Genomic DNA, 57671 nt, shown 5'->3' with positions numbered 1-57671 from the left:
ACGCCCGCAGCGGGCCGCTCTTCTCCCGGCTTCGCCCGGATTCCGGCAGCATGGAGGAAAACCTCAATTCGCTCGTCGACGGCGAGTGCGACTTCCTGCTCACCTACGCCCACACCCAGGTCCCGCACCTGCTCGATCCTCAGGCTTTCGAACATCGCGTACTCGGGCACGAGCGCATCATCCCCGTTTCGGCGGCGAATGAAGCGGGTGCGCCGCTACACCGGCTGGAAGGCGGCACGAAACCTTTCCCGCATCTGCGCTACGAAAAGTCGTCCTTCTTCGGTCAGCTTCTCGACGACCTGATCGGCCCCACGCTGCCGCCGGCGCAAAGGGTGCACGAAGGCAGCATGTCGGTGGGCTTGAAGGCCATGGCGGAAGCCGGCTGGGGCATCGCCTGGGTGCCCGAGAGCCTGATGACGGACGAGCTGGCGAACGGCGCGCTGGTCAGGGCCGCCGACCCCCGCTGGGAGGTGAGCGTCGAGATCCGGCTCTACCGGTCCAAGGAGAACCGCCGCCCAGTGGTCGGTCGCGTCTGGCAGAACCTGGAAGCTGTCGCCTAAGCGACAGCCTGGCCCGCACGGTCGAGCTAGATCGCCGTTCGCCGCGCGTGCTCCAGATAGAGCTCACGCAGGCGCTTGACCACCGGGCCCGGCTCACCGCTGCCGACAGGCTTGCCGTCGATCCGGGTGATCGGCGCAACGAAATTCGAGGCGCTGGTGAGACACGCTTCGCGGGCGTTGAGCGCCTCTTCGAGCGTGAAGGGGCGTTCTTCCAGAGTCATTCCCTGTTCGGCGGCGAGCGCCAGAGCGGCGAGCCTGGTGCAGCCGGGCAGCGTCTTTTGACTGTTGCCGCGCGTGACGATGCGGTTGTCCGCAGTCACGATGTAGGCAGTCGACGATGCGCCTTCGGTCACGAACCCGTCCTCGATCATCCACGCCTCGTCGCAGCCTTCGGCCTTGGCGATCCGCTTGGCGATCACCTGCGGCAGCAGGCACACGCTCTTGATGTCGCGGCGCGCCCAGCGCTGGTCGGGCACGGTCTTGACCGACAGCCCCTTGGTCGTGGCGGTCACCAGCGTCTTTGCCTGGGTGAAGAGCACCAGCGTCGGCTTGATATCCTCGGAGAACAGAAAGTTCCGGTCCTCGGCGCCCCGGGTGAGCTGCAGATAGACCATGCCTTCGACAAGGCCGTTTTCTTCGATCAGCCGCTTCTCGATCGCGACGATCTCGTCGGTCGGTACCGGCAACGGCACATCGATTTCACGCGCGCAGCGCTCCAGGCGCGCCATATGCGAGGCGCTGTCGATCAGCTTGCCTTCGAGCACGGCGGTAACCTCGTAGATTCCATCGCCGAAGAGGAAGCCGCGGTCGAAGATCGAGAGGCGCGCTTCGTTCTCCGGCAAGAACTCGCCGTTGAGATAGACGGTGCGGATGGGCGACTGGGACATGGGGGCTCCGTGGGAGTTGGTTTGGCGGAAGCGCATGGATCGCACCAGAAGGCCCGATCCAAAGTGCGCAAAATCAGTGTTCGTTGAGCGCGCGAAGCCGTTCGAGCGAGATCGCCTCGACCGTGCTCGGCTTGCCGTTCGCGGCGTTGAAGCCGTACGTCGTGCACGCCATCGTCAGAGAATTGAGGATCGCCTCCTCGGTCGTCTCGATCGCGGCTTCAAAGAGCGGCGACATCAGGTCGTTCGGAAGGTCGGGATAGTCGGCGATCGCGGCTCGCCGCGCCTTGGTGCGGCGCACGCTAGCCGCAGTCGAGAAGGCAAGCGCATAGTCGCCGGAACCGTTGCTGAGTGCCGCCCCGGTGCGGGCGAGACCGCCGAAGGCGCGTTCGGCCAGGCGCTTGAGATTGCGGGCAGACAGCGGCGCGTCGGTTGCAACCACGATGACGATCGAGCCGTCCCGGTCGTGTGCCGCCGGCGCCTCGTAGGCACGGCCGCAGACGGTGAGCCGGCCGCCATAATTGGATTGGACGAGCACGCCGAGCGTAAAGACCGAGCCAGCCGCCTTCACAAGACGCGAACTCGTGCCGATGCCGCCCTTCAGCCCGAAGGCCACCGTGCCGGTTCCGGCACCGACAGCCCCCTCTTCGACGGCACCGGTCTTCGCAGCGGCAAGGGCAGCGCCGATCTCGTCGACCGTCGGGCGACCGGCGCGGATGTCGTTGAGGCGGGAATCGTTTGTCTCGCCGACGACCGCGTTCAGCGACACCACCTTCTCGTTGCCCGGCTGCGCCAGCGTCCAGCGATTGACGGCCTCGATAGCCCGCCCCGTCGCCAGCGTGTTGGTGAGAACGACGGGCGTTTCCAGCTCGCCAAGTTCGTCGATCTGGGTGGAACCCGCAAACTTGCCGAAGCCGTTGAGCACGGCGAAGCCGGCCGGCACCTTGTCCTGAAAGAGGTTGCCTTCATGCGGCAGGATGGCGGTCGCCCCGGTGCGGATGCGGTCCGCATCGACAACGGTTGCCTGGCCGACGGCGACGCCCGGGACATCGGTGATCGCGTTGAGCGGACCCGGCTCGTAGACACCTGGCCGGAAACCAAGATCTCGAAGGCGCAAGCGCTTGATATTCGTCATTTTTTCGTCGTTTTCCCGTCCATTGGCCCGTTCGCGAAGCAGGCATTTCGTCGCAGGGCAACCTACATCCCCCGGCGGCAAAACGGCATCGCAAAAATGGAATAGTTTCATGAGAAGCCTGCAACGCCAGCGATCGTCGAGGCTCGTCACGAGCGGCGGTCAAAACCGATCTTGCAGAAGCGCCGCGTCGGCGCATGCGGCGACTGATAGTGGAGTGAAATAAAGCAGTTGCAACCATAAGAAACAGTTCATAAGTTCGCCTCGTCCTTGGCATTTGGAACGACGGCACTCGATGATGAAGCCGCTTGATGCAACCGCCGGCAATTCTCCGCAAATGACGTCCGCAGGGACGGACGTCCGCCCGAGCCTCGGCATCTGGGCCTGCTCGGCGCTCGTCGTCGGGAATATCATCGGCTCCGGTTTCTACCTGTCGCCTGCAGCGCTCGCCCCCTATGGCGCCGCAGCGCTCGTGGGCTGGGTCGGCATGGCCATTGCCGCCATGTGCCTCGGGCTGGTCTTTGCGCGGCTTGCCAGCGTCAGGCCCGCGACCGGCGGCCCCTACGCCTACAGCCGCATGGCTTTCGGACCGTTTGCCGGCTTCCTCGTCGCCTGGGCCTACTGGATATCGATCTGGGCGTCGCTGCTGGCGATCGCCATGGCCTTCGCCGGATATCTCGGCGTCTTTTTCCCGAACCTTCAGCATGTGCCAGGCGGGTTCACCGCGGTTTCGCTTGCCGCCATGTGGCTGGTCGCTGCCATCAACATGTTCGGCGTCAAGAGCGCCGGCCGCTTCCAGATCGTCACCGTCGGGCTGAAGCTCGTTCCCTTCATCGCCATCGCCCTTCTCGGCCTCTTCTGGATCGAGCCGCAGAACCTCACACCCGTCAACCCGAGCGGGCTTTCCGTCCTGGGGCTGATCTCGGCCACTGCCCCGCTGACGATGTTCGCCTTTCTCGGCATCGAGTCTGCGACCGTCCCGGCCGGCGATGTCGACGATCCGAAGCGCACGATCCCGCGGGCGACGGTGCTCGGCACGCTCTGCTGCGGCCTGGTTTTCATCCTCGGCACGCTCGTGGTGATGGGCACGGTTCCGCGCGAGGCGCTTGCCCGTTCTGCCGCCCCCTTTTCCGATGCGGCCTTCATGATGTGGGGCTGGTGGGGGAGCACGCTCGTGGCTGCCGCGGTCGTGCTTTCGTCGATCGGCGCGCTCAACGGCTGGACGCTGCTGATGGCGCAGGTGCCGATGGCGGCGGCGCGCGACGGCCTGTTCCCGCCGGTTTTCGGCCGCCTGTCGAGCCGCGGCGCCCCTCAGTGGGGCATCGTCGTGTCGATGCTGCTCGCCTCGGCACTGCTGGTGCTGCAGACCTCGGGCGTCTCCGGGCTGATGGCTGTTTATCGCTTCGCCGTCGATCTTTCGACCACGGCGGCCATGGTGCCCTACGTCTTCTGCAGTCTCGTCGAGGGCGCGCTTTTCCTGGCGCTCGCGCGTCCGCGCGACGCGGAATGGGCCGGCATCCGCATCGGCCCTTACAAGCCCTATGCGCTGGTCGCTTTCGTCTTTTCCCTTTGGACGGTCTACGGCAGCGGACCTCAGGCGGGCCTCTGGTGCCTGCTGCTGCTGCTCGTGGCACTGCCCGTTTACCTGTCAGTCGAGAGGAAGGAGCCGTCCAAAGGCTGACGCCAGAACAATACCCCCACCTGCACCTAGCACCGAACTAGAGAGAGGATTGGATATGAGCACGTTGAACAGGGGTCACCGCCGTCTCGGCATGAAAGCACTCGTTCTTGACGACGAGATCAGCGAGGAAAGTGCTGCCGGCCGCGCCGTTCGCTCGCTGATCGCGGAACTCGAGCGCCGCCAGATCGAGGTGGTGACCGCCGAAAGCGCCGACGACGGTATCGCCGTGATCAGGTCCGATCCCGCTCTCCAATGCGTGCTGGTCGACTGGGACCTCGGACCGGACGGTCACGAACAATCGATCGGCGTCGTCGAGGCGCTGCGCAAGCGCAACGGCACCGTTCCGCTGCTGCTGCTTGCCGACCGCAGCGTCGCCTCGTCGGTGCCCGCCGACATCATGGCGAAGGTCGACGACTTCGTCTGGATGCTCGAAGACACGATGGACTTCGTCGGCGGGCGCATCCAGGCGGCAATCGAGCGCTATCGTTCCACCGTGCTGCCGCCGATGTTCAAGGCGCTCGCCCAGTTTTCGCAGGTGCACGAATACTCCTGGCACACGCCAGGACATACCGGCGGCACGGGTTTTCTCAAATCCCCACCCGGACGCGCCTTCTTCGAGTTCTTCGGTGAACCGCTGCTGCGCTCGGACCTGTCGATTTCCGTCGGCGAGCTCGGATCGCTGCTCGACCATTCCGGGCCGATCGGCGCCAGTGAAAAATATGCCGCGCGCGTCTTCGGCTCGCACCGCAGCTACCACGTCACCAATGGTTCCTCGACCTCCAACCGCGTCATCCTGATGGCGAGCGTCAGCCGCGATCAGATCGCGCTCTGCGACCGCAATTGCCACAAGTCGGCCGAGCACGCGATGACGATGTCCGGTGCCGTGCCGACCTACCTGGTGCCGACCCGGAACCACTACGGCATCATCGGCCCGATCCCGCCGGAGCGCCTGACGGCGGCCGCCATCCGCAAGACGATCGACGACAACCCGCTCACAGCCGACCTCAAGGACCGCGAACCGAAACACGCCATCATCACCAACTCCACCTATGACGGGCTTTGCTACAACGTCACCCGGGTCGAGGAACTGCTCGGCGCCAGCGTCGACCGGCTGCACTTCGACGAAGCCTGGTACGGCTACGCCCGCTTCAACCCGATCTACCGCGATCGCCACGCCATGCATGGCGACCCGAAGGCGCATACGGCGAACAAGCCGACCGTCTTTGCCACCCAGTCGACCCACAAGCTGCTGGCTGCCCTTTCGCAAGCGTCCTTCATCCATGTGCGCGACGGCCGCAAGCCGATCCCGCATGGCATCTTCAACGAGACGTTCATGATGCATGCCTCGACCTCGCCGAACTACGCGATCATCGCCTCGAACGATGTTTCAGCGGCGATGATGGACGGGCCGGGAGGCGCGGCCCTCACCAACGAGTCGATCGAGGAAGCGGTCGCCTTCCGCCTGATGATGTCGCGGCTCGCCAACGACGCGGCCGAACGCGGCGACTGGTTCTTCGATTGCTGGCAGCCGGACACGGTGCGCGACCCGAAGACCGGCCGCACCAGCCCCTTCCACGAAGCCTCGCCGGAATCGCTTGCGACCGACCCGTCCTGCTGGGTGCTGAAGCCGGGAGCCGCATGGCACGGGTTCGGCGAGATCGAGGACGGCTATTGCATGCTCGACCCGATCAAGGTCTCGATCGTCACGCCGGGCGTGGCACCCGGCGGCGGGCTGATGCCGGTCGGCATCCCCTCGAGCCTCGTCACCGCCTATCTCGATGCCCGCGGCATCGTCGTCGAGAAGACGACCGACTTCACCATCCTGTTCCTCTTCTCGCTCGGCATCACCAAGGGGAAATGGGGTTCGCTCGTCAGCGCGCTTTGCGACTTCAAGCGCGACTACGACGCCAACCTCACCCTGGAAGTGGCGATCCCGTCGCTGATCGAGGACCACCCGGAGCGCTACGCCGGCATGGGCCTCAAGGATCTTGCCGACACGATGTTCTCGGCGATGGACCAGTTGAAGACCACGGCCTCCATGGCTGCCGGTTTCTCCGTGCTGCCGCATCCGGACCTGAGCCCGGTGCGCGCCTATGAGCGGCTGGTGCGCGGCGAGGTGGAACAGGTAACGCTCGACCATCTGGCCGGCCGCACGGTCGCGACCGGCGTCGTGCCCTATCCGCCGGGCATTCCGCTGCTGATGCCGGGCGAAAACGCCGGCCCCGCCGATGGTCCGGTTCTCGGTTATCTCAAGGCGCTCGAGGCCTATGACCTCCGGTTCCCCGGTTTCACCCATGACACGCACGGGGTGGAGGTCGAGGACGGCCTTTACCGCGTCTATGTCTTGACCCGTTGAACCGGCTTCAGGAGCGACGAACATGGCTGCTGTCGATAGTGCTTCCAAACCCACATCCGCGGGCGTCGCGGAATCCGCCAAGATCGGCCTCGTGCCCGCGACCTTGATGGTCGCGGGCAACATGATGGGCTCCGGCGTCTTCATGCTGCCGGCGAACCTTGCCGCGGTCGGATCCATCGCCGTCTTCGGATGGCTGATCACCATTGCCGGCGCCATCGCGCTGGCGCTGACCTTCGCCAAGCTGGCCGCGATCGACCCCGCCGCCGGCGGGCCCTACGCCTATACGCGCAAGGCCTTCGGCGACTACATGGGTTACCAGACCAACCTCATCTACTGGCTCGCCAACGTCGTCGGCAATGTCGGCCTGGCGGTCGCCGGTCTCGGTTACCTCACCGCCTTCTTTCCGATGCTGCGCGACCCTCTCGTGTCGGCGCTGGCGCAGGTGGCGCTGATCTGGTTCTTCACCTATGCCAACATCCTCGGGCCGAACGTCGTCGGCAGGCTGCAGTCCTTCACCACCTCCTTCGCGCTGGTGCCGATCCTCGGCATGGCGATCTTCGGCTGGTTCTGGTTCTCGCCGGCGACCTTCTCCGAAGGGTGGAACGTGTCGGGCAAGGACAGCTGGGCAGCGATCATGGCAACGCTCAACTTCACCCTCTGGGCCTTCATCGGGGTCGAAAGCGCCTCGGTCTCGGCGGGCGTCGTGCGTGACCCGCAGCGCAACGTGCCGATCGCCACCGTTGGCGGCGTCATTCTCGCCGCCGTCGCCTATATCCTGTCGTCGACCGTCATCATGGGCATGATCCCGAACAAGGAGCTGATCGCTTCCTCGGCGCCCTTTGCCGATGCCGCGCGCCTGGCGCTCGGCGATACGGCCGGTGCCGTCGTTGCGATCTGCGCAGCCCTCGGCTGCCTAGGCTCACTTGCCGGCTGGACGCTGCTCGTCGGCCAGACCGCCAAGGCTGCGGCCGATGACGGGCTCTTCGGCTCGATCTTCGCCAAGGTCAACTCCAAGGGCGTTCCCTCGGCCGGCCTTGCGATCGTCGCGGTGATCATGACGGTTCAGGTCTTTGCGACGATGTCGCCGACGGCAAGCGAACAGTTCGGCAAGATCGCCTCGATCGCGGTGATCATGACGCTTCTGCCCTATATCTACTCGGCAATCTCCATCAAGGTGCTCGGCTACAAGAAGATGCCGGCAAGCACCTACAACTGGTACGTCATCATTGGCTTGGCGGCGGCGATCTACAGCCTGGTGGCCCTCATCGGGTCGGATGGCGAACAGACGCGCTGGTCGCTGATCTTCGTGATCTCGACGATTGTGTTCTACTCGGCGGCGATCACCCGCAAGCGCGAGATCGACGAGAAGCACATCGATCCGGGCGGCCATGCCCCGACCTGGATCCGCTATGTCACGGTCAGCGTAACGGTTGCAGCGCTCGTTGCGCTGTTCTGGGTCTCGGTCGGCCGTCACCGCGCCGAGACGCTGCGCACCCGTTCCCCGGTTCCGCCGGTGGAAAGCACCGTCCAGCCTGCGCCCGGTTCGCCGGCGGCGGTGCTGCCGGCGGAGAGCCAGCCGGCACAATAGCCGAACACGAGGGCGGTGGAGCAGACCCACCGCTCTTTCTGACCTTCGACCAATCTCGCGGGGTCGCTGGGCGTAGTGACGCGCAAAAGCTTGTTGACGGCATCCATCACGGGCGCAACGGACCGCGCGTCGAGACACCGGACGATCCCGAAACCGCGTGCCGTCACGATCAGCAAGCTCGACAGACCATTCCCTGCCATGCGATCAACAGTTCGACACGAAATACGGCAACTGCCGTATTTCGCCTACCGGTTGCAAAGGATAGTTTTGCGCGGCCCGCGTCGTGAATTCCATGTCCTTTCAACGTCTTGCGCCCCCCGCGCCACGTCGCCGGCCCACGGGGACCTGCCTTGAAGAAGAACTGCCGTACCGCCATCCACCTCGCCACGCTCCTGCTGTCGTCCGCATTGTCGCAATTTGCGCTCGCACAGGATGTCGGCGACCCCAGTGATCCCGAGACCTGGCGCACGCCCGAATTCAAGGCGCAGTGGGGGCTTGCGGCAATACACGCCGAGTATGCCTACATGCTGGGCTACGACGGCAGCGGCATCAAGGTCGGCGTGGTCGACAGCGGCCTCGACATCACGCATCCGGAATTTGCCGGGCGTTATGCGGAAGGCATTACCTTCAACCCGGACAAGCCGTGGAATTCGGTCGCCGAGGGTCACGGCACCATGGTTTCGTCTGTCATTGCCGCCAATCGCGACGGGGTCGGCATGCATGGTATCGCTCCTGGCGCAACCATCGTCGCCGTGGGGGCGTCGGACAGGCCGGGCTATGTCGATTTCGATGCGACCAATTACGGCATCCGGGCGCTGGTAGATCAGGGCGTACGGATCATCAACAACAGCTATGGCGGTGGGTTCGCAGGCGAATTGTCTGCCGAACAGTTCGAAGCAGAAATGCCGGGCAATCTCGCCACCTATCGCTATGCGGTATCTGAGGGGGCGCTACTGATCTTCGCAAGCGGTAATGCGGGCGGAACAGAGTCTTCGTTGTTGGCGGGCGCGCCATACCTGTTTCCAGAACTGGAGCCAGGGTTTCTGGCCGTCGCTGCAACCAGCCCCTCGCGCATAGCCAATTGGTCAAACCGATGCGGCGTCAGCATGAATTGGTGCCTCGCGGCACCTGGGGGCGACGATGTCGATCGATGGGACGAAGAGAAAGGCGAATGGGTATGGGCCAACCCGGAAAACAACATCATGGTTGCAACGCCCGGCGGCGGCTACTCAAGAGAAACCGGCACGTCGCTTGCGGCCCCTTTCGTTGCGGGCACGGCAGCCTTGGTTGCACAGGCTTTTCCTTACATGACGATGCACCAGGTGCGGCAGGTCTTGCTGGGGACGGCGACCGACTCCGGTGATCCGGGCGTTGACGCAATCTTCGGCTATGGCCTCGTCAGCGCCGGCAGAGCGGTGCGTGGTCCGGGCAAGTTCGACTGGGGCGATTTTCACGCGGACGTCCCCGACGGGCAGAGCAGTTGGTCGAACGACATCACGGGACAAGGTGGCCTGATCAAATCAGGCGATGGCGTGCTGATGCTGCACGGGAACAGCACATATGGCGGCGATACGCGCATCGATGGCGGCATTCTGGCACTTTCCGGCAGCATCGCCTCCAACACCGCTGTCGATCAAACCGGCACGCTTTCGGGCGACGGCATCATCCGCGGCAACATCGACAATGGCGGTGCGATCTATCCCGGCTGGGGCGGGCAAGGCGGCGCTCTGACCGTGAACGGCAACTATCGCCAGTCAAGCGACGCCTGGTTCCTCGTCAATCTCGACGCCCCCGACGGGACCAGCCGGCTCGATGTCACCGGCACGGCGGACATCGCCGGTATGGTGGATGTCAGGGTCAGGCCAGAAAACTACCGGGGTGATGGCCGCCACACCATCCTTTCCGCAGCGGGCGGCGTCAGCGGGCGTTTCGAGGATGACTGTGGCTGCTACGCGTTCCTCGATCTCTCACTGGCCTACGACCCGACCACCGTCTATCTCGACGTCGCCCGCAACGGCGTGGCCTTTGCGGACCTTGCGACAACCCGCAACGGAGCATCAGCGGCTCGAGCGATCGAGCGCCTCGGCCTCGGCCGATCCCTGCATGATCTCGCGGTGACCCTTGATGCCGGCACCGCCTCCGATCTTTTCGGTCAGCTGCCTGGCGAAGTCTACGGCTCGACCGTGACAGGCCTGATCGAAAACAGCCAGGTCATCGGCAACCAGATGAACGACCGGCTACGCTCAGCCTTCGAAACGGTCGGCGCGAAGGCACGGCCGATCGTGGCCACCGATGGCCTCACGACCGGGTCGATCGCCGCAGCGGGGCAGCCGGGGGCCTGGGGCTCGGCCTTCGGCGCCTGGGGCAATACGGATGGCGACGGCAACGCCGCCGCGCTATCGCGTTCCACCGGCGGCTTCGTCGCCGGTCTCGACGGCCTCGTCAACGATGACTGGAGGCTCGGCTTCCTCGCCGGCTACAGTTCGTCGAGCTTCAAGGTGGACGACCGCCGTTCGTCCGCCTCCAGCGACAACTATCATCTCGGTGTCTATGGCGGCACGCAGTGGGGCGCCCTGTCGTTCCGCTCGGGCCTTGCCTATACCTGGAGCGATATCGACAGCAGCCGCAATGTGATCTCGCCGGCGCTGGTCGACAGCCTGACCGCCGATTACCGCGCCGGCACCACCCAGGTGTTCGGCGAACTCGGCTATGACATGCAAGCGAGCGGTCTCTCCTTCGAGCCCTTTGCCAATCTGGCCTATGTCAACGTGCATACGGACGGCTTCACAGAGAAGGGTGGTGCAGCGGCCCTGTCTGTGCGCGGCGGCTCCGACGACATGACCTTCACCACGCTCGGCCTGCGGCTCGCCACCGAATTCGACCTTGGAACGGCAAAAGCTACGGCCCGCGGCCTCATCGGTTGGCGACACGCCTATGGCGACGTTGTGCCGTCGGTCGTTCAAGCGTTTTCCGGCAGTGACGCCTTTTCCGTCGCCGGCGCACCGATTGCGCGCGACAGCGCCCTCATCGAGGCCGGTTTCGACCTTGCGGTTACACCGGCGGCAACGCTTGGCATCTCCTATCAGGGGCAGATCGCTTCGACCGCTCACGATCACGGCGTGCGGGCCGATCTCGCCATCAAGTTCTAGAGCATGTCGTAGTCGCAAAAGTGCCCAGCGGTCTTGCGACTACGACGTGCGACAAGTCGATCACCTAAGCGCACGAAGCGAATCTGAAAAATCGCGACGCGCTTTAGTTCGCCGGCCACGTCGTTCACGAAGCGATCTGCTCGGGCGCCGGCATCAGGTTTCGCGAATGGCTTGGCGGTGCGCCCATGATCTTGCGGAAGGCGCGGCTGAAGGACGCCTCGGAATCATAGCCGAGACGGTTGGCGACATGGGCGACGCGCTTTCCTTCGCGCAGCCACTGATGCGCCTGGTGCATGCGCATCCGTGCCACATAGCGCGCCGGCGTCTCGCCGACGGTATCGGCGAAGCGCTGGGCGAAACCGGAGCGCGACGCGCCCATGAGCTTTGCCAGTTCCGGCACCGTCCAGTCCTTCGTCGGGTCGAGATGGATGGCGGCGAGCACCCGGCCGACCTCCGGGTGGCGCACGGCGGCAAGCCAGCCGGTCGCCGTGCCGCAGCCATGCTCCACCCAGGCGCGGATGATGGTCGCGGTCAGCACGTCGGCAAGCCGCGCCAGGATGCCGCCGGAGCCGACGCGTTGCATCGCCGCCTCACGCGTCATGGTATCGAGCAGCGACGGGATCGACGGCTCGCTTGAGGCAAGGTCGCTGGTGCGCATGACCGACGGCATGAGCTGCAGGAGCGGATGGAGCCGGTCGACGTTGAACTGCATCACCGCGAAGAACAGCAGGTTCTGGGTATCGGAATTGGGGCATTGCACGTCGACGATGCCGTCGCAAAGCTGCCGTTTCGGCAGGTCGTGGATCGAGATCGTCGGCAGGCCAGGCTTGCTGGCAAGCACATGCGCGTCGCCACGCGGCAAGAGCACGGCATCGCCCGGCGTCAGCTCCACCCAGGCGCCATCGGGGCTCTGAAGATGGGCCGAACCGGACGCGAGAAAGTGAAAACGCGCTGGTTCCTGCGCCGGATAGGCGGTTGCCCATGGCGCACAGGGCTGACAACGCCCATATTCCACTCCGTCTAACCTCAGGCCGCGCAGGATGTCGGTCAGCGCATCGGTCATGGGTCACTCCAGCTTTGGACAAACGGCACAGTGTTTTGGATTTTCTAGCATAGAAACTCCAGCAAGCCATGCATATTTTCATCTCAACTGCAATGGAGATAGAAATTATGGATGGCATCGTCGCAAGGCCTTCGGGCGAGGCGGATGAACAAGAAAAGCCGCTATGGGCGGCGGTCGTATCCCTGGCGCTCGGCGTTTTCGGCCTGGTCACGGCGGAATTTCTGCCGGCAAGCCTGCTGACGCCGATGTCGGCCGATCTCGGCGTTACCGTCGGCGCGGCCGGACAATCGGTGACGACCACGGCCGTCGTCGCTGCCATCGCCGGGCCGGCGATCGTCGTCTACACCGGTCGCTTCGACCGCCGCAACGTGCTGCTCACATTGACGGCGCTTCTCATCATTTCCAGCCTGATCGCCGGCTTCGCATCCAGCCTTCCGATGCTGCTTGTCGCGCGCTTCCTGCTCGGCATCGGCCTTGGCGGCTTCTGGGCCCTGTCGCTGGCGCTTGCCATGCGGCTCGTTCCCGGCCGGCTGATGCCGCGCGCCATGGCGATCGTGATGTCCGGCGTTTCGATCGCGACCGTCTGCGCGGCCCCGGTTGGCGCCTGGATCGGCGCGACGCTCGGCTGGCGCTACGCCTTCCTGCTTGCCGCCGCCGTCGGCATCGTCACCTTCATCGTCCAGGCGCTGACCGTTCCGCGCCTGCCGCCGAAGGGAACCACCGGGCTTAACACTATCCTCAACGTCTTGAGGCGGCCGGCGATCCGGCTTGGCCTCGCAACCATCCTGCTCGTCGTCACGGGTCACTTTGCCGGCTTCACCTATGTGCGCCCGTTCCTTGAACAGGTGCCGCAGTTCGGCGTCGAGGCGATCACCGCGATCCTGCTCGCCTTCGGCGTCGGCGGTTTCTTCGGCAACATTGCCGGCGGTTTCCTCGCCGAGCGCAGCACGCGACTGTCGATGATGTCGGCCGCCGCGGGCGTCGCCGCCACGACGCTGGTCCTGGCCCTGGCGGGCGCGCTGCCGGCCGTCGCGATTGTTGCCACCGCCGCCTGGGGCTTCGCCTTCGGCGCCCTGCCGGTCAGCGTCCAGTCGTTCCTGAGCCGGGCTGCCGGCGACGAGGCCGAAGGTGCGGGGGCCGCAACGCTCACCACCTTCCAGATCGCCATTTCGACCGGCGCAATCCTCGGCGGCCTGCTTGTCGAACTGCAGGGCCCGGCCGGCGTCTTCCTCTTTGCCGCCGTGGCCGCGATGCTCGGCACCTCGCTGGTGTCTGTGTATCGCGAGCGGGTTCTTCAACCGGCGGAGTAACAACAACCGCATCAGCTTGGTGCGGGAGTGGCAACTCGCACCTGCGCCTGCCGGGCTCATTGGGTCCGGCAGGCAAAGCAATTCTCAGCGCCGCGCAGCGACCAGGGGTCACGGCGGGCGCTGCACACAGCGAGCGTAGTGGGCTTGGTCGGAGACCACCCCCCTCTACCACGTCGCAAGGATCAATTCCCCGGAAGTCGTCGCTCCTTCCAGGCTGCTTTCGGTACTTCGCCACCGATCGCTATGCTGAAGGAGGTCACTTCGGTCGCATCTTCATTGACGACGCAATTGAAGTCGACGTCATACCAAGTCGATTTGTTCTGGTAGGCTCCACCGCTAGCGTCCATGCGGTTTTTGGCGATGAAGCCGCCCCTCGGTCCGAACGGCACCAATCCTTCGGGCGGGGTATCCGGCCGTTGGCTGCGGATCTGTTCCAGAGCCTCGAGATTGCACAGTTGCAGGATCCGCCTCTTGACCGGCAGGTTGATCAGGGCCTGCTTCACCCGCGGATCGGCAATCGACTTTGCAGAATAAAGTTCTTTTGCTTCGGTCAACTTGCTCGGAACGGGCTTGAGTTCGACCTTTGCCGCAGCATCGGCCGGCTTGGTTTTTGTGGTCCCTTCCGATTTGGCCGTCTGCGGCTTGGCGTCAGGCGTCTCTTTTGGTTCAGGCTTGGCTTCGGCCACCGTCGCCGCAGGCTTTTCATCCGCCTTCTGTGTGGCGCTGTCGGTGGATCTCGCAGGCACGGCAAGCGTTGACGGGGGCTTCGGCTCCTTGGCCGGTTCTTTTTTCTCGGTCGAAGGCGCCGTTGCCGGCTTATCCGCTGGCTTTGCCTTGTCGTCTACGGCCTTTGCCGGCTCGGAAGCCTCGGTCTTTTTCTCCGTCTCGCGCGCAGCCGGCGGAAGCTCTGCCTCCTTGTTGTCCTGCTTGGTCTTGGCCATCGCCGAGGCGAAGGATTGCGGCAGCTGTTGCGCCGACTTGGGTTGCGGCTTCGGGTCTGCCTTCGGCTGGGGCTTAGGCTTGGGTTGCGGTTTCGGCTGTTCAGCCTTCTTCTCTTCGCCCTTTTTCGGCGCCGCCTTCTTTTGCTCTGCCTGCTTCTGTTCGGCCTTCTTTGGTTCTTTTGCCTCCGCCGGCGGCGGAACGAGCTCGACGTTGACGGTCTGCTCCTTCGGTGGTTTCGGCAGCTCGAACGGCAGATCGTACAAAAGGAAAAGGGCTACGACGAGGTGCAGGGCGACCGACACCGGCGCGCCCCATCCCATCCGTTCCCGCCAATTTCCCGCAAAAAGCTGCATCGCCAAGGAGATAAACCAATCGACGGGCGGAACCTAGGAGCTTCCGCCGATCTCAACAAGAGGCATAGGCCTGCATATGCAGCCGGAGTTTTGCGCTGCAGCGTGCCGGTCATCGGTCGAAGGTGAATGCAATCCCCGCCTTCTGGGGTCATCGCCATCAACCGATGAGCTCTTGTCAAAAACGTTCCCGGCAAAAACGAGGCGGCGAAATCTGTTTCGGGTCCAGCGCTTATTTCGCACAATCATGCCTATTATATAATTTCTATAGATTTAATTTTTAAGCACGCCTCGAGCGGCTCTGGCCGGTGGCGCAATGACATTCTTTGGCTTTGGGGACCCTTATGCAGCGAACTTCCACTCACCGAAAACTTTTCACAAAAGCCTTTGCCGCGACGGCGGCGCTGGCGGCGGGCCTGATCGCTACCTCGGCGCTTGCCGGCGAAACGCTCGACAAGATCAAGGCGCGCGGCGTCATCAAGGTCGGCGTCGGCACCACGCCGGGCTTCTTCTCGCCCGACAGCAACGGCCGCTGGCAGGGCTTCTTCGTCGATTTCGGCCGCGCCATCGCCATCACCGTCTTCAACGATGCCGAGAAAGTCGAGTTCACCAATTCGTCGCCGCAGCAGCGTCTGCCGGCGCTGCAGTCTGGCGAGTTCGACATTCTGCTTTCGGGCGTCACCCAGACGGTGAGCCGCGCCTTCAAGCTTGGCTTCCACTTCGGCCCCGTCGTCTTCTACGACGGCCAGGGCCTGCTGGTGCGCAAGGACCTTGGCGTCGCCAAGGGCGAAGAACTCGACGGCGCGACGATCGGCGTCCAGAGCGGCACCACCGGCGAACTCAACATCGCCGATTTCTTCCGCAAGACCGGCAAGGCTTTCACGCCGGTCACGATCGAGGAGACCGGCGAGTTCCTGAAGGCGCTCGACAGTGGCCGCGTCGACGCACTCACTCAGGATGCGACCGACCTTGCCGCCAAGCGCACCCAGCTCTCCAAGCCCGACGACTACGTGCTTCTGCCGGAGCGCCTGTCAAAGGAGCCCTTGGCGCCGGCAATTCGCGCCGGTGACGACCAGTGGCTCGAAATCGTCAACTGGACCGTCTACGCAACGATCCAGGCGGAAGAGTTTGGCATCACCAAGGACAATGTCGATACCTTCCTCAAGAGCGAAGATCCGGCGATCAAGCGCTTCCTCGGTGTCGATCCGTCGCTCGGCGAAGCCATCGGTCTCGATCCGAAATTCGCCTACAACATCGTCAAGACCGTCGGCAACTACGGCGAGATCTTCGAGCGCAACGTCGGCAAGGGCACGCCGCTCAATTTCGAGCGCGGCTACAACCAGCCCTGGACGGCAGGCGGCCTGCTCTATTCGCCGCCGTTCCGTTGAGCCGGTTCATGGCATTTCCCATGACACGCCACATCCAACCGGGCCCTTCGGGGCCCGGACCCGTCTCGCGGCTCCTGTCGTGGATCGGGCCGCTGCCGTTGCAGCAAGGCCTGCTGTTTGTCGGCGTGCTGCTGCTCTTTGCGTTTCTCGGCCAGAACACCGCCGAGAGCATGCACCGCATGGGCCTGACGCCGGGCTTTGCCTTCCTCTCCCATCAGGCCAATTTCGAGATTGGCGAAAGCGTCCTTCCTTACGCAGCCGGCGACAGCTACGCCCGGGCGCTGGCCGCCGGCATCGCCAATACGGTCAAGGTCGCGCTCGTCGGCTGCCTGCTTGCAACCGTGCTCGGTGTCACGCTCGGCATTATCAGGCTCTCGGGCAATCTGCTGCTCGCGACCTTCGTGCATGGCTATGTCGAGCTTCTGCGCAACACCCCATTGTTGCTGCAACTGTTCCTCTGGAGCGCGATCATCCGCGCGCTGCCGCCACCGCGCGGCGCCTATACGTTCCTCGGCGGCGTCTATCTCAGCAATCGCGGCGTCTTCCTGCCCTCGCTTTCGATCGACGGTCTGGCGGCCGCTGTGTGGCTGCCCGCGCTGCTCCTGACCGCCTTCGCCGCACTCGTCATTTCCAGGCGCCTGCTGGCGGGCGCAACGTTCTATCTGCCGAAAACCGCCGGAACTGTGCTCGGCGCGCTGGCAATCTTCTATCTCGTGCTCACCTCCCTCGGCTTCAGCGCCTCGGTCGACGTGCCCGCCAAGGGCGGCTTCAACATTCGCGGCGGCCTGTCGCTGACACCGGAATTCGCCGCGCTGCTGATCGGCCTCGTCGTCAATGCATCCGCCTCGATTTCCGAGATCGTGCGCAGCGGCATCCAGTCGGTGGCGTCGGGTCAATGGGAAGCCGCCCGCGCCCTCGGGCTGAAACCGGCGCAGATCATGCGCCTCGTCGTGCTGCCGCAGGCGCTTCGCGTGATCACGCCGCTGATGATCTCGAGCTTTCTCGATCTGACGAAGAACTCGAGCCTCGCGGTCGCGATCGGCTATCCGGATCTCGTCAGCGTCGCCAACACCACGGCCAACACCACCGGTCAGGCGCTCGAAGCGATCATCCTCATCGGCGCCGTCTACCTGACCATCAGCCTTTCGGTTTCGGCCCTGATGAACCTCTACAACCGGCGCGTGGTTCTGCGCGGAGAAGGAAAACAATGAGCCAGATCGAACTTGCGCCGCCGGTTGCACCCGACTGGCACCGCTGGCGCGAAGGCCTCTTCAGTGGCTGGGCCAATGGCCTCGTCACGCTGGCAACACTCGCCGCGCTCCTCTGGCTTGCTCTTCCCTTTGTCCGTTGGGCCGTCATCGACGCCGTCTGGACCGGCACGGCGGCCGATTGCGCCGCGGAAGGCACTGGCGCCTGCTGGGCCTTTGTCGGCGCCAAGTTTCGGTTCATGCTCTTCGCCTTCTTCCCGCCGCCGCTACAATGGCGCCCCGTGCTGGTGATCGTCCTGATCGCTGCGCTGCTGACGGTCTCCGCCCTTCCCCGCTTCTGGAGCTTCCGCCTGGTGCCGATCTGGTTGTTGGCGCTTCTCGGCATCTGGCTGCTGATGGCGGGCGCGGCCGGACTGCAGCCGGTCTCGACCAATCATTGGGGCGGACTGCCGATCACCCTCACCGTCTCGATCGCCGGCCTCGCCTTCGCCTTCCCGATCGCGCTGCTGCTGACCCTTGCCCGCCAGTCGGACATGGGCATCGTTCGGTCCCTGGCCATCGCCTTCATCGAAGTGCTGCGCGGCGTGCCGATGATCGCCGTTCTCTACGTGGCGATGCTGATCGTGCCGATGGCGCTGCCGAGCGGCGCGGCCATCGACAAGCTGCTGCGCGCACAGATCGGCGTCACGCTGTTCTTCTCCGCCTATCTCGCCGAGATCATCCGCGCCGGATTGCAGGTGATCCCGGTGGGTCAGAAGGAGGCGGCCCTGTCGCTTGGCCTCGGCCGGATCCAGATGCTCCGGCTGGTGGTGCTGCCGCAGGCGCTGCGGGCGGTTATCCCGGCCATCGTCAACCTGTCGATCGGCATCGTGCTCAACACCTCGCTGCTGGCCGTCATCGGCATCTACGATCTGCTGAATGCCGCCAAGACCTCGGCCACCGACCCCGCCTGGCTCGGCTTTTACAGCGAGGCCTATATCTTCGCGGCACTCGTCTATTTCGCCATCTGCTTTTCCGGTTCGCGCTACAGCCTCTGGCTGGAGAGGAAGCTCAACAGTGGCCATCGCCGATAGCCGCATCCGACGGGGGTTGCGTGCCACGCGCGGCCGGGCCAAGAGTGCGCCGAAGCGAAATCTGTGACCGGGCAAAGCGCATGGGACAAAAAAACATCGCCGTCATTGGCGGCGGACCGAGCGGCTTGATGGCCGCCGAGGTGCTGTCCGAGCGCGGCCACGCGGTCACCGTCTATGACAGCATGCCGACGGCGGCGCGCAAGTTCCTGCTCGCCGGCAAGTCGGGTCTGAACATCACCCATTCCGAGCCCTATGCCGCCTTTGCCGAGCGCTTCGGCGATGCCTCACCGCGACTGCGCGCGGCGCTGGACGCGTTCACGCCGGATGACATCAGGCGTTGGGCAAAGACGCTCGGCACGGAAACCTTCGTCGGCTCCTCGGGCCGCGTCTTCCCAGAGGTGATGAAGGCGTCGCCGCTGTTGCGCGCCTGGCTCAAGTCGCTGGAAGGTCGGGGCGTTCGCATCCTGACGCGGCACCGCTGGACAGGTTTTGAGGGCAACGCGCTTGCGTTCGATACTCCCGACGGCAAGGCGCTTGTCAGCGCCGATGCGACCCTGCTTGCGCTCGGCGGCGCCAGCTATCCGCGTCTCGGGTCGGATGCCGCCTGGGTTTCCTGGCTGGAACAGAGGGACGTGTCTGTCGCCAAATTTCAGCCTGCCAATTGCGGCTTCGACATCGACTGGAGCGAGACCTTCCGCGAGCGTTTCGCCGGCGCGGCGCTGAAGGGCGTCACCGCGACGTCGGAAGCGGGCACCGTCCCGGGCGAATTCGTCGTCAGCAGCACCGGCATCGAAGGCAGCCTCGTCTATGCACACACCACCGCGCTTCGGGACCGACTGTCCGGCGGGGAACCGGCCGAGCTGGTGGTCGACCTGACCCCGGGACGTATCGTCGGGAAATTGGCAAAAGACCTTGGCCGCTTCGACACCAAGACCAGCTTTTCCAACCGCTTGCGCAAGGGGGCCGGGCTCGAAGGGGTGAAAGCGGCGCTGCTGCGTGAGGTTTCGCCTGATGCCGCGCGCTTGCCGCCTCCAGAACTTGCGGCCTTGATCAAGGCGTTGCCGATCCCGCTCGTCCGCCCACGCCCGATCGCGGAGGCCATCTCGTCCGCCGGCGGCATCGCCTGGGCCGCGATCGATGATGACTACATGCTGAAGGCGCTGCCAGGCACCTTCGTCGCCGGCGAAATGATCGACTGGGAGGCGCCGACCGGGGGCTATCTGCTGACCGCCTGCTTTGCCACGGGCCGTGCGGCGGCTCGCGGGCTCGATCACTGGCTTAACCGGCCGGCATAAAAAATTGCCGCGCCCTTGACGGGCGCGGCAACGGTTTCAAGTGGCGTCAAAGCCTTACTGGTCGTTCAGCACCAGCCCCTTGGTCAGCTCCAGCGCCTGGCGCTCGAAAAGACCGCGGTAGATGCCGCCGTCGAGGCGGATCAGCGCGTCGTGCGTGCCTTCCTCGGCGATCCGGCCGTGGTCGAAAACCAGCAACCGGTCGAGCGCCCGGACCGTCGAGAGCCGATGCGCGATGACAAGCGTCGTGCGCCCGAGCATCAGCCGCTCCATCGCCTGCTGGATCAGCACTTCCGATTCCGAATCGAGGCTCGACGTCGCCTCGTCGAGGATCAGGATCGGTGCGTCCGCCAGGAACGCGCGGGCAATGGCGATGCGCTGGCGCTCGCCGCCCGAGAGCTTGACCCCGCGTTCGCCCACCAGCGTGCCATAGCCTTTCGGCAGAGCCGTGATGAAGTCGTGGGCGCTTGCAAGCTTCGCCGCCTTCTCGATCTCGCTCTGCGTGGCCTCCGGCCGCGCATAGGCGATGTTCTCCGACAGAGAGCGATGGAACAGGATCGGCTCTTGCTGGACGATCGCGATCTGCTGGCGCAGCGACGTCTGCGTCACCGATGCGATGTCCTGGCCATCGATCCGGATCTCCCCGGCTTTCAGGTCGTGCAGGCGCTGGATCAGCTTGACGAAGGTCGTCTTGCCCGAACCGGAATGCCCGACGAGGCCGACACGCTCGCCCTCCCGGATCGTCACCGAGAACCGGTCGTAGAGCGGCTTGCGGTGCGCACCGTAGTGGAAGGTCACATCCTTGAACTCGATGCGGCCGTCGGTGATCCGGATCGGCTTGGCATCCGCCTTGTCGTCGATGCCGAGCGACTGGCCGTGGATGTCGACAAGCTCCTCCATGTCGTTGATCGAGCGCTGCAGGTTGCGGATGTGCTGCCCGACTTCACGCAGGTAACCCTGCAGGATGAAGAACGAGGTGAGCACGAAGGTGATATCGCCGGCCGTCGCCTGGCCCTTCGACCAGAGGAACAACGCAAAACCAATCACCGCCGCGCGCAGGATGAGCAGCATGGCGCCCTGCGACGTGCCGTTGGTCGTGCCGCGGATCCAGGTGCGGCGCGTGCGGTCACGCCATTTGGCGAGCACCTTGGCAAGACGTGCGTCCTCGCGGCTTTCGCCACCAAAACCCTTCACGACGATGTTGCAGCTCACGGCATCGGCGAGCGCCCCGCCGAGCTTGGTGTCCCACCGGTTAGCAAGGCTTGCCATCGGCGCGACATAGCCGAGCGACAGCACGATCGTCATCAGGATGAAGACGATCGACCCGATACCGATGATGACGCCCATCATCGGCCAATAGAACGACATCAGGATTGTCGATCCGACCAGCATCACGACGGACGGAAACAGGGCGACGAGCAAGGTGTCGTTCAGCAGATCGAGCGCCCACATGCCGCGCGTCACCTTGCGCACCGTCGATCCGGCAAAGCTGTTGGCATGCCAGTCGGTCGAGAAGCGCTGGATGCGATAAAACGCCGCCGATGCGATGTCGGTCATCATCTTGAGCGTCAGATCGGTGACCCCCAGGAAGGTGAAGTGCCTGAGGATGATCGCGCCGAGCGACAGCGCCATCAGCATCCAGAAGGCGGCAAGCGCCGCATCCCAGGCAAGCTGATCGGTCGCCACGCCGGAAACGACGGCGTCCACGAGCCGGCCCGAATAGAGCGGCGTCAGGACGTCGGCAAGCGTCGACAGGAGAACCATGCCGAGAATGACGCTGATGCGCAGCGGCTGCGCTTTCCAGTGCGACCAGGTGAATCCGAGAACGCTGCGGAACGCCCCGCCGCGCAGGTCAATACGAGTAAAAGCCATAACAATCGCCCGATGCGCGACGCATCGGCCTCAAACAAGATCAGAATGGAATATGCCGTTAAAAGGAACCCAGCTTCCGATGCGGCATCATTGGAGTGACCGTATCCTCAAGAGAGGAAGGGCCAAGGTCAGCGAAACGAAATCCGACCTGGAAAAGACGGAAAGGCGAAAATGCCCTTCCCGGCCCAGTTCAAGACTGCACGCCGCCCCGTAGGGAGAAAGAAAAAGCTGGCATCTTTTGAAACCTCCCTGATTGGTTGCCGGAAGACGAGCTATAGGCGAATCGCGCGCAACCGCCAAGTGCAGAAATCTTGCCATAGTGCCAATCGTCGCGGCTGCGACCTGTTTGCAACAGTCTCCGACATGCCTGCGGGGTTTACGGCGATGTGCTGTTCGTAGCAGAGTACGCCGCGATCGCCGACCGTGCATGGCACGAAACGGCGGCATCTTGGGGAGGGTCCGCGACAACCGGCACCGGCAATGACCGGACGGCGATGCGCGGTGGGAGTGAATTGACAAGGTTCCGGTTCGATATCGTCGCGGCCCTGCTGCCGCTGATCACCCTTGGCTTCATGGCGTTTGCAGGGACCGCGCGTGCTGTCGAGAAGCAGGAACTCGTGGTGGTCACCTCCTATCCGCCGTCCTTCTTCGAGCCCTTCCGCGCTGCGTTCGAACGCGCCAATGCCGACATGCGAGTGACGATCGTGCAGCGCAACACCGCGAGCGCCAGCCGCTTCGTCATCGAGAAGGCGGATGTGCCGGCCGACATCTTCTGGGCCTCGGCGGCCGATGCCTTCGAACTCCTGAAGCGCAACGGGAGCCTGCGTCCGATCGCGCCGCGCAACACCGGCGCACCGGATCATGTCTTCGGCTACCCGGTGAACGACCCCCAAGGCTATTATCTGGGCTTCGCGCTGTCGGGCTACGGCTTCGTCTACAATCCCGCCCATCTCGCGCGCAGCAAGCTGCCTGTGCCGGAGAACTGGCAGGATCTGCTGAACCCCGTCTATTCCGGCCAGATCGGCATCACCACGCCGTCCCGTTCGGGTACGACGCACCTGATCGTCGAGGCCTTGCTGCAAACCTACGGCTGGGAGAAAGGCTGGGCGATGCTGTCGCAGCTCGGCGGCAATCTCTCGACGGTAACCGCCCGCAGCTTCGGGGTGGCCTCCGGCGTGGCGCAGCGGCGCTTCAGCATCGGCATCACCATCGACTTCCTCGCCACCTCGCCGGATTTCGCCGGCGCCGGCAATGTCTTCGTCCTGCCGCCCGACACCGTGTTCGTACCGGCAAGCATCGGCATCCTCACCCGGGCGCGCAACGTGCCGGCAGCCGAACGCTTCGTCGATTTCGTGCTTTCGGAGGCTGGCCAGAAACTCCTGCTGTCGCCGGCAATCGCGCGCATCCCGGTCAATCCCGCGCTCAACGGCAGCCTGCTGCCACAGGAAGACGGCGAGCGCCTGCTGAAATCCGGCGGCTTCGACGCGGCGCTTTCGGCGCGCAGATACGGGCTCGTCAATCTGATTTTCGACGACTATATCGTGCGCCGCCGGGCAACCCTTGCCCGACTGTGGAAGAGGGCCGCGGATCTGGAGGCGATGAACATCGAAGACGCGCAACGGCTGAGCATGCTGGCCCGGGCGCGACGGCTGTTGGGCCAGCCCCCGCTTTCGGCAAGCGAAGTCGCTAATGTGGCGGGGGCCCTGCAAGGCGAATGGCCGCGTGGCGTTGCCCGCTCCCCTGCCCATGCGGAACTCGCGAGCCGCCTGCGCGCGCGGATCGAGCAGAACCTCAGCGAGACGGAACAGCTGCTGTCCTCGGCCGCGCGATCCGGCGGATCCGTCAATCTCCATCCGTGGCGGCAGTGACGATGGCGGTGCTCGAAACGACCGCCCGGCAGCCGCGCTGGCGCTTCGGTATCGGCGCCCGCCTCGTGCTTGCCTTCGTCGCGATCGTCGGGCTTGCCGTCGGCGCCTGCGTGGTTGGCTGGCTTTCCTATGAGCGGCTGTCGGGCGAACTGTCGCGCATGGCCGACGAGCAGATGCCGCAGCTCGCCTTCGCGTCGCGCCTCTCCAAGGCCGGGGCCGACATCGGCTCCGTGACGTCGGTGCTTGCCGGCGCCGAGAACCGTACCGAATACAACGAGATCCGCGCTGTCTACGCGACGCGCCTCCAGACCCTCCGCGCCCTGCTCGAAGAAAACACGGCGCAATCGAGCACGGCGGCGCTGCTGCCGCTCGCCGAGGCCATCGGCACCAACCTGAAAAAGATCGACCTTGCGGCCGGCAAGCGCTTCACGCTGCGCGAGGCGATGCGTTCGGACATCGACGAGCTTCGCTGGGTCCAGGCCGATCTTCTGGAAGAAGCCGACCCGTTGGTCGACGACATCCGCTTCAACATCGAGGCGGAAACCCGCAAGGGCCAGGGTGCGGCCGCGCTCGCCGAACAGCAGAAGAGCGAAGCGCTGCTGACCGTCGTCTCCCAGGCGAACCTTGCGACCGGTCTCATCGGGCGGCTCGTCAACGCCACGACCGAAGAGGAAATGCAGGAGACCAACGCCTTCCTCGGAGACAGCGCCGACGAACTGGCAAGCCGCACCCGCTCGCTCGACAGCTGGCCCGACAGCATCACCGTGCGGCAGCTTGCCGGGCGCATTCTCGACCAGTCCAACGCCTCGACGGGCATCCCCAATCGCAAGCGCTCGGAAATGCTGCAGGCCGGCACACTTGCCGAACTTGCCGGCGAAAACGGCCGGCTGGTCGAGGAGCTTGGCCGCAAGATCGAAACGGAGGTGGTGGCGATCGAGGCCAGCGCCGGGGACGCCGCGCGACGCGCGGCCGCGGCAATCGAAACCGGGCGCAGCCTGCTGCTCGCGATCGCCATCCTCTCGGTGCTGGTGGCAAGCGCCATCGGCTACTTCTACGTCCACCGCAACCTCATCGCCCGTATCCGCCTGCTGGCGACGGCCGCCGGCGCGATCAGCGCGGGCCGGCATTCCACGGCGATCCCGCCGCCCGAGGCCGACGAGCTCGGCGACCTCTCGCGTGCGCTGACCCTCTTTCGCCAGACCCGCGACGAGCTGATCCAGTCGGCAAAGCTCGCGGCCCTCGGCCAGATGGCGGCCGGCATCGGCCACGAACTCAACCAGCCGCTGGCCGCCCTTCGCGCACACATCCACAACGCCGCCACGCTGATCGGCCGCGGCAAGGGCGAACAGGCGGTCAACAACCTCGACAAGATGAAGGGGCTGACGGGACGCATGGCCGACCAAATCAGCCATATCCGCCGCTTTGCCCGGCGGCCGGACGCGCAGCTGCGGCCGGTCGATCTGACCGCAGCGGTGCGGGACGCGCTCAGCCTGCTCGAACATCGTTTCGAGGAGGAGAGCGTCGGGCTCGAGCTTTCGTTGCCGGAAGGCGGCCCGGCAATGGTCATGGCCGAACCGGTCCGGCTCGAGCAGGTCGCCGTCAATCTCGTCGGCAATGCGCTCGATGCGGTCTCCGACCGGCCGCTTCGGCGCGTGACTGTCAGCGTCGAAATGACCGGTGGCGCCGCCCGCCTGATCGTCGGCGATACCGGGCACGGCATCGCCGCGGATAACCTGCCGGCCGTGTTCGATCCGTTCTTCACCACCAAGCCGGTAGGCTCGGGGCTCGGCCTCGGCCTGTCGATCTCCTACAATATCGTCAAGGATTTCGGCGGTGATATCGCTGTCCTTGACACCGGCCCGACCGGCACACGATTCCTCGTATCCCTGAAAGGCCCGGAATGAGACCGGAAGCGGACATCATCCTGATCGACGACGACGCCAGCGTGCTTGAGGCCTGCTGCCAGGTGCTGGAATTGGAGGACTTCACCGTCGCCCCGCACGGTTCCGTCATCTCGGCGCTCGCCGGCCTGCGCGCCGACAGCGACACCGTGATCGTCTCGGATGTGCGCATGCCCGATCATGACGGCTTCGACCTGGTCGCCGCCGTGCGCAAGATCGATCCCGATATCCCGATCGTACTGATGTCCGGGCATGGCGACATCCCGATGGCGCTGCGCGCGATGCGCGAAGGCGCCTGGGACTTCCTCGAAAAGCCGGCCGATCCGGTCCACCTGATCGAGACCGTGCGCCGCGCCCGCGATCACCGGCGCCTGCTGCTCGAAAACCGGCGGCTGCGCCTCTCCGTCGACAAGGACGGCTGGGAAACGCGGCTGATCGGGCATTCCGCGCCGATGGTGACACTGCGCGAAAAACTGCAGCGCATTGCGGCGGCCAGTGCCGATGTGCTGATCATCGGCGATACCGGCACCGGCAAGGAAGTGACCGCAAGGGCGCTGCACGACTTCAGCGGCCGCAAGGGCCGTTTCGTCGCCGTCAACTGCGGAGCCATCCCCGAGACCATGCTCGAATCCGAGCTCTTCGGCCACGAGGCCGGCGCCTTTACCGGTGCGCGCGAAAAACGCATCGGCAAGATCGAATATGCCGATGGCGGCACGCTGTTTCTCGACGAGATCGAGTCGATGCCGCTCGCGGCCCAGGTGCGGCTGCTGCGTGTGCTGCAGGAGCGCGTGATCGAACGGCTCGGGTCGAACGTCGAACTGCCGGTCAACATTTGCGTGGTGGCAGCGACCAAGGCCGACCTGCACGAGGCCGCGCGACGGGGAGAATTCCGAGAAGACCTTGCCTATCGCCTCGACATCGCTCGGGTCGAACTGCCGCCGCTCGCGCGCCGTAAGGGCGATGTCGGCCTCCTGTTCCATCACTTCCTCGGCCTTGCCGCGAAGCGTCAGGGACGCACCCCACCGCCGGTGGGCGCGGATCTTCTGGCCGATCTCAACGCTCGCCCCTGGCCCGGCAACGTGCGCGAATTGCGCAATGTCGCTGAGCGCTTCGTGCTCGGGCTCGAAGAGCGCCCGGACACCGAAGCCGCGACGGCAGGCGGCGAGACGCTGGAAGCACAGATGGATCGGCTGGAGCGAACCATCCTCATCAACGGTCTCGCCAGGCATGAAGGCCGCGTGGGTGCGACCGCCGATGCGCTCGGGATCTCCCGCAAGACGCTCTATCTGAAGATGCGCAAGTTCGACATCGATGCCCGGGCCGATGGTGACGAGGGGTGATGTTACCCTTTTGACCCCGCCTCACCGGCCCCGATGTTACCTTTCTTACCCATTTCGATCTGAAACTGGCTGGTTTTCCGGGATTTTCGATCTGGCACGGGCCTTGCTCTCAAGAGGACAGCCGCCAAGCATTGGCGGTCTATTGGGAGGAGATACCTATGTTGAAAACCATCGCAGCAGCGATGCTGATGTCGGCTGCCTTCATCGTGACGGCCCACGCGCAAGACGGCGGCAAGGTGACGATCGTCACCTCGTTCTCCAAGGACGTGACCGACCCGTTCAAGGCCGGCTTCGAGGCCGCCAACCCCGGCTTCACCCTCGACGTCCAGAACAAGAGCACCAGCTCGGGCGTCAAGTACATCGACGAGACCAAGGTCAACAATCAGGTCGACCTGTTCTGGGCATCGGCCCCTGACGCCTTCGACAGCCTGAAGAGCAGGCAACTGCTCGCCAAGTTCACCCCGTCGGTGACGGGCCTGCCGGAAAAGGTCGGCTCCTATCCGGTCAACGATCCTGATGGTTTCTATTTCGGCTTTGCCGCATCGGGCTATGGCATCATGTCGAACGACCGTTACCTGGAAGCCAACAATCTGCCGAAGCCGGCCGAGTGGGGCGATCTCGCCAAGCCGGAATATTTCGACCACGTCGCCATCGCCGCGCCCTCGCGCTCCGGCACCACCCACCTGACGATCGAGACGATCCTGCAGGGCGAAGGCTGGGACAAGGGCTGGAGTACGCTGAAGGGCATCGGCGGCAACCTGCAGCAGGTGACCGAACGCTCCTTCGGCGTTCCGGATGCGGTCAACTCCGGCCAGACCGGCATCGGCATCGTCATCGACTTCTTCGCCTTCTCGGCCCAGGCGAGCGGCTTCCCGGTCAGCTTCGCCTATCCCTCGGTCACGACGGTCGTTCCGGCCAATATCGGCATCGTCGCCAATGCGCCGAACCAGGCCGGCGCTGAAGCCTTCGTCAACTACATCCTGTCGGAGAAGGGCCAGGAAGTGCTGCTCGAGCCGGCAATCCGTCGTCTGCCGATCAACCCGGCACTCTACGCCAAGGCGCCCGAAGGCTTCCCGAACCCCTTCAAGGATCCGCGCTTCCAGTCGATGATCACGTTTGACAGCGACGTTTCGAAGAAGCGCACGGATGTCGTCGACACGCTATTCGACCAGTTGATCTCTTTCCAGCTCGAAAACCTCAAGGGCGCCACCCAGGCGATCCATGCGGCCGAAAAGGCGCTTGCCGCCAACGAGCAGCCGGCCGCCCGCGCGCTTCTCGATGAGGCCAAGGCCCTGGTTGCCGCCATGCCGATCACGGCGGACGAGGCGGCGAGCAAGGAGACCCGTGACGCCTTTACCGGCGGCGAGGACAAGACCGCGCGCCAGGCGGAACTGGAACAGAAGTGGGCTGCCTTCGCGACGGAGAAGTATGCCGCCGCCAAGGCCAAGGCTGACGAAGCCCTGAACCTCGTCGACTAAGCGACGACAGCGACCGCCTGCCCATCCCGGCGGGCGGTCAAGCTCCCGCAAACATTCAAGCTTCGCCGACCCTGGCGCGCCTTTCGCGCCGGGCTGGCCGAACTCACTCCGGAGTCTGCCCCATGGCGCTCGTCGCTTCCGTTCCCATCAGGCCCGCCGCGGCCAAACCTGGCCAGATCCTGGCTGTCTCGGTGATCGCCCTGTTTCTCGCGATCTTCCTGGTCATCCCCGCCTGCACGGTCATCTACACCGCCTTCACCGAGAAGGGCACCGGTGCGCTGACCATCGTCAACTTCATCGACTTCTTCAACACCGACCTCTTCCGCCGGTCCTTCTTCAACTCCGTCTATGTGTCCGGGATGTCGGTCGTCTGGGCGAGCGCCATTGCGCTTCCGCTCGCGGTGCTGACGACCCGCTTCGACTTCCGCGGTTCGCTGATCATCCAGACGCTCGGCTTCGTGCCCTTGATCATGCCGCCCTTCGTCGGCGCGGTGGCCATGCAGCTTCTCTTCGGCCGCAACGGCACGGTGAACCTGCTTCTGAACGACTGGTTCGGCATCCGCATCCCGTTCATGGAGGGGCTGAACGGCGTCATCTTCGTGCAGTCGCTGCACTACTTCCCCTTCATCCTGATCAACCTGTCGACCAGCCTGCGCAACATCGACCGGTCGATGGAAGAGGCCGCCCAGAACCTCGGCTCCTCCGGCTTCCGCCTCTTCCGCCGCATCGTCTTCCCGCTCGCCATGCCCGGCTATCTCGCCGGCGCCTCGCTCGTCTTCGTCAAGGTGTTTGACGATCTGGCAACGCCGCTGCTGCTCAACGTCAAGGACATGCTGGCGCCGCAGGCCTATCTGCGCGTGACCTCGGTCGGGCTGACCGATCCCATGGGCTACGTCATCTCGGTCATCCTGATCGTCGTCTCGATCTTCGCCATGTGGCTCTCGGCGGTCGCCATGCGCGGCAAGGACTATTCGACGGTGCAGCGCGGCGGCGGTGGTCTTTCCAGGCGCAAGCTCAGCCGTGGCGAGAGCGTCATTGCCTATGGTGTCGTCGCGCTCATCCTGCTTCTGGTTCTGTCACCGCATATCGGCCTGCTGCTGCTCTCCTTTGCAACGGTCTGGTCGTTCAGCCCGATGCCCGACGCCTATACCGTCGCGCACTACGGCCGGGTCTTCGGCGAAAGCTCGCTCTACATCAAGAACACGCTAATCTACGCCAGCCTTGCCGGCCTGATCGACGTGGTCATCGGCGGCGCCATCGCCTATCTGGTGCTGCGCACGAAAGTCATCGGCCGCCGTTGGCTCGACTGGGCAGCAACCGCGGCACTTGCCATCCCCGGTGTCGTGCTCGGCATCGGCTATCTCAGAACCTTCTACGGCATCACGCTGCCTGACGGCACGCCGCTGGCGACCCTCTGGGTCATGGTGGTTCTGGCGCTCGCCATCCGCCGCCTGCCCTATGCGCTCAGGGCCTGCTACGCTGCCCTGCAGCAGGTATCGGAATCGCTCGAAGAGGCCGCCGAAAACCTCGGCGCGACCAAGCAGCGGACCATCCGCCGCATCGTCCTGCCGCTGATGACCGGCGGACTGCTCGCTGGTTTCGTCACCAGCTTCTCGACGGCCGCCGTCGAACTCTCGGCGACGCTGATGCTGATCCAGAGCAATTCGGACGCGCCGATCGCCTACGGGCTCTACGTCTTCATGCAATCGCCGGCCGGTCGCGGACCAGGTGCAGCCCTCGGCGTCATCGCCGTGATCATGGTCGCGCTCTGCACGCTTCTGTCCCACTACGTCATCGAGCGCCGCCAGAAGGCGCTGGGTACGGCCAAGTAATTCGGGAGGAAAAACAATGACAGTGAACATCAACAGCGCTGCACTCGCCGCCGGCCCCGCCAAGGCGATCAGCATCAGCGACGTCAATCTCTACTACGGCGCGCTTCACGTGCTGAAGGACATCAACCTTGAAATCCGGCCGGGCGAGTTCTTCGCCTTCCTCGGCCCATCCGGCTGCGGCAAGACCACGCTTCTGAGGCTGATCGCCGGCTTCAACAACGCCCGCCAGGGCAAGGTCGTGATCGGCGGCCAGGACGTGCTCGACATGCCCGCATGGAAGCGCGACATCGGCATGGTCTTCCAGTCCTATGCGCTCTGGCCGCACATGACGGTCGCCGCCAACGTCGCCTTCGGCCTCGAAGAGCGTCGGCTGCCGCGCGCGGAGATCGAAAGTCGCGTCCAGAAGGCGCTGGACCTCGTCGGCCTCAAGCACCTTGCCGACCGACGCCCGTCGCAGCTTTCGGGTGGTCAGCAGCAGCGCGTGGCGCTCGCCCGCACTATTGCGATCGAGCCGAAGGTGCTGTTGCTCGACGAGCCGCTGTCGAACCTCGACGCCAAGATGCGCGTCGAAGTCCGGCGCGAACTGCGTGAATTGCAGCAGCGGCTGCAACTGACGACGATCTTCGTCACCCACGACCAGGAGGAGGCCAACACGGTCTGCGACCGGATCGCCGTCTTCAACGAGGGCAGCATCCAGCAGGTGGGAACGCCGATGGGGCTCTACGAGAAACCGGCCAATCTGTTCGTCGCCAACTTCCTCGGCACGGCCAACATCCTTGACGGCAAGGTGGCAGGATCAGGCGCGTCCCGGAGCTTCGAAGTGGTTGGCGGCGGCTCCATCCCGATCCCGGCGGGCACCGACGTGCCGGCAGGCGCCAAACTCGTCTTCCGGCCGCAATATGCGACGATCGGCAGCCTCGAGCCCGGCGCCGTCGCGCTCGAAGGCATCATCGCGCATCGCGAATTCCTGGGCGCGACCGTGCGTTATGGCGTGAGGATCGGGGCTGCGACCGTGCTGATCGACGCGCCGTTCCATTCCGGCGACGCGCTTCTCGAACCCGGTGCGGCAACAACGCTCGGCCTCAAGCCGTCGTCGGCGCAATGGCTCGCCCATTAGAGCATGCGACGCGCGTCCGCCGATCTCGCCGGCGGACGCACCCCTCCTCCATTCAAGCAGCGCCATACCGCTGACACCCGAGTTCCGCATGAAAAAAGATCTTCCAAGCCTCATCCTCATCCGCCACGGCGAAACCCAATGGAACGTCGCCGGTCGACTGCAGGGCCGCAAGGACACGCCGCTGACGGCCAATGGCGTGCGCCAGGCGCTCGCCGTCGGCCTGCGCCTTGCCGAACGGATCGCCGAGGAGGACAAGAACCTCACCTTCTGGGTGAGCCCGCTTGGCCGCGCCCGCCAGACCGCATCGATCCTCGCCGATACCTGGTCGATCCCCTTCGATCGTTTTGCCGAGGCGGCTGCCCTCGCCGAACGCTCCTATGGCGCCTGGGAGGGGCTCGCCCATGACGAGATCGAGCGGGATCTTGTGGACCAGTACGAGGCGCACAGCGCCGACCCTTTCGACTATTCGATGCCGGGCGGTGAAAGCCGGACGGCGCTTGCAGCGCGCCTCGAAGCCTGGCTCGACACGCTCGAGCGCGGCCGGCGCCATGTCGTGGTTACCCATAGCGGCTGCCTCAGGGCGCTGCGCGGCATCTACACCGCCGCCTCGCGCGACGAGATTCTTGCCTATCGCGAACCGCAGACGGCCTCGTTCCTACTGACCGCAGGCCGCGAGACCATGCTCGACGTGCCCCTCAACATCCTGCGCGCCCTTGGCTGCGATGGCGCCGGAAGGACCGTCTGGATCTGATCGACCAGGCTGCCGCAACCAGCCACAAGAAACGCCGCGCATGGAGGCCATGCGCGGCGTTCGATATTCAAAGCGATATATTACGCCCCTTAGAAGCTCACCTTCAGCTTGGCGTTGACGCCGTGGTCGGAAACGCCGGAGGCGATCTGGCCGGTGTAGTTGACGCCAAAGGTCGCGGTCGGAGCGATCTTGAAGTCGATACCCGCTTCGACGAGCGCGGCATCCCGGGCGATCGGCGCGCCGCCGACCGTGAAGCCCTGGCCGCCGGCAAAGGCGAGCGTCGAGGTCGGCACGACATCGCCGAAGGCATGGCGCCAACCGACGGTGCCGCTCAGGACCGCCGCCGTTTCGCCGAAGGACACGTCGGTCGAGGTGCGCACGCCGATCGTCGTGAAGGTCGTGTCGGTGTTGTCCGAGCGGCTCGAGAGCGCCGCTGCTCCGCCCTTTTCACGGAAACCGTCCGTGTCGAGGTTGAGATAGGCGAGATTGGCGAAACCCTCGAAATCGAAGCGACCGGCACTTGCCGCATAGCTCGCCTCGCCGAAGATCTGGGCGGTGCGGGCATCATAGGCCGCCGACAGGCTGTCGTCGAAGCCGCCGAAGGCTACGCTACGGGTCGTTTCGATGCGGTGCCAGCTATAGGTCGCACCCGCCGTCAGCGACAGCGCGCCAAGCCCGGTCCCGGCATAGGCGCCGATATGGTAGTTGTCGCTGTCTCCCGAGGAACGACGATCGACCACGTCGAAGGTCGAGCGGCTGTAGCCGCCAAAGAGGCCGGCGCGCCAGTTGTCACCGACAAGACCGTCGGCACCCATGAGGAAACCACCGACATTGCGCTGGAAGCCCGCCGCATTGCCGTTGCCGTCCGTATCGCCCCAGGTGCCGAAGGCCTGGCTCCAGAAGGCGAAGCGCTCGGTATCGGCCGCAACGCTTTCGATGCCGCCTTCGCCATAGGCGAGCACCGGCGTCGCCTTGGTGCTGTCATCGCCGAAGGCCGCACGGATGCGGTTGGTGGCTGCCGCGTTCAGAAGCAGACCGCCCTGCAGCAGCATCCCCTTGGTCGAGGCATGGATCTCGCCCGAGAGCTGGTCGAAGGCAAAACGCGCCTGTGCGCGGTCGAGGTTGGTGAGCGCCGAATAGGCGGCATTGGAGAAGCCGAGACTTTCGGCGGCGATCGCCGTTGCCCGCTGGTTGGCGGTCTCGGTAACGTCCGCGAAGCGGATGTCGTTGCGGCTGAGCGTCAGCGTCACGCTGTTGGCGTCGTAGCCGAGCGTCGGGTCGAGGAAGACGAGGCTGGATGCGACGTCCGCAAAGGTACCGGTCACGCCGCCTGAAGCCGTCAGGATCGTGTAGCTGGTCTGCGGCGCGTAGCTGCCATTGGCCGCAAGTGCCAGGACCGAGCCGCCGTTGAGCGTCGCCTTGCCTGACGCGACGATCTTGTCGCTCTCACCCTTGTCGTTGGCCTCGACCTGATAGGTGGAGCCGGCCGCAAAATTGATATCGCCGGCAACGTTGAGCGTACCGATCGAATTGCCGGGCGCGATCACGCCGCCGTCGGCAATGGTGATGCTGCCGAACGTTCCGATGCCGCCGATGGCGCCGTCCTTTTCGACGGTGAGCCCCGAAGACGAAGCGATCGACCCTTGCACCGAGAGCAGGCCGGACTTGACCACGGTCGCGCCGGTATAGGTGTTCTGGCCGTTGAGCACGAGCGCCCCGGCGCCGAGCTTGGTGAAGCCACCGCTGCCGCTGATCGCCTTGTTGACGGCAACGACGTTTGCCGCATCGGCGACATCAAGCGAACCGCCGCCCGCTTCCAGCACGATATCGCGGTTGATCTGGTGCATGTCGCGGCCGGCGATCCGGAGCGCCCCGCCGTCGAGCCGGAGCTTCGCCGCTGCGCTGCCGAGGGCTGCATCCTCTTCGACGACCACAGTGCCGCCGTCGGTCACCAGCGTTTCGCCGATATAGGAGTGGTCGTCGATGCAATAGTCGCGGATCGCCTGCTGGAAGCGCGCATCAGTGCTCTTGCAGTCGAGCAACGTCTTCTTTTCCTGGTCGGTCAGGCCGGCAAGGATCGGCAGGCCATTCTCGTCGGCGATCTGGCCGAGATAGACGTCGTTGCGCATGTTGTTGCGGCTGAGGTTGAACACCCCACCCTTTTCAGTGAAGGTCGAGGCTTCGTCGCCCCAGACAATGCGGGTCTTGGCCGCCGAGGTCGCCGGATCCGTGTAGTTCTGCAGCACCGGGCCAACCCAGCGCACCGTGTGCGCAACCGGCTCATGATCCGAAAGCGGCGTCTTCGATCCATCCGGATTGGTCACGTAGCTGACGTCGGTGATGACGCCGGAATAGGGGTCCTTCGGATCGTCGGCGAGCGTCCACCACTTGCCGAACGGGCGCGACGCCAGGAAGTGGTCGATCTTCACCCGGTGCCAGCTTGCCCAGGTGTTGGTGGCGTCCTCGCCGTGCGATGGCCAGGTGACGCTGCCGTCGTTCAGAGCATGCGGCGAGAACTGTTCGCGCTCGTTCGGAAGCTGCAGGATCTGGAACTGTTTCTTCAGGATGTTCATCGTCTGCGGCAGGTTGCCGGCAACCGGATACATCTCGTCGGCAAAGAGGCCTGACGGCACCGTCGAGGCGTTGATCGCCGAGGCGCTCTTGCCTTTCCACTCGGCGATATAGGCGTCGAGCTTCTGCTGGTCTTTGGCGTAGTCGCGCAGGAGGCTCAGATAGAAGCTGTTGCTGGGGCTTTTGACGTAGGTCTTCAGCAACAATTCCTGCTGGCTGACCGAATGCAGGCCGCGTTCCGAGACGTCGCCGGCATTGAAGTCGCCGGTGAGAATGATCGGCCGCGTCTCCCCCTTGGCCCACTGGTTGATACCCTTGGCTTCGCTGATGCGCGTCGTCGCCGGGTCGTAATAGTTGAGATGGGTGGTGCCGACGACCACCTGCGGCTTGCTGACCGTCGGGTCGACCACCGTGTAGGTCACGATGTCGCCGAGCGTGCTGGCACCGAAGGTGCCGGGCAGGCGCGAGAACACGCCGGTATCGCTGTCCTGGCGCGTGGCGTAAGTGCCGAGGCCGGCATTCTTGAGAATACCCGGAATGTCACGCGCGTAAGTGCTGTTGGCGCGGAACTCCTGGAAAGTCAGGATGTCGTAGTTCCCCTTGATGAAGAAGTCCGACATGACGCTCGGGTTGGCCTTGAAGCGGTCCAGCCAGGTATTCAGCGTCAGGATCTTCATGCTGTCGTCAGCGGCGCGGGCCTCGGCCGCCGAGAGCGTCAGGCTCGTGCCGCACAGAAGGATCGCCGTCGCCAGGCGCAACGGTTGCGTAAGGCGCGCGAAAGCCCGCACCCCGCGGAGGTCGTGTCCACGTTGTCTCATTATCTTGCTCCAATGTCGCGATGCGAACACGCTCCGTCACAAGACCTTCATGGCGATGGTGTTGATGAGCGGAAGAGTTCCCTGAAATGTACGATTACGGACATTAGGCGAGTCAAATGTCAGTTTTACAACATTTCATAGGGCACTATAAAATTTCGCGCGGCCCACAGGTGCTGCGCCGATTTCCTTGGAGATCGGCGTTGGCCCTATGGTAGCAAAACGTGCTGAGGGGCAATGAGGATGAGGGTGATGGACGATCGGGATATTGTGGGTGGGGACAAGAAGGCGCGCAGGCAAGCGCAGCTTCTCAGCCATCTACAAACGAACCACTATATTTCGATCGAGGAGATTACCGGCCTGTTCGGCGTCACCACCCAGACGGCACGGCGCGATATCATGGCGCTCGAACAGGAGGGCAAGGTGCGGCGCCTGCACGGCGGCGCGACCATTGCGACCCCGGTTGATCCCAACATCTACCGCCAGCGGCGCATCGACAACGCGGAGCTGAAGGAACGCATCGGGCAACTGACCGCGGAACTTGTTGCCGACGGCGCTGCCGTGTTTCTCGACACCGGAACGACGTGCGAGGCGGTGGCGCGGGGCCTTCTCAAGCGCCGCGACCTGCGCGTCGTCACCTATAGCCTGCGCGTCGCGACCACGCTCAGCGAAAGCAGCAGCTTTGCCGTCGCCGTGCCCGGCGGCTTCGTGCGCCAGGTAGATGCCGGCGTGTTCCGCGAGGAGACCGCCGACTACATCCGCAAATTCAAGTTCGACGTCGCCATCATCTCCGTCAGCGGCATCGACCAGGACGGTGATATCGGCGACGACGACCATGCCGAAGTCGCCGCTGTCTCGGCCGCCATGCGCCAGGCCGAGCGCGTCATTCTCGCCGTCGACAGCAGCAAGTTCGGACGGCGCGCGCTGGTACGGCTGGCATCGCTTGCCGATATCGATGCGCTGGTCACCGACCGGCTGCCCGACGAACAGATCGTCGCCCTGCTGCGCGAGCACGGCGTCAGCGTTCATTGCTAGCGTCGGGGGGAGCCAGTACCGAGGGATGCCGGCAGCGATTTTTGCCGGGGGCTTGAAACCCTTCACCCGACACCACACATAGGCATCAACGAATTGCCCGTGGAGCGCGACGGATATGATCAACCGAAGGCTCCGGGCGTAGTTCGCGCGCAAATGCTGACCACGGATGTACTGGCAGTGTGACGCAGCGAACGGGAAAAGGTCGGCATTGCCGGCCTTTTTTGTTTTCAGCGCCGGCAAGCGCCCGTGCGACTGCTACCAGCGCACGGCCCAGCGACCGCCCAACGCCCCAAGCACCGTCAATATCAGGACCGCGATCGTGTACCAGGTCGCGACGAAGAGCGGCGAGTCGTCCGGGCAATGGGCGGCGTAGAAGGTCGCGGCAATGCCGCCGGCTGCAAGCCCTGCCAGGGCGCCGGCAAAGCCGGGGCGCGATGGCGCGCCATGGCGCAGCGCGACAAGGAACAGTCCTAGGGGTGCAAGGCCGATCAGCGGAATGAAGGTCATGCACACCAGATAATTGGTTCCGACGAGTTTCGTCGCCCAGGCATCGGATGGCACGGCAAGAAGTTCGAACAGTACGCCACCGGCAACGAGCAGCGGCGCGATGCCAAGAAAAGGCACCAACCGGCGCGGGTCCGCATCGGGCCAGGCAGCGACGCGCATGGCCGCAAAGGCGGCCGCAGCAAGCGCGATCGTCACCACGAACTTGAACAGGAACCGAACCGTCTCGGCAGCAGCGGCGATATCCGGCCGCGGGCCGAGCAGGATCGAAAACGCGACACCGGCGAGGACGAGCGCGCCGATCGCCACAGCGGGCCATACGGTGTTCATCGGCAGACCGGGGCGCCGATTGTCCGCTGCGAGAGCCTTGATGAGGTCGTTCGTATCCATCTCAGTTTCGTCCAAATCGGCGGGCGATTGCAGCAAGGCCGCGGTGCAGCGCCACCCGGACCGCCGTTTCGTTCATGTCCAGTTTCTGCGCCGTCTCGGCCACGGTGAACCCCTCGACCGAGATCGCGCTGACCACCGAACGCTGGCCCGGAGCGAGCCCCTCCAGCGCCCGGCCGATCTCCCAATCCCTGGCCGTCTCGGTTTCGACGCTCGGCAGCGTCTCTTCGAGCCCTTCGATGCCCACCGTCGGGCGGCGAGCTTGTCGGCGCACGGCATCCACGTATTTGTGCCGGGCGACGGCATGCAGCCACGGGATGACGGGCGCGTCCTCCCGCCAGGTGTGGCGCTTGACGTGCACCGCCAGCAGCGCCTCCTGCACGACGTCCTCCGCATCGACGCCACCGCCGATGGTCCAGCGCCGGGCCCAGCCACGGATCACCTGCGCCGCGTCCCGCAGGAAGTCGGCATAGGCCTTTTCGTCGCCGGCCACGGCCGCGCGAAGAAGCCCTGCGAGATGTTCGTCGTCCGCGCCGCTCACCCGGGCCCTTCCTCCCATTCGCCGATTCCCGGCATTTGTTACACGGCTATCGCAAATTCACGGCTGCTGTCTGCTCGGACCGGCCTCGCGAACCCATCACGAAAGCGTGTTGCCAACGTTATGTAACGCCCGACACCTGCGTGGCGAAAGACCCGATGTGCGCCTCAGTCACGAGCGCACTCGATCAATTCAACACGGAGACACATTCATGTCCACGAAGTCCACGATCAGCACCGCAATGTTGGCCGGTGCTGTGGCCGCGGCCCTGTCGTCGCTTGCGACCGCTGCACCGCTCACCGAAGCACAGGTCAAGTCCGCCATGGATGCGGGCAAGGAAAAATGCTTCGGCGTCGCGCTCAAGGGCCAGAACGATTGCGCTGCCGGGCCCGGCACCACCTGCCAGGCAACCTCGACGGTCGACTACCAGGGCAACGCCTGGAAATTCGTCGACGGCGGCACCTGCACGACGATGGAACTGCCCGACGGCCGCAAGGGCTCGCCCGAACCGCTCTCCCGCGACATGGCGTCCTGATCCACGACAAGACGGAAACGGGAGGCGGGGCAATCGCCTCCCGTTGCACTTCGGTTTTCAAGGGGATGGCCGGTCGAGCAACGCTCCCGCCCGCCATCAACGCTCACAGGATTGGAACGGGATTGGCAATGCGCACTTCAACCAACGACGGCAGCGGACTTGCCCCGGTGAGCCCTCGCCTGCCGAACCATCAAATTGCCGGGCTGGCCGGAACGAGCTTCAAGCACCAGCACCTTCAGGCGATCCTCGCCGATGAAGCCCCGGGAGGTTTTTTCGAAATTCATGCGGAAAACTACATGGGCGCCGGGGGCCCGCCGCACGCGGCGCTGAGCCGCATCCGCGAGCAGTTTCCGGTCTCTCTCCATGGCGTCTGCATGTCGATCGGCGGCCCGCAGCCGCTCGACAAGGCGCATCTCGCCCGGTTCAAGGCGCTGCTCGACCGTTATGAGCCGGCGCTCGTCTCCGAGCATCTCGCCTGGTCGACCCACGAAACCACCTTCTACAACGACCTTTTGCCGCTGCCCTATACCGAAGCGACCGTTGCGCGCGTTGCCGCGCATATCGACGAGGTCCAGGAAACGATCGGACGCCGGCTGCTGCTCGAAAACCCCTCGACCTATGTGACGTTCCCGGAATCGACGATGAGCGAAACGGCCTTCATCCGCGAACTGGTGAAACGCACCGGCTGCGGGCTGCTGCTCGACATCAACAACGTCTTCGTCTCGGCCACCAACCAGGGCTATTCGGCGCGCGACTACCTCGGCGACTTTCCGCTGGAGCATGTCGGCGAGATCCACCTTGCCGGGCATGCGGAGCAGGAAGACGACGAAGGCGAGCTTCTGCTGATCGACAGCCATGACGGTCCGGTCGCAGACGCCGTCTGGAAACTCTATGAAATCGTCATCGCCAGGAGCGGCGCCATCCCGACACTGATCGAATGGGACAGCGCCATTCCCGACTGGCCGGTGCTGAAGCGCGAGGCCATGGCGGCGCAAGCGATCCTCGATGCTCACGGGCAACGGCTGTCGCAGGAGAAGATCCGTGTCCGCGCCTGACGCAACGCTCCCCGTCCCGATCGGCCGAGCCAGCAGCTATGCCGCCGGTTTCGTGCCGCCGTTGCTTGCACCCGACCGGCCGACACCGGCCGTTGTCGCCGGTCCGAACGGCAAGGCGGCGGTGAAGCGCTTCAATGTCTATCGCAACAACGTCACGGTCAGCCTGATCGAGGCGCTGGCGGCGACCTTTCCGGCAACCGAGCGCATCACCGGCGAGGCCTTCTTCCGCGCCATGGCGCGCTTTCACGTGCGGGAGACGCCGCCGAACTCGCCGCTGCTTTTCGAATACGGCCACGACTTTCCCGATTTCATCGCGCGCTACGAATACGCGAAGGGAATGCCCTGGCTTGCCGACGTTGCCAGGATCGAGCGCGCCTGGCTCGACGCCTATCATGCCGCCGATGCGCCGGCGCTTGCGCCGTCAGCGCTTTCCCTGGTTCCGCCCGAGCGGCTTGGCGACGTCGTTTTCGAACGGCATCCGGCAAGCAGGATAGTGCGTTCCGATTATCCGGCCGTCACGATCTTTGCCGTCAACCGCGGGCGCGGACCGGTCGAGCGCATCGAAACGGCTGATCCGGAGAGCGCGCTGATTACCCGGCCCGGCCTCGACGTCATCGTTCGAAACCTCGCGCCCGGCGCCGATCTCCTGCTTTCGCGCCTGCTGGCAGGCGTTCCCCTCGCCGCGGCCGCCGCGGAAGCTTCAACCCGATCTCCCACGCTCGATCTTACAGCCGCAATCGCCACCGCGCTCGAAGCCGGCGCTTTTGCGGCCGTTCATCACGGAGGATGAAACCATGATGTCCGCATCCAGATTTTCGCAGAACGGCAGTCCTGCCGACCTGTCGCAATGGGCCCGTCGAGGGAACCGCGCCGTCGGCGTGCTTGCGCCGCTCTGGCTCTCCCAGCTTGTGCTGCGCTTTGGCCTTGCGGTCCCCTTCTTCCGATCCGGCATGAGCAAGTGGGACGGCTTCCTGCAGTTGAACGACGTGGCGGTGCTGCTTTTCAGCTCCGAGTTCCAGCTGCATCTGCCGGGCGGACCCTATCCCTACCCCGCTCCTGCCGTAACGGCCTTTGCGGCCGGCTCGGCGGAAATCGTTCTGCCAATTCTGCTCGTTTTCGGCCTGGCAACCCGCTTTGCCGCCCTCGGCCTGCTGGTGATGACGATCGTCGTGCAGCTGACCGTGCCGGATGGCTGGCCGATCCACATTACCTGGGCAGCCATGGCGCTCGCGCTGATGGCCTCCGGTCCCGGCAAGCTGTCGCTCGATCACTTGTTGTGCGCCTGGCGCAAGGGCGGGTGATAGGCTGCACGATCCCGGCGCCTGCATCTGCCGCAGGCGCCGTCCTTCAATTCGGGCGCAGCCGGACCGGGGTGTCGACGATCAGCTTGGTCCAGTCATCGATGAAGCGGGACCGCTGCAGCCGGTCCTGGGCGGCAAGCAATGCCGGGCCGATGCGGATCGGCCGGCCGATACCGGACTCCACGAGTTTTGCCGGGCCGTCGACCTCGGCCGGCAGTGCGCCGTTCCACGAAAAGAAGAACGCTTTCTCCCGCGCCACCTCCTGTCCTCGTTCCGAGAGCAGATAGTCGAGAAAACGTCCGGCAAGATCGCGCCGTTTCGCCCCCACCGGGACCAGCGCGCCGCGACTGAGGATCAGCGTATAGTCGCGCGGCAGCACGATCCTGAGCTTGGCGTTCCGGCGCGAGGCGGCATAGGCGTACGAGCCGAGGATGTTATAGCCGATATAGACGTTGCCGCTGTCGAGTTCCGACAGCACCGCGTTGTTGCAGCAGCGCAGTACCGCCTGGGCGCGGCTCAGGCTTTCGAGCAGGCGGCCGTAGGTGGTCGAGGCCTGTTGGGCATCGAGGAAGGCGAGCAGATAGCCGATGCCGGACTGGCGCAGATCATAGGTGCCGATGCGGCCGCGATAATAATCCGGCTTGAAGCGCAGCAGATCGGTCAGCTCGCCATGGGTGTGCGGCACGTCCTCCGGCGGCACGAAGTCCTTGTGATAGACCATGACCGAGGGCTCGAAGGTGAAGCCGAAGACCTCGTCGCGCCAGTTCGCCCAGGCCGGCACGCTGCCAGTCTCCGGCGAGACATGCGACAGAGCACAGCCGTCGTTTGCAAGCTTCACCAACTGGTCGACGGAGGACGACAGCAGGAGATCGCCGAAGGGCTGCTGCAATCGGCAGGCGATGTCGGCATCGTGATAAAGCTCGTTGGTCACGTAGTCGGTATAGTCGATGGCCACATCCCGCGCCGTCAGCTGAAAATCGCGGATCAGCGGCTCCATCGCCTCGATGTCGGTCGCGCCGTTGATGACGAGCCGGCCGCGCTCAGCGTCGAGCGCCGGAAAGAACGCACGCGTCCCCTCGACCGCGCCGGCCGGGCCGGCAAGGCCAAGGACCGCGAGAAGTGCGATCGAAGGAAGCTGTCGCCACATCCTCATGGTCCCTCCCGGTAAAGGGGAACATCGAGAATGACGGTGAAGTCGTGCACGCCTTTCTCCAGAAACCGGACAGTGCCGCGATGGGCAAGCGCCACCTCCGCCGCGATTGCAAAGCCGAGCCCCATGCTTCCCTCTCCCGTCTTCGAACTGACGAACCGCGTGGTCACCGCCGCCCATTCGCCCGGCGGAATGCCGGATCCGTCGTCGGCGACCTCCACCAGGGCCCGATCGTCGTCGCGCCGCACGCGTACGGCCAGCCGTTGCGCGACACCGTGCTGCAGCGCGTTGTCGATGATGTTGGCGATCGCCTCGCGCAGGCTCACCGCATCGCCGAGCACGAAAACCGGCTCGCTGCAGTCTTCGAAGGAGACGACGACATCCGGGTCGACGGTAATCGGTACCGTCGAGCGAAACGCTTTGCGGGCGATATCGCCAAGATCGACCGGCTTGAAACGCACGGAATCGGATCGGTGGATGACCATGGCATGGCTGAGCAGCTGGTTGGTGAGCCGCGCCAGCTGGCTGACGCGATCGCGCACCCGCCCCAGATGCCGTCTGCGGTTGACGTCGAGGTCGTCGTCGTCGAGCATGTCGACCTGCGCCGAAAGGGCCGTCAGCGGCGTGCGGATCTGGTGGGCGGCATCGGCGATGAAGCGCTGAAGCAGGGTGACGCGTTCGTCGAGGCGGCCCATGAAGTGATTGATCGACCCGACGAAGGGCTTGAGCTCCCTCGGCATGTCGGCCTCGACGGGGGTCAGGTCCTGCGGATCGCGGGCACGCAGCGTCGCGGCAAGGGCATCGACGGGCAGCAGCGAATAGCGGATGGCAAGCACGGTGCCGGCAAGCGCAAGCAGGCTCATGGTGCCGACGAGGATCATCGCGCGCGTCGTCAGTTCGCCGGCAAGCCCACGCCGCGCTTCGGTCGTCTGCGCCATCACCACATAGGCCCAGCCGGAAAAGGACGGGTCCGACAACGCCCGCGAGACCACGGCCACGCGCACCGGCACCTTGCGATATTCCGTCGTCAGGAACACTGGGCCGGCCCGCGCCGCTGTCACGTCGACGCCGGTATCGAGATCGTCGTAGCCGGTCAGGGTTCGGCCATCCGGGCCAACCACGCGATAAAAAATGCGGTCGCGCTCGGCAAGGCCAAGCAGTTCGAACGCCGACGACGGCAGCGAAACGCCCAGATTGCCGGCGTCAACGGTCATGTTCGCGGTGATCTGGATCGCCGCACCGAGCAGCAGCCGGTCGTAGGCATCGTCGGCAGCCGCGCGGGCATAGTACCAGGCAGCCGCCGAGAGCAGCGCCGCCCCAGCGCAAAGCACCAGCGCCACGCGCAGCACCAGCCGCCAGAAGAGAGAGGTTTCACGCTGCTTCATCAGCCACCAGTTGATAGCCGAGACCACGGATGGTGACGATGCGCACCGACGAGCCCTCGATCTTCTTACGCAGCCTTCCGACATAGAGTTCGACGGCGTTGGGGTTGACGTTTTCGTCGAAGCCGAACAGCCGGTCGAGCAGCTCGTCCTTGCTGAAAACCCGCCCCGGCCGGGCGGCGAGCACCTCCAGAAGCGTGATCTCGCGGCGCTTGAGCTGGACCTCGCGGTTGCCGACGCGCACGGAGCGGCTGTTGCGGTCGAGCACCAGATCGCCGCACTCGATAAAGTTGGTCGGATCGCCCTGGCGGCGGCGCAGGAGCACACGCGTACGCGCTTCGAGCTCGCGGAAATCGAACGGTTTCACGAGGTAGTCGTCGGCGCCAAGGTCGAGCGCGCCGACCCGGTCCTCGATTTCGGAACGCGCCGTCAGCACCAGCACCGGTGTCGTCTTTCGCCGGGCGCGCAGATGGCGCAGGATCTCGAACCCGTCGAGCCCCGGCAACATGACGTCGAGGATCACGAGATCATAATCGGTAAATTCGAGTATGTCGGCGGCGGCTTGACCGTCCGTCTGCCAATCGACGGTGTGCCCGACCTTTTCCAGTCGACGGCTGATTGCCTCCCCGACATCCCTCGTGTCCTCCACCAGAAAGATGCGCATGAGCAAGCAGTGACACGGAAGATTCCGCCGATCAACCCGGCGGATATGACCGCTTTCGTGACAGCGTGGTGACAGGTTCGGGGAGGAAAGAGGGTTGCCTGACCGCGACAACGGGAGATGCGGCCAGGGTCTGGAGGACAATCATCGCCGGGGCATTTTCGGGCGGCCGCATACGCGGTCCGTCGATGCTGGTCGATGCCCGTCCGGGCCTTGGATGTCACGGTGGGGCAGGTGTGCGACAGCGCCCTCGAAAGAACAACTCATGGATGGGAGAGAGACCATGACCCGAACCTTCGTAAAGACCCTTCTGGCGGCCGGACTGTTTGCCGCCGTTCAATCGCCGGCCGGCGCCGAGCCCACCAAGCCTGAGTGCCTGGCCGGCGCCAAGCCGGGCGGCGGCTTCGACCTCACCTGCCGGCTCGCCGCCAATGCGCTGCTCGAAGCCAAGATCATCGGCAAGCCGATGGCTGTCACCTACATGGAAGGTGGGGTCGGTGCGGTTGCCTACAACCACGTCATCGGCAAGCGCGGCACAGACGGCAACCTGATCACCGCGGCCTCGTCCGGCTCGGCGCTTCTGATCGCCCAGGGCAAGTTCGGCCAATATGACGAAACGGCCGTGCGCTGGCTCGGCGCGCTCGGCGCCGACTACGGCGTGCTCGTCGTTGCCGCCGATTCCCCCTACAAGACGCTTGGCGAACTAATCGCCGCTTACAAGGCAAGCCCGACCGACTTCTCGGTCGCCGGCGGCGGCGCCGTCGGCTCGCAGGACTGGATGAAGGGTTCGCTCCTGGCAAAGGCTGCCGGCCAGGAGCCGAAGCAGATGCGCTATGTGGCGCTCGAAGGCGGCGGCGCGGTGCTGACGGCGCTCGAAGGCGGCCACGTCAAGGTCGGCGCCGGCGATGCGGCGGAAATGTCCAAGCACCATGCCGCCGGCAAGGTCCGCGTGCTCGCCGTCATGGCGCCTGAGCGCCTTCCGGGCGAACTCGCCGAAGTGCCGACGGCCAAGGAACAGGGCGTCGACATCGAATGGCCGGTCTGGCGCGGCTACTATGTCGGCAAGGACGTCTCCGACGCGGACTACAAATGGTGGGCCGACGCCTTCACCAAGCTCGTCGCAACGCCGGAATTCGTGAAGGAGCGCGAGGCGCGCGGCCTCTACGAATACAACCAGGTCGGCGATGCTTTCGACCAGCAGGTCAAGGCGGACGTGGCACGCTTCAAGATCATCGCCAAGGAAGCCGGCATGTAATGCCGAAGACCGGAGCGGGACGACCTCCCGCTCCGATCGCCATCATCCTGCGGGCACACGGGCACCGGGCGATCCGATCCGGCCGTGAAGGAATGCCCGTTTTCCGTGACGACGTGATCATCGGGAAACCCAACATGTCAGACACTCCATCCTCATCCTCCCTCATCGGCAGGATCGGCGGGCTCTTGATGCTCGCGCTGGCGATTGCCTACGGCATCGGCGGCAGCCAGATCGAATATGCCTTCGCCTCGGATCCGCTCGGACCGCGCGTCGTGCCGGTGCTGCTTGCCATCATCCTTGCCGTCCTGTGCCTCTTCTATCTGAAAAGCCCCGGAACGGCCGAAGCCTTCCCGCGGGGGCAGCTTCTCGTGAAGATCGTTGCAGTACCGCTCCTGCTTCTCGCGTCGGCGCTGCTTCTGGAACCGGCCGGCTTCGCCGCCTCGATCTTCCTTTTGACATTCGGCGTCGGCTGGATCTTTGGCGCACCGCTGCGTCTCGCGTTGATTGGCGGCGTCGGACAGGCGGTCCTCTGGTGGTTCGTCTTTTCCTACCTGCTCGACGTCTATCTGCCCGCCGGCCGGCTGTTCGGCTGATCCGCCGGTCAAGGAGTTACACCCATGAATCTCGAATATCTCTGGAACGGTTTTACCGTCGCCCTGACGATGCAGAACCTGCTCATCGGTCTTGCAGGCTGCTTCATCGGCACTCTGGTCGGCGCCCTGCCGGCGATTGGACCGATCAACGGCATCGCGCTTCTGATCCCGATCGCCTATACGATGGGACTGCCGGCTGAAAGCACGATGATCCTGCTCGCCGCCGTCTATTGCGGCGCCGAGTATGGCGGCCGGATCTCCTCGATCCTTCTGAACGTGCCGGGCGATGCCGGCGCAGTGATGACCGCACTCGACGGCAACCCGATGGCCCGCCAGGGCCGCGCCGGCGAGGCGCTGATGCTCTCCGGCCTCTCCTCCTTCGTCGGCGGGGTCTTCGGCGCCGTCGGGCTTGCGCTGTTTGCGCCGCTGCTTGCGGGCCTCGCGATCGGCTTCGGCCCGGCCGAGTACTTCGTGCTGATGGTGTTCGCCTTCGCAACGCTCGGCTCGATGGTCGGTAGCCAGCCGGTAAAGACGCTGATCGGCTGCACGCTCGGCCTGATGCTCGCAACGGTCGGACTTGACGCCACCTCCGGCGCCTACCGCTTCACCTTCAACGAGCCGGAACTCGGCGACGGCATCGAATTCGTCGTGCTGGTCATCGGCCTGTTCTCGGTGTCCGAGGCGCTGCTGATCCTCGAGCACCAGGCAAGCGGCGTCACGGTCATCCGCGAGCTCGGCCGCATGACCGCCCGCCTCGACGACATCCGCAAGTCCGTCGGCGCGACGTTGCGCGGCTCGGTCATCGGCTTCATCGTCGGCGTGCTGCCCGGCACCGGCGCATCGGTTTCGAGCGCGGTTTCCTACACCACGGAAAAACGCATCTCCGACACCGAGGGCACCTTCGGCAAGGGCGACGTGCGCGGCCTGACGGCACCGGAGGCGGCCAACAACGCCACCGCCTGCGGCGCCTTCGTGCCGATGCTCACGCTCGGCGTGCCCGGCTCGGGAACGACCGCCGTCATGCTCGGCGCGCTGATGCTCTACAACATCCAGCCGGGCCCGATGCTGATTACCGAGCGGCCGGAAGTGGTCGGCGGCCTTGTCGCGTCGCTGTTCATCGGCAACGTGCTTTTGCTCCTCCTCAACCTGCCGCTCGTCAACATCTTCGCCCGCGTGCTGACGGTGCCGAACTGGCTGCTGGTTCCGGGCATCCTGGTGCTGTCGGTTGTCGGCGTCTATTCCACCCACGCGTCGGTGTTCTCGATCCTCCTGATGCTTAGCATCGGCGTCATCGGCTGGCTGCTTCGAAAGGCCGGCTTCGACATGGCGCCGATCATCCTCGGCTTCGTGCTCGGGCATGTGATGGAGGTGAACCTGCGCAATGCACTGGCGATCAGCGGCGGCGACATCTCGATCCTATTCCAGAGCAAGATCTCGATCATCCTCTGGATCCTGGCGGGCGCCATGGCCGTGATGCCGCTTCTTGTCGGCTGGAGGAAGGCGAAGCGCATGAAGACCGCGACGAGCTAGCTGATCCCCTCCCTGTCGGCTGCTTGAACAGCGGCGCGCGAACTCATCGCGCGCCGCTGTTGTCGTTTGGGCGGCACCAACTTAAGACTATAAATCCAATATAGACAATTTCGTCTATGCATGTTTTAAGGGACGCATCGAGGAAGAGGAACGCCGTGACCCCAGAACTCCGCCCCTATTGCCTGGTCTGCGACGCGGTCGCCTTGCTGTTTCAGCCCTATGCCGAAGTCGTGCTGCATGACCTCGCAAGCGAAACCGTCGTCCATATCGCCGGCAACTTCTCCAAGCGCGAGATCGGCGAACCCTCGCTGCTGAGCGAAATCGGCTTCAGGGAAGGCGATGCGATCATCGGCCCCTACGAAAAGGTCAACTGGGACGGGCGCTCTATCAAGGCGATCAGCGCGGTCTTGCGCGATGCGGCCGGCAAGGCGATCGGCGTCCTTTGCATCAATGCCGATGTCTCGGACTTCCATGCAGCACTCCGCACGCTCAACGCACTCGTGCGCGTCCCGGTCAATGCAGACAAGCCGGAGAGCCTGTTCAAGGAGGACTGGCACGAACGCGTCAACGAATATGTCCAGCAGTGGACGGCGGCGCGGGGGCTGACGATCTCAACATTGAGCCGGACCGACAAGCAGGCGTTGGTCGTTGCGCTTTCTTCAGACGGCGCCTTCGGCGGCAAGAATGCTGCGTCCTACATCTCGCGCATCCTCGGCATGGGCCGCGCGACCGTCTACAAATATCTGAGCCAGGGGAGCGCGCCATGATCGTCGTCGGCCGCGAGAAACTCGCATCCCTGCCGCTGCTGACGCTCGCCGCACCGGCCATCCGCGACGCCTACATCGCCGTCACGGATGGCCGCGCCAACCTGCCGCCGGTTGGCTACCTGCCGCTTTCCGATCGCAATGCGGATTGCCACATCAAATACGGCTACATCGAAGGCGATCCGATCTTCGTCGTGAAGATCGCCTCCGGTTTCTACGACAATCCGGCCAAGGGACTGCCGTCGAGCAACGGCATGATGGTCGCCGTATCCTCGCAGACCGGCGACGTGATGGCCGTGCTCGACGACAAGGGGCTGCTCACCGATCTGCGCACCGGCATCGGCGGCGCGCTCGCGACCATGGCGCTCTGGCGCAAGGACGCGCGGAGGATCGGGATCGTCGGCACCGGGACGCAGGCGCGCATCCAGATCCGGGCGCTTGCCGCACTCTCGGATCGACCACTGCGGTTCACGGTCTGGGGGCGATCCATGGAACGGGCGAACGCCGTGCTTGCCGACCTTGAGGACCTCGACCTTTCCATCGCTGCAACGACCGATCTCGAAACCCTCTGTCGCCAGTCCGATGCGATCGTCACCACGACGCCATCGAAGGAACCGCTGATCCGATCGGACTGGATTGCGCCCGGCGCCCATATCACCGCCATGGGCGCGGACGCACCCGGCAAGCAGGAACTCGACATTGCCCTCGTCGCGCGCGCCGACCGGCTGGTCGCCGATCTCGCCGAGCAATGCCTTGACCATGGCGAATTTTCTGCAGCGGCCCGCGCCGGGTTGATCCAAGAGGAGCGCTGTGTCGCGCTCGGCGCGACCTTTTCCGGTGCGGCCGAAGGCCGGCGCTCGGACCGCGACATCACCATCGCCGACCTCACAGGGATCGCGACGCAGGACATCGCCATCGCCCGCACCGTGCTCGATGAACTCGGCCTGCTCGGCCGCCCGCAAGGAACAACCGCATGACCAAAGACGTCCTCGAAACGGCGGCGCGCTCTGTCCGTGCGCGCCAGCGCATCTGCCCCTTCATCTATGAGACGCCGCTGATCCCCTCGCGCGCGATCGGACGGCAGACATCCTCGACGGTGCTGTTCAAGGCGGAAAACCTGCAGCTGACCGGCTCCTTCAAGATCCGCGGTGCTGCGAGCAAGATGACCTCGCTGCCACGGGACCAGCAGGTGATCACCGCCTCCTCCGGCAACCACGGCATCGGTGCGGCCCATGCGGCAAGCGCGATCGGGCAAAAGCTGACTGTCGTGCTGCCGGAGGTCGTCAAGCCGGCGAAGCTGGAACGCATCCGCGCCTACGGCGTCGACGTCGTCCTCCACGGTTCCGAAACAGGGCTTGCCGAACAGCATGCGCAGCAGCTGGCCGCGACCGAAAAGCTCGGCTACGTCTCGCCCTACAACGACAAGGAAATCATCGCCGGTCAGGGCACGATCGCGCTTGAACTGCTGGAGCAGGCCGAGCGCATCGACAATGTCTTCATCGCCATGGGCGGCGGCGGGCTGATCAGCGGCATCGGTTCGGTGCTGAAGAGTTTCAGCCCGTTGACCCGCGTCATCGGCGTCTCCGCTAAAAATTCGGCGGCACTCGCGGCTTCGATGAAGGCCGGTCGGGTGGTCGAAACAGAACACCTCGACACGCTCGCCGATGCCGTCGCCGGCGGTCTTGACGAAGACAGCATGACACTCGAGCTTGCGATGGCCGTCGTCGATGAGGTCGTCACCTGCTCCGAAGCCGAGATTGCCGCGGCGATGCGGGACGTGCTTCTCGACGAGCATATGCTGGTCGAAGGGGCGGCAGCTCTCGCGCTCGCCGGTTTCCGACAGATCGCAGCAAAATGCGCCGGCCAGACCAATGTCGTCCTGCTCTGCGGCGGCAATGTCGATGGCGCCAGCGTGTTGCCTTCGTTGCTGGGCTAGAGGCGCGGCTGAATGGCCCTGCCCCGCCTCTAGAGGCTGACGCGCTCGACGTAGTAGCGCGGGATCTTCACCCGGTCCCGGTCGCGATAGAAGTCGATGCAGAAATCGACGAAGGCCTTGAACCGCTTCGAGACGTGCCGGCGGCGCGAATAGATGAGGTTGATCGCCGTCTGCGGCGAGCGCCAGTCCGATAGCACCGGCTCGAGCAGCCCCGCCTGCCGCTCGGTCTCGACGAAGAAGTCGGGCAGATAGGCAATGCCCTCGCCGGCGACGGCGAAATACTTGATCGTCCAATAGTCGTTGGTGGTGCAGGTGGCGGTCGGAAGCAGGTCAACCTCGTCCTCGCCGGGCTGCGTCAGATACCAGGACTGCAGCCGCGTCGGCTGGCGAAAGACGAGGCCGCGGTGGCCGGCAAGCGCATCCGGATCATCCGGCTGGCCATGGCGGGCGATGTATTGCGGGCTGGCGAAGAGGCCGTAGGAGGAGACCGAAAGCCGCCGGCTGATGTAGTCCACATCGGAAGGCTCGCCCCAGTGAAAGATGCCGTCGAGCGCCTGTTCGGTGACATCGGAAAAGGGCTGGCGTGAGGACAGGAACACGACGTCGAGATTGACCTGCGGATATTGCTGGCGAAAGGCGTAGAGCAGTTCCGAGGTGATGGTCGTGCCGAATTCGCCGGTCGAGCCCACGCGCAGCGTGCCCGCCACCTCCTGGCGCATCTCCGCCATCGCCGTTGCCGCATCGTCGCAATTCGACTGGATCAGGCGCGCGTAGCGCAGGAACTCCGCGCCGGCATCGGTCACATGCAACTGATGGCCCTCGCGCACGAAGAGTTCGATGCCGAACTCGTCCTCCAATTGTCGGATCTTATGGCTGAGCGTCGATTTCGGCAGGCGATGGCGACGCGAAGCCGCTGAAATCGAACGGGAATCCGCAACTTTCACGAAGCAGTCGATAAGCGAGAGGTCCATATTTCGTCCAAAATCTTGTACGATATGTCCATAGATTAGCCTATTTCGGCCCATTGTGTAAACGACTGGGAATTGGGAATATTCACTGGAGCTAAGGGAGAAGAGGTTCCAGTGAGCGATATCAGAGAATTCATTCGCGCCGCATCCGGCACCGGCGGCAAGGCAACCCTGGCGATCCGCGGCGGTCGCCTGGTCAACGTCGTTTCGGAAGAGATCTATCAGGCCGACGTCGCCATCTATGGCGAACGCATCATCGCGGTCGGCGACATCACCGACTATATCGGGCCTGAGACGAAGATCGTCGACGCCACCGGCAAGTACCTGGCACCCGGCATGATCGACGGACATCTGCATGTCGAATGCTCGAAGATGTCGCTGACGAGCTTTGCCAAGGCTGTCGTGCCGCTCGGCACCACCTCGATCGTCACCGGCCTCGACCAGATCATCGTCGTCGGCGGCCCCGCCGCTGCGCGCGAGTTCCTCGATGAAGCCAAGCAAACGCCGCTCAAGGTCTTCTGGGGCGCGCCGTGCAAGACGCCCTACACCATGCCGCGTTCGACTGTCGGCCATTATTTCAGCCCGGCCGATCACCAGGCGACGCACCACTGGCCGGAATGCGTCGGCATCTGGGAGACCGTGCGCGAATTCATCCAGGAAGAGGACGCCGACGTCCTGGCGGCGCTCGAACTTGCCGAAAAGAGCCGCCTGCCGGTGCTCGGCTGCTGCCCAATGACGCGCGGCGCACGGCTCAACGGCTACCAGCAGTCCGGCGTGCGCGCCGACCATGAGAGCTACACGCCCGAGGAGATGCTCGAAAAGCTGCGCGCCGGCATGCATGTCGTCGTACGCGAATCCTCGATCTCGCACTTCCTCGCCGACAACCTGCGCATCGTCACCGAGATGGGCGTCAAGGCGCTGCGCCGCATCAGCTTCTGCACCGACGACGTGGTAGCGTGCGACATCCTCAAGCGCGGCCATCTCGACAACATGGTGCGCATGGCGATCGCCATGGGCATTTCGCCGATGGCAGCGATCCAGATGGCAACCATCAACGGCGCCGATGCGCTCAGGATCGACGACAAGGTCGGCTCGATCTCGCCCGGCCGCGCCGCCGACATCCTGCTCGTCGACGACCTGCGCAACTTCAGCATCGAAACCGTCGTCGCCAAGGGCGAAGTGGTCGCCCGCAACGGCAAGATGGCGATCGAGCTGACGCCGCCTGAGCGCAGCGTCGCCCTGCTTAACTCGGTCAAGGTAAAACCGCTGCAGCCCGGCGATCTCAAGGTTGCCTATCACGGCGCCGGCGAGACGGCGGACGCGATGGCGATCGCCGTCACCCCGGAAAAGATCTTCGTGCGCACTCGCCGCGACGTGACGCTTAAGGTCAAGGATGGCGAGGTTCTCGCCGATCCCGCTGCGGACGTCCAATATGTCACCGTGGTCGAGCGTTACGGCAAGACGAACAACCGCCCGGTCGCCTTCACCTCCGGCTTCGGCCTGAAGGAAGGCGCGATCGCCAGTTCCACGGCTCCCGACGACAACAACATCATCTGCATCGGCGCCGATCTCGAGGACATGCGCACCGCGATCAATCACCTGATCGCCAACAATGGCGGCCAGGTGGTGGTCCGGAACGGCAAGGTCGAGGCCTTCCTGCACCTGCCGATCGGCGGCATCGTCTCCGACATCGAGCCGGCCGAGATGGCGGCGCTGGAAGACCAGCTCGACGATGCGGCCCGCGCGCTCGGCTGCCCGCTGCCCTGGCCCTTCATGTACATGTTCGTGTTGCAGATCACCGCGATCCCGGAATATGCGATCACCGATCTCGGTGTCGTCGACTGCGTCGGGCTGAAGGTGATCTCGCCGTTTTCGCCCGCCGGCGGGGACGAGCGCGCCGACGCTGCGGAATGATGCCTTGGAAGGGGGCCGGTCACGCCGGCCCCCTTCTTCGTTCAAAAAAAGGGGAACAAGATGAACTATCAGAACAAGTCCGTGGAGGCGGCACCGAGCCCGGAGACATCCTGGCTCGCAGCGCTGCTCGACCGCTACTTCCAGATTTCGCGGCTCGGCTCGACCGTCCGCACCGAGATCCTCGCAGGCCTCACCACCTTTCTCGCCGCCTCCTACGTCATCGTCGTCAACCCCTCGATCCTCGCGCATGCGGGCATCCCGTTTTCGGCGGGCGTGACGGCGACGGTGCTCGTCAGCTTCATCGGCAGCTGCGCCATGGGGCTTTATGCGCGCAGCCCCATCCTGGTGGCGCCCGGCATGGGCATCAACGCGCTCTTTGCCTACACCATGGTCGTCGGCGCCAAGGTACCGCTCGAGGTCGCGCTCGGCTGCGTCTTCTGGGCCGGCGTGCTCTTCACCGTCATGGCGTTCTTCAATTTGCGCCAGACGATCATCGAGGCGATCCCGGTCGATCTGCGCTATGGCATCGCCTGCGGCATTGGCCTGTTCATCGCACTGATCGGCCTGGAAAACGCCAAGTTCATCGTCGCCAACCCCGACACGATCGTCGGTCTCACGCAGTTCAATCCGGTGACGCTGACCTTCATCGCCGGCTTCGTGCTGACGGTGGCACTGGTGGTCCGGCGGGTGCCCGGCGCCATGATGGCCGGCATGATCCTCACCACCATCCTGTCGATCCCGATCGGCCGCTGGTGGGGCGACGGAGCGGCGTTCTGGCCGGAGACGCCGGACGTGCACACGCTCGTCAACTGGAGCGGCTTTTCCGCTGCGCCGGATTTCAGCTTCGTCGGCCAGATCGACCTCCTGGGCGCGCTGAACCTGATTTACCTGCCCTTCATCTTCGTCTTCCTGTTCACCAACTTCATCGAAGCGCTTTCGACCTTCCTCGGTCTCGCGGAAGCGGCCGACCTCAAGGATGAAAACGGCATGCCGCGCAACATTCGGGAATCGATGCATGTCGACGCCATCGCGGCGCTGATCTCCGCACCGCTCGGAACGAGCCCGGCGACCGTCTATCTCGAATCCGGCGCCGGCATCCAGCAAGGCGGACGCACCGGTCTCGTCGCGCTGGTCGCGGGTCTTCTCTTCGTGCCTTTCCTGTTCCTGTCGCCGCTGCTTTCTCTGGTGCCGGCTGTTGCGACCGCACCGGTTCTGATCCTCACCGGCCTTTTCATGTCCGAGCCGATCAGCAACATCCGCTGGAGCGCGCTCGACGAGGCGATCCCTGCCTTCCTTGCGATCGTCTTGATCCCGCTCACCTTCTCGATCACGCTCGGCCTGTCGCTTGCGATCATCGCCTATGTGCTGATCAAGCTGGTCTGCGGCCGGGCCGGCGATGTAAGACCGGTCATGTGGTTCGTGGCCCTGCTTGCCGCAGCGCTCGTCGCCCAGACCCAGTAACCGCCAGAAATCCTTCGGCGCCCTCGATGATGGGGCGCCGACATCGCCCATCCGAAGGAAACTGTCATGCTTCAATCCTGGTCGAAGACCGCACCCGAACTGGTCGACGTCGCCATGGGCCGCAAGCCCGCCGATCTCGTGATCCGCAACGGCAAATGGGTCAACGTCTACTCCGGCGAAATCATCCCCGGCACCGACATCGCCGTCAAAGCCGGCCGCTTCGCCTATGTCGGCCCGGACGCCAGCCACACGATCGGCGACGGCACCAAGGTCGTCGACGCCGCCGGCCGCTATCTCGTTCCCGGCCTCTGCGACGCGCACATGCATGTGGAAAGCGGTCTCGTCACCGTCACAGAATTTGCCCGCGCGGTCATTCCGCACGGCACCACCACCATGTTCATCGACCCGCACGAAATCGCCAACGTGCTCGGCCTCGACGGTGTCCGGCTGATGAACGAGGAAGCCCAGAACCTGCCGATCAACGTGCTCGTCCAGGTGCCGAGCTGCGTGCCGAGTGCGCCGGGTCTCGAGACCGCCGGCGCCGAGCTTTCGGCTGAGGATGTTGCCGAGGCGCTTGCCTGGCCGAACGTCATCGGCCTTGGCGAAATGATGAACTTTCCCGGCGTCGCCGGAAACGACCCGAAGATGATGGCCGAGATCGCCGCCACCCAGGATGCGCGGCTCACCGTCGGCGGGCACTATGCCTCGCCGCATCTCGGCCGCGAGTTCCACGCCTATGCCGCCGGCGGCCCGGCCGACGACCATGAAGGCACGACGGTCGACGACGCGATCGCTCGTGTTCGCCAGGGCATGCGCGCCATGCTGCGCCTCGGCTCGGCCTGGTACGACGTTGCGGCACAGATCAAGGCCGTCACCGAATCCGGCCTCGACCCGCGCAATTTCCTGCTCTGCACCGACGACAGCCATTCCGGCACGCTGGTTCACGACGGCCACATGAACCGCGTGGTGCGCCATGCCATCGCCCAGGGCCTGAAGCCCGTCACTGCGATCCAGATGGCGACGCTGAACACCGCCCAGCATTTCGGCCTCGAGCGCGAAATCGGCTCGATCGCACCGGGTCGTCGGGCAGACCTGATCGTCACCTCGGATCTCGCCGCGCTGCCGATCGAAATGGTCTTCGCCCGCGGCGAGCTGATGGCCGAAAACGGTGCGCTGGCGCGCGATATCCCGGCCTATGTCTACCCGGAAAGCGCCCGCAACACCGTCCACCTCGGCCGGTTGCTGGCGGCTGCAGATTTCGACATCCCATCCAACGCACGGGCGACACGCGCGCGGGTCAACGTGATCGGCGTCGTCGAGAACCAGGCGCCGACGCGGGCGCTTCAGGCCGAAGTCGCAATCGAAAACGGCCTCGTGCAGATGGACCGGGCCAACGACGTCTGCCAGATCGCACTCGTCGAGCGCCACCGCGGCACCGGCGACGTGGTGAACGCCTTCGTCTCCGGCTTCGGCTATGACAGCGATTGCGCCATGGCGAGCACCGTCGCGCATGACAGCCACCACATGATCGTCGTCGGCACGAACAAGGCGGACATGGCTATGGCCGCCAACCGCCTGCACGAGGTCGGCGGCGGCATCGTCGTCATCAAGGATGGCCGCGAGCTGGCCCTGGTCGAGTTGCCCGTCGCCGGGCTGATGTCGGACCAGCGGGCGGAGATCGTCGCCGAAAAGGCCGCCGCCATCGTCGAGGCCATGCGCGCCTGCGGCTGCCGGCTCAACAACGCCTATATGCAGCACTCGCTGCTGGCGCTGGTCGTCATCCCGGAACTCAGGATTTCCGACAAGGGCCTGATCGACGTCCGAACCTTCCAGAAGACCGACGTGATTCTGAGCACGCACTGAGCATCACAGCGATTGGCCACCGGCAACCCGGTGGCCAACGGCCCTGTGGTTCTTAATTCCGGGTGATCGCGGGATGGGTGAAGCCACATAATCCCCTGAAAACTTCCTTTATGGTTAACCGATACTTAAACGGAGCCCACTAGGTCCGTTGCCCAGGCGTATGTGCCGTTTGCTTGGCCGCGACCGGCCGCAATAGACACCTGAAACCCCTATTGATACGGCGTCCCACAATGGGACATGCGCGCAGGCGGGGCCGAAACGCCCACAGCCGTTCCGCCCCAAATTGCATGCAATGATGGCAAATGATACAAGAGGAAGCTTATATACAACCGTGTGGGGCAAAGGATATCGAGCAGCGCTCGCCATGCTCCGAAGCGAGGTTTCCACAGGTAAGATCGCAGGCAGCCTATTGGCATTGACCCGGGCGGGCGACGCGGTAGCTTTGCAGAAGGACGAGCCGAACCGGAGCGCCGTTGGAGCGGGCTTTCACATTCTTCGGGCGCGTTCGAAACAGAGAGGGAAAGGCAAGCATGCCGGACACTGATGCAACCTTGTCTGCTTCAGCTTCAGTGCAAGATCCCGTTGCGGCTCATACGGACGAAGTCCTCTCGTTCTATGACGAGGCCTTTCATCTGACCAGCGCCTCGCCGGCGCTGCAGGAAACCTACGAAGTCGGCACGCTGGTCGATGCCACCCTGTGGCACCTCTATCCCGAATTGCTTGCGCCCGTTTCCAAGGCGGCGGTCGAATCCGTCATCGCCTATGGCGTGCCGCGCAGCGTCGAAGTGGTCGACGCCGTTACCAAGTCGCGACGCACGCTGCTCGTGTTTCGCGCGATGCGCGGCATCGGCGTGCTCGAAACGAGCGGCCGCGCGACCCGCCGCGAGGTCGGCAGCCATGGCGAAAGCGAGCGCGCGCTGCTGCTGCACCAGGCGACCCACGATGTGCTGACGGGCCTGCCCAACCGGCGGCAGTTCAGCGACGACCTGCAAAGCATCCTGCCGACACCCGGCGAGAAGCTGGCGCTGATGCAGATCGACCTCGACGATTTCAAGCCGGTCAACGACACGCTGGGTCACGGCGCGGGCGATGCCGTCCTCAAGATGGCGGCCGAGCGCATTCGCGGCGCCCTTCGCGACGGCGAAGTCGCCTATCGTCTGGCCGGCGACGAATTCGCCGTCATCCAGCGGCAAAGTGACCAGCCGGCGGACGCCGAATATCTCGCAGAAGCCCTGATCGAGGCATTCAGCGAACCTTTCACCATCGACGGCATCTCCGTCTTCGTCGGCGCCAGCATCGGCATTGCCATTGCGCCGAA

The 57671-nt window shown here is 64.7% G+C and carries 44 protein-coding genes (2 of these 44 running past the window's edge); 32 read left to right on the top strand and 12 right to left on the bottom strand.

Annotated features, from left to right (window positions below):
- On the top strand, window positions 1–560 hold the 3' portion of the coding sequence (locus tag M2267_RS25020; RefSeq protein WP_429118187.1) for a LysR family transcriptional regulator. 340 nt of this gene lie to the left of the window's left edge; 560 of the gene's 900 nt are visible here — the last part of the coding sequence; its start codon lies off the left edge, out of view; the stop codon is at window positions 558–560.
- 26 nt (window positions 561–586) lie between these two features.
- Here M2267_RS25020 and M2267_RS25015 read toward each other — a convergent pair whose 3' ends face one another.
- Together M2267_RS25015 and M2267_RS25010 are read right to left on the bottom strand one after the other, a co-directional pair.
- Window positions 587–1447 carry a D-amino-acid transaminase gene (locus M2267_RS25015; protein ID WP_429118185.1) on the bottom strand — a complete coding sequence of 287 codons (861 nt, stop codon included), beginning with the start codon at window positions 1445–1447 and terminating at the stop codon, window positions 587–589.
- 73 nt (window positions 1448–1520) lie between these two features.
- A complete protein-coding gene (locus tag M2267_RS25010) occupies window positions 1521–2579 on the bottom strand; it encodes a P1 family peptidase (RefSeq protein WP_429118183.1) in 1059 nt (352 codons plus the stop codon).
- 292 nt (window positions 2580–2871) lie between these two features.
- Here M2267_RS25010 and M2267_RS25005 point away from each other — a divergent pair, with 292 nt between their 5' ends.
- The 4 genes from M2267_RS25005 to M2267_RS24990 all read left to right on the top strand — a co-directional run bounded on the left by M2267_RS25005 (window position 2872) and on the right by M2267_RS24990 (window position 11350).
- Window positions 2872–4257, top strand: a complete 1386-nt coding sequence (locus M2267_RS25005) for an amino acid permease (RefSeq protein WP_429118181.1) — start codon at window positions 2872–2874, stop codon at window positions 4255–4257.
- Window positions 4258–4312: 55 nt separating this feature from the next.
- Window positions 4313–6613, top strand: coding sequence for an Orn/Lys/Arg decarboxylase N-terminal domain-containing protein (locus M2267_RS25000; protein ID WP_429118178.1), 2301 nt, complete (start codon window positions 4313–4315; stop codon window positions 6611–6613).
- A 22-nt stretch (window positions 6614–6635) separates the two neighbouring features.
- A complete protein-coding gene (gene adiC / locus M2267_RS24995) occupies window positions 6636–8201 on the top strand; it encodes an arginine/agmatine antiporter (protein WP_429118176.1) in 1566 nt (521 codons plus the stop codon).
- Between the two features lie 350 nt (window positions 8202–8551).
- Window positions 8552–11350 (top strand): autotransporter domain-containing protein, encoded by a 2799-nt coding sequence (locus M2267_RS24990; RefSeq protein ID WP_429118174.1) that lies wholly within the window; start codon window positions 8552–8554, stop codon window positions 11348–11350.
- Window positions 11351–11474: 124 nt separating this feature from the next.
- On the opposite strand, the gene M2267_RS24985 is transcribed toward M2267_RS24990, so the two are convergent.
- Window positions 11475–12413 carry an AraC family transcriptional regulator gene (locus M2267_RS24985; RefSeq protein ID WP_429118172.1) on the bottom strand — a complete coding sequence of 313 codons (939 nt, stop codon included), beginning with the start codon at window positions 12411–12413 and terminating at the stop codon, window positions 11475–11477.
- Between the two features lie 107 nt (window positions 12414–12520).
- Here M2267_RS24985 and M2267_RS24980 point away from each other — a divergent pair, with 107 nt between their 5' ends.
- Window positions 12521–13723 (top strand): MFS transporter, encoded by a 1203-nt coding sequence (locus M2267_RS24980; RefSeq protein ID WP_429118169.1) that lies wholly within the window; start codon window positions 12521–12523, stop codon window positions 13721–13723.
- 182 nt (window positions 13724–13905) lie between these two features.
- Here the strand turns inward: M2267_RS24980 and M2267_RS24975 are convergent, their stop codons facing one another.
- Complete coding sequence (locus M2267_RS24975; protein ID WP_429118331.1) at window positions 13906–15018, bottom strand: DUF930 domain-containing protein; 1113 nt, start codon at window positions 15016–15018, stop codon at window positions 13906–13908.
- A 341-nt stretch (window positions 15019–15359) separates the two neighbouring features.
- On the opposite strand from M2267_RS24975, the gene M2267_RS24970 reads away from it, so the two are divergent.
- The 4 genes from M2267_RS24970 (at window position 15360) to M2267_RS24955 (ending at window position 19979) form a co-directional block, all read left to right on the top strand.
- The gene (locus M2267_RS24970; protein ID WP_429118166.1) at window positions 15360–16403 is read left to right on the top strand and encodes an amino acid ABC transporter substrate-binding protein; all 1044 of its coding nucleotides are present in this window, start codon (window positions 15360–15362) and stop codon (window positions 16401–16403) included.
- A gap of 20 nt (window positions 16404–16423) precedes the next feature.
- Window positions 16424–17614, top strand: coding sequence for an amino acid ABC transporter permease (locus M2267_RS24965; protein WP_429118163.1), 1191 nt, complete (start codon window positions 16424–16426; stop codon window positions 17612–17614).
- Entirely contained in the window at window positions 17611–18684 is a 1074-nt protein-coding gene (locus M2267_RS24960) for an amino acid ABC transporter permease (protein WP_429118161.1), read from the top strand. Before M2267_RS24965 ends, M2267_RS24960 begins: the two co-directional genes overlap by 4 nt.
- Window positions 18685–18764: 80 nt before the next feature.
- Window positions 18765–19979: a TIGR03862 family flavoprotein gene (locus tag M2267_RS24955; RefSeq protein WP_429118159.1), complete on the top strand. Its 1215-nt coding sequence runs from the start codon at window positions 18765–18767 to the stop codon at window positions 19977–19979.
- A gap of 54 nt (window positions 19980–20033) precedes the next feature.
- Here M2267_RS24955 and M2267_RS24950 read toward each other — a convergent pair whose 3' ends face one another.
- On the bottom strand, window positions 20034–21848 hold the full coding sequence (locus tag M2267_RS24950) for an ABC transporter ATP-binding protein (protein WP_429118157.1): 1815 nt from the start codon (window positions 21846–21848) through the stop codon (window positions 20034–20036).
- A gap of 512 nt (window positions 21849–22360) precedes the next feature.
- On the opposite strand from M2267_RS24950, the gene M2267_RS24945 reads away from it, so the two are divergent.
- The 7 genes from M2267_RS24945 (at window position 22361) to M2267_RS24915 (ending at window position 32135) form a co-directional block, all read left to right on the top strand.
- Window positions 22361–23716, top strand: a complete 1356-nt coding sequence (locus M2267_RS24945; RefSeq protein WP_429118154.1) for an ABC transporter substrate-binding protein — start codon at window positions 22361–22363, stop codon at window positions 23714–23716.
- 2 nt (window positions 23717–23718) lie between these two features.
- Entirely contained in the window at window positions 23719–25620 is a 1902-nt protein-coding gene (locus M2267_RS24940) for an ATP-binding protein (RefSeq protein WP_429118151.1), read from the top strand.
- Window positions 25617–26957, top strand: a complete 1341-nt coding sequence (locus tag M2267_RS24935; RefSeq protein ID WP_429118149.1) for a sigma-54-dependent transcriptional regulator — start codon at window positions 25617–25619, stop codon at window positions 26955–26957. The genes M2267_RS24940 and M2267_RS24935 overlap by 4 nt, the downstream gene beginning before the upstream one ends.
- A gap of 158 nt (window positions 26958–27115) precedes the next feature.
- Window positions 27116–28435 (top strand): ABC transporter substrate-binding protein, encoded by a 1320-nt coding sequence (locus M2267_RS24930; RefSeq protein WP_429118146.1) that lies wholly within the window; start codon window positions 27116–27118, stop codon window positions 28433–28435.
- Between the two features lie 122 nt (window positions 28436–28557).
- Window positions 28558–30267 (top strand): ABC transporter permease, encoded by a 1710-nt coding sequence (locus tag M2267_RS24925; RefSeq protein ID WP_429118143.1) that lies wholly within the window; start codon window positions 28558–28560, stop codon window positions 30265–30267.
- Between the two features lie 16 nt (window positions 30268–30283).
- Window positions 30284–31384, top strand: a complete 1101-nt coding sequence (locus M2267_RS24920; RefSeq protein ID WP_429118140.1) for an ABC transporter ATP-binding protein — start codon at window positions 30284–30286, stop codon at window positions 31382–31384.
- Between the two features lie 88 nt (window positions 31385–31472).
- Window positions 31473–32135 (top strand): histidine phosphatase family protein, encoded by a 663-nt coding sequence (locus M2267_RS24915; protein ID WP_429118137.1) that lies wholly within the window; start codon window positions 31473–31475, stop codon window positions 32133–32135.
- 89 nt (window positions 32136–32224) lie between these two features.
- On the opposite strand, the gene M2267_RS24910 is transcribed toward M2267_RS24915, so the two are convergent.
- Window positions 32225–35524, bottom strand: a complete 3300-nt coding sequence (locus M2267_RS24910; RefSeq protein ID WP_429118134.1) for an autotransporter domain-containing protein — start codon at window positions 35522–35524, stop codon at window positions 32225–32227.
- A 240-nt stretch (window positions 35525–35764) separates the two neighbouring features.
- Between M2267_RS24910 and M2267_RS24905 the strand changes: the two genes are divergently transcribed.
- A complete protein-coding gene (locus M2267_RS24905) occupies window positions 35765–36556 on the top strand; it encodes a DeoR/GlpR family DNA-binding transcription regulator (protein ID WP_429118131.1) in 792 nt (263 codons plus the stop codon).
- Between the two features lie 255 nt (window positions 36557–36811).
- Here the strand turns inward: M2267_RS24905 and M2267_RS24900 are convergent, their stop codons facing one another.
- Both M2267_RS24900 and M2267_RS24895 read right to left on the bottom strand, forming a co-directional pair.
- A complete protein-coding gene (locus M2267_RS24900) occupies window positions 36812–37450 on the bottom strand; it encodes an NrsF family protein (RefSeq protein ID WP_429118128.1) in 639 nt (212 codons plus the stop codon).
- Between the two features lies 1 nt (window position 37451).
- Entirely contained in the window at window positions 37452–37988 is a 537-nt protein-coding gene (locus tag M2267_RS24895; RefSeq protein WP_429118328.1) for a sigma-70 family RNA polymerase sigma factor, read from the bottom strand.
- Between the two features lie 208 nt (window positions 37989–38196).
- Here M2267_RS24895 and M2267_RS24890 point away from each other — a divergent pair, with 208 nt between their 5' ends.
- The 4 genes from M2267_RS24890 (at window position 38197) to M2267_RS24875 (ending at window position 40876) form a co-directional block, all read left to right on the top strand.
- Complete coding sequence (locus tag M2267_RS24890; RefSeq protein WP_043624401.1) at window positions 38197–38520, top strand: BufA1 family periplasmic bufferin-type metallophore; 324 nt, start codon at window positions 38197–38199, stop codon at window positions 38518–38520.
- A gap of 128 nt (window positions 38521–38648) precedes the next feature.
- Window positions 38649–39575 carry an MNIO family bufferin maturase gene (gene bufB, locus M2267_RS24885; RefSeq protein WP_429118124.1) on the top strand — a complete coding sequence of 309 codons (927 nt, stop codon included), beginning with the start codon at window positions 38649–38651 and terminating at the stop codon, window positions 39573–39575.
- Window positions 39562–40365 carry an HvfC/BufC family peptide modification chaperone gene (locus M2267_RS24880; RefSeq protein ID WP_429118121.1) on the top strand — a complete coding sequence of 268 codons (804 nt, stop codon included), beginning with the start codon at window positions 39562–39564 and terminating at the stop codon, window positions 40363–40365. Before bufB ends, M2267_RS24880 begins: the two co-directional genes overlap by 14 nt.
- A 4-nt stretch (window positions 40366–40369) precedes the next feature.
- Window positions 40370–40876, top strand: a complete 507-nt coding sequence (locus M2267_RS24875) for a DoxX family protein (protein WP_429118119.1) — start codon at window positions 40370–40372, stop codon at window positions 40874–40876.
- Between the two features lie 46 nt (window positions 40877–40922).
- Here M2267_RS24875 and M2267_RS24870 read toward each other — a convergent pair whose 3' ends face one another.
- Genes M2267_RS24870 through M2267_RS24860 form a run of 3 tightly spaced genes read right to left on the bottom strand, consistent with a single transcriptional unit; the run spans window position 40923 to window position 44072 of the window.
- The gene (locus M2267_RS24870; protein WP_429118116.1) at window positions 40923–42029 is read right to left on the bottom strand and encodes an ABC transporter substrate-binding protein; all 1107 of its coding nucleotides are present in this window, start codon (window positions 42027–42029) and stop codon (window positions 40923–40925) included.
- Window positions 42026–43411, bottom strand: a complete 1386-nt coding sequence (locus M2267_RS24865) for a sensor histidine kinase N-terminal domain-containing protein (RefSeq protein WP_429118115.1) — start codon at window positions 43409–43411, stop codon at window positions 42026–42028. The genes M2267_RS24870 and M2267_RS24865 overlap by 4 nt, the downstream gene beginning before the upstream one ends.
- Entirely contained in the window at window positions 43398–44072 is a 675-nt protein-coding gene (locus M2267_RS24860) for a response regulator transcription factor (protein WP_429118113.1), read from the bottom strand. The genes M2267_RS24865 and M2267_RS24860 overlap by 14 nt, the downstream gene beginning before the upstream one ends.
- Before the next feature lie 280 nt (window positions 44073–44352).
- On the opposite strand from M2267_RS24860, the gene M2267_RS24855 reads away from it, so the two are divergent.
- From M2267_RS24855 to M2267_RS24830, 6 genes are all read left to right on the top strand, one after another.
- Window positions 44353–45324 (top strand): Bug family tripartite tricarboxylate transporter substrate binding protein, encoded by a 972-nt coding sequence (locus M2267_RS24855; RefSeq protein ID WP_402321404.1) that lies wholly within the window; start codon window positions 44353–44355, stop codon window positions 45322–45324.
- Between the two features lie 134 nt (window positions 45325–45458).
- Complete coding sequence (locus tag M2267_RS24850; protein WP_429118110.1) at window positions 45459–45917, top strand: tripartite tricarboxylate transporter TctB family protein; 459 nt, start codon at window positions 45459–45461, stop codon at window positions 45915–45917.
- A gap of 24 nt (window positions 45918–45941) precedes the next feature.
- Window positions 45942–47447, top strand: a complete 1506-nt coding sequence (locus tag M2267_RS24845; RefSeq protein WP_429118109.1) for a tripartite tricarboxylate transporter permease — start codon at window positions 45942–45944, stop codon at window positions 47445–47447.
- Window positions 47448–47602: 155 nt separating this feature from the next.
- Complete coding sequence (locus tag M2267_RS24840) at window positions 47603–48214, top strand: helix-turn-helix transcriptional regulator (RefSeq protein WP_429118108.1); 612 nt, start codon at window positions 47603–47605, stop codon at window positions 48212–48214.
- Window positions 48211–49188, top strand: coding sequence for an ornithine cyclodeaminase family protein (locus tag M2267_RS24835; protein WP_429118106.1), 978 nt, complete (start codon window positions 48211–48213; stop codon window positions 49186–49188). Before M2267_RS24840 ends, M2267_RS24835 begins: the two co-directional genes overlap by 4 nt.
- On the top strand, window positions 49185–50147 hold the full coding sequence (locus tag M2267_RS24830; protein ID WP_043624431.1) for a pyridoxal-phosphate dependent enzyme: 963 nt from the start codon (window positions 49185–49187) through the stop codon (window positions 50145–50147). The genes M2267_RS24835 and M2267_RS24830 overlap by 4 nt, the downstream gene beginning before the upstream one ends.
- 29 nt (window positions 50148–50176) lie before the next feature.
- Here M2267_RS24830 and M2267_RS24825 read toward each other — a convergent pair whose 3' ends face one another.
- Entirely contained in the window at window positions 50177–51118 is a 942-nt protein-coding gene (locus M2267_RS24825; protein ID WP_043624434.1) for a LysR family transcriptional regulator, read from the bottom strand.
- 111 nt (window positions 51119–51229) lie between these two features.
- Between M2267_RS24825 and M2267_RS24820 the strand changes: the two genes are divergently transcribed.
- From M2267_RS24820 to M2267_RS24805, 4 genes are all read left to right on the top strand, one after another.
- Window positions 51230–53029: an adenine deaminase gene (locus M2267_RS24820; RefSeq protein ID WP_429118102.1), complete on the top strand. Its 1800-nt coding sequence runs from the start codon at window positions 51230–51232 to the stop codon at window positions 53027–53029.
- Between the two features lie 60 nt (window positions 53030–53089).
- Window positions 53090–54490, top strand: a complete 1401-nt coding sequence (locus M2267_RS24815; RefSeq protein ID WP_402321384.1) for an NCS2 family permease — start codon at window positions 53090–53092, stop codon at window positions 54488–54490.
- A 66-nt stretch (window positions 54491–54556) separates the two neighbouring features.
- A complete protein-coding gene (gene ade, locus M2267_RS24810) occupies window positions 54557–56353 on the top strand; it encodes an adenine deaminase (protein WP_429118098.1) in 1797 nt (598 codons plus the stop codon).
- Window positions 56354–56883: 530 nt separating this feature from the next.
- Window positions 56884–57671, top strand: partial view of a putative bifunctional diguanylate cyclase/phosphodiesterase gene (locus M2267_RS24805; protein WP_429118095.1) — the 5' end (the start) only. The gene runs 889 nt beyond the window's last position; 788 of the gene's 1677 nt are visible here — the first part of the coding sequence; its start codon is at window positions 56884–56886; its stop codon lies off the right edge, out of view.

Origin of the sequence: Ensifer sp. KUDG1 (assembly GCF_050434285.1) — a bacterium.
Classification (GTDB): Bacteria; Pseudomonadota; Alphaproteobacteria; order Rhizobiales; family Rhizobiaceae; genus Ensifer.
Note: the sequence above shows the minus strand (reverse complement) of the source record. Positions and strands in the feature narration are given on the sequence as shown.

Coding starts and splice junctions, on each gene's coding strand:
- M2267_RS25015 (WP_429118185.1), bottom strand. CDS start 1,447: ATGTCCCAGTCGCCCATCCGCACCGTCTATCTCAACGGCGAGTTCTTG.
- M2267_RS25010 (WP_429118183.1), bottom strand. CDS start 2,579: ATGACGAATATCAAGCGCTTGCGCCTTCGAGATCTTGGTTTCCGGCCA.
- M2267_RS25005 (WP_429118181.1), top strand. CDS start 2,872: ATGATGAAGCCGCTTGATGCAACCGCCGGCAATTCTCCGCAAATGACG.
- M2267_RS25000 (WP_429118178.1), top strand. CDS start 4,313: ATGAGCACGTTGAACAGGGGTCACCGCCGTCTCGGCATGAAAGCACTC.
- adiC (WP_429118176.1), top strand. CDS start 6,636: ATGGCTGCTGTCGATAGTGCTTCCAAACCCACATCCGCGGGCGTCGCG.
- M2267_RS24985 (WP_429118172.1), bottom strand. CDS start 12,413: ATGACCGATGCGCTGACCGACATCCTGCGCGGCCTGAGGTTAGACGGA.
- M2267_RS24980 (WP_429118169.1), top strand. CDS start 12,521: ATGGATGGCATCGTCGCAAGGCCTTCGGGCGAGGCGGATGAACAAGAA.
- M2267_RS24975 (WP_429118331.1), bottom strand. CDS start 15,018: ATGCAGCTTTTTGCGGGAAATTGGCGGGAACGGATGGGATGGGGCGCG.
- M2267_RS24970 (WP_429118166.1), top strand. CDS start 15,360: ATGCAGCGAACTTCCACTCACCGAAAACTTTTCACAAAAGCCTTTGCC.
- M2267_RS24965 (WP_429118163.1), top strand. CDS start 16,424: ATGACACGCCACATCCAACCGGGCCCTTCGGGGCCCGGACCCGTCTCG.
- M2267_RS24960 (WP_429118161.1), top strand. CDS start 17,611: ATGAGCCAGATCGAACTTGCGCCGCCGGTTGCACCCGACTGGCACCGC.
- M2267_RS24955 (WP_429118159.1), top strand. CDS start 18,765: ATGGGACAAAAAAACATCGCCGTCATTGGCGGCGGACCGAGCGGCTTG.
- M2267_RS24950 (WP_429118157.1), bottom strand. CDS start 21,848: ATGGCTTTTACTCGTATTGACCTGCGCGGCGGGGCGTTCCGCAGCGTT.
- M2267_RS24940 (WP_429118151.1), top strand. CDS start 23,719: ATGGCGGTGCTCGAAACGACCGCCCGGCAGCCGCGCTGGCGCTTCGGT.
- M2267_RS24935 (WP_429118149.1), top strand. CDS start 25,617: ATGAGACCGGAAGCGGACATCATCCTGATCGACGACGACGCCAGCGTG.
- M2267_RS24930 (WP_429118146.1), top strand. CDS start 27,116: ATGTTGAAAACCATCGCAGCAGCGATGCTGATGTCGGCTGCCTTCATC.
- M2267_RS24925 (WP_429118143.1), top strand. CDS start 28,558: ATGGCGCTCGTCGCTTCCGTTCCCATCAGGCCCGCCGCGGCCAAACCT.
- M2267_RS24920 (WP_429118140.1), top strand. CDS start 30,284: ATGACAGTGAACATCAACAGCGCTGCACTCGCCGCCGGCCCCGCCAAG.
- M2267_RS24915 (WP_429118137.1), top strand. CDS start 31,473: ATGAAAAAAGATCTTCCAAGCCTCATCCTCATCCGCCACGGCGAAACC.
- M2267_RS24910 (WP_429118134.1), bottom strand. CDS start 35,524: ATGAGACAACGTGGACACGACCTCCGCGGGGTGCGGGCTTTCGCGCGC.
- M2267_RS24905 (WP_429118131.1), top strand. CDS start 35,765: ATGAGGGTGATGGACGATCGGGATATTGTGGGTGGGGACAAGAAGGCG.
- M2267_RS24900 (WP_429118128.1), bottom strand. CDS start 37,450: ATGGATACGAACGACCTCATCAAGGCTCTCGCAGCGGACAATCGGCGC.
- M2267_RS24890 (WP_043624401.1), top strand. CDS start 38,197: ATGTCCACGAAGTCCACGATCAGCACCGCAATGTTGGCCGGTGCTGTG.
- bufB (WP_429118124.1), top strand. CDS start 38,649: ATGCGCACTTCAACCAACGACGGCAGCGGACTTGCCCCGGTGAGCCCT.
- M2267_RS24875 (WP_429118119.1), top strand. CDS start 40,370: ATGATGTCCGCATCCAGATTTTCGCAGAACGGCAGTCCTGCCGACCTG.
- M2267_RS24870 (WP_429118116.1), bottom strand. CDS start 42,029: ATGAGGATGTGGCGACAGCTTCCTTCGATCGCACTTCTCGCGGTCCTT.
- M2267_RS24865 (WP_429118115.1), bottom strand. CDS start 43,411: ATGAAGCAGCGTGAAACCTCTCTCTTCTGGCGGCTGGTGCTGCGCGTG.
- M2267_RS24860 (WP_429118113.1), bottom strand. CDS start 44,072: ATGCGCATCTTTCTGGTGGAGGACACGAGGGATGTCGGGGAGGCAATC.
- M2267_RS24855 (WP_402321404.1), top strand. CDS start 44,353: ATGACCCGAACCTTCGTAAAGACCCTTCTGGCGGCCGGACTGTTTGCC.
- M2267_RS24850 (WP_429118110.1), top strand. CDS start 45,459: ATGTCAGACACTCCATCCTCATCCTCCCTCATCGGCAGGATCGGCGGG.
- M2267_RS24845 (WP_429118109.1), top strand. CDS start 45,942: ATGAATCTCGAATATCTCTGGAACGGTTTTACCGTCGCCCTGACGATG.
- M2267_RS24835 (WP_429118106.1), top strand. CDS start 48,211: ATGATCGTCGTCGGCCGCGAGAAACTCGCATCCCTGCCGCTGCTGACG.
- M2267_RS24830 (WP_043624431.1), top strand. CDS start 49,185: ATGACCAAAGACGTCCTCGAAACGGCGGCGCGCTCTGTCCGTGCGCGC.
- M2267_RS24825 (WP_043624434.1), bottom strand. CDS start 51,118: ATGGACCTCTCGCTTATCGACTGCTTCGTGAAAGTTGCGGATTCCCGT.
- M2267_RS24815 (WP_402321384.1), top strand. CDS start 53,090: ATGAACTATCAGAACAAGTCCGTGGAGGCGGCACCGAGCCCGGAGACA.
- ade (WP_429118098.1), top strand. CDS start 54,557: ATGCTTCAATCCTGGTCGAAGACCGCACCCGAACTGGTCGACGTCGCC.